The following is a 51,333-nucleotide window of genomic DNA, read 5'->3' on the forward strand; positions in this document are numbered from 1 at the left end:
ATTAAATGATGCAAAATATCCAGTCGTAAATGCAAACACCTACGACGCTAAAACAAAAGAGCGTATGTATACACCTTATGTAATTCTTGATAAAGAGGTTGTCGACAATAAAGGTAAAAAGCACACACTTAAAGTTGGCGTTACAGGTATCGTACCTACGAAAATTGTTGAATGGGATGCTATTCATTTAGCAGGCAAAGTAGAAATGCAAGAACCAGTTGAGGCGGTGAAAGAGGTTGTACCAGAAATGCAAAAAGCAGGTGCAGACGTAATTGTGGTACTTTCACACTCAGGTATTGGTGAGGATACTTACGTAAAAGGTAACGAGAACGTAGGATATCAAATTTCTGAGATTGAAGGGGTAGACGCTTTAATTACAGGTCACTCTCATTTAACATTCCCTGGTGACTATAAAAATCTTAAAAATGTTGATCAAGAAAAAGGGACAATAAACGGAGTACCTACTGTAATGGCAGGAAGCTATGGCAGCTATCTTGGAGTCATTGATTTAAAGCTAGAACAACAAGGCTCTAAATGGGTTGTAGTGAATGGGCAAGGCTCTATCCGTTCTATTAAACAAGAAGGCTTACAACCATCTAAAACTGTTTTAAATGTAATTAAAGAAGCGCATGAAGGTACGCTAAAGTATATACGTCAGCCTGTTGGTGAGACAACTGCACCAATCCAAAGCTACTTCTCGATGGTTCAAGATGATCCTTCTATTCAAATTGTGACACAAGCTCAAAAATGGTTTATTGAAAAAGAGTTAAAAGGTACTGCTGATGAAAACACACCAATACTTTCAGCCGGTGCTCCTTTCAAGGCAGGCTCCCGCAATAACCCTACAGATTACACAAACATTCCTGTAGGTCCGCTTGCGATTAAAAATATGGCAGACATCTATTATTACGATAATACTGTTGCAACGATTAAAGTAACAGGTGCACAAGCAGTTGAATGGTTAGAAATGGCTGCTGGTATTTTTGCAACAATTGATCCAAATAAAACGGAAGAACAAAATATTATTGACCCAGAAGCACGTTCTTATAATTTTGACGTATTAGATGGTTTAACATATCAAATCGATGTAACATCTCCGGCGAAATATGATAGTCGAGGTATTCTGAAAGATAAAAAAGCAAATCGTATTAAAAACGTACAATACAACGGTAAACCAATCGATTTAAATCAGGAATTTATCATCATTACGAATAATTACCGTGTGGGTGGTTCTTATGGTACCACATTTAAAAATATAGATGGCTCTAACATAACAAACTATGCTTATGAAAATCGCCAAGCTGTCATTGATTACGTTATGGAAAATAAAACAATTAATCCTGCTGCGGATAACAACTGGTCATTTGTACCGTTCCCAGCCAATACAAAAATAATTTACAACTCTGCTAAGGATGCACAAAAAGCCATTCCTGCAGGTAGTAATATCGAATATTTAGGAGATACTGAAGGCGGCTTTGCTAAATATTTAATTAAGTAATAATGATATGTTAAAAGGAGAGTGCGTTGTTAAACGCTACTCTCCTTTTTGTGTCGCTCAAATGCATGATAACGTGTGCCTTGAAATGACAATAAGCCTAAATCATCTTCTGCAAGCTGTCCATAATTACGACCATTCATTTTTAATTCTAGACGATCGCCACTTTGTACTTCAAACGTTACATAGTACGATGTATAGGCACTAGAGTTACCAGAACCTCCACTAGTATTCGAACGTTTTGTTACGACTTTAGCGGGTACTGTTAATAATGGTTCATTGTTGTTTTTCGCCCATTGTAAGATATTTTTAATAATAGTAAATGCTATAATACCGAACACGATAATAAACATTATTGAAATAAAACTAGGAACAAAAGAGAATTCATCAAACCCATCCATAAAATGGCCTCCAATCTAAGAAATATTGTGCCTAAAGTCGTTATAAAGGCGGATGTTACAGAATTCAGAAAGTTGTTTATCGGTAGCGACAGCTACAATTATGCCGAGGCATAAGTGATTAGTTAAATCTCTATATATAGCAAACTTCTTATCTTCTAGTTTTTCAATATATGTAGACGTAAATAAAGTTTTTGGATTAATGTCAGTGATCAGGGAGATACAGATTCATCACGAACAAAGTCTTTTGGCGAAACCCTAGCAACAGCGACCATTGTTTAATGTTTGAAAATATCCTCATATGTCGTACAGAAAAACCAATAGTTGAATGACTAAAATATCGTTGGAAAAGAACCAATATCTTACAAGAATAATAAAATAAACAATTCAGATATTCAATGAGTTTTTAGAAAAAATGAGAGAATATTACATTGAAAAAAGTTCATTTTGTGAATGTTTAAAATGAAACCTTAAACCGTAAGACAGTTTTGTTAAGATACACAATGGAAGGAGTCATAATAATAAAATCATGCGCATCTATATAGAAGTAAGTTGCCATTTTCATTGCAGATATTAAATGACCCTTACTCACCTCTCATCGAACGGCCACGGCTAATCTCTATGGCATAAGGACAAAGTTAGATAAGGTACTTTAACGTTGAATCTAAATTAAATCCAAAAATGCCCATAGGTTACAATTAGTAATTAAATTAATAAAAGTAAACAAATTATCGTTAGTAAATAAGTTACTTCAAATTTACTTTTTTAAAAATAATCGTTACAATAGAGTACATAAGAGGTGAAAAAAATGAATGAGTCAAATTTATGTCCTCGTTTAGCTAAAGCAATGGATTTAATTGGGAAACGCTGGACAGGGCTAATTTTATATCAATTATTAGATGGACCACAGCGCTTCAATGAAATAGAATCTTCATTACCTGTAAGCGGTCGTTTATTATCCGAACGTTTAAAAGAGCTAGAAAAAGAAGGGCTTGTTGAACGAAAAGTATATTCAGAGGTACCGGTACGTGTTGAGTATTCTTTGACGGATAAAGGTTGGGCACTAGAAGGAGCAATTCGTAATATCGAATTATGGGCATCGAGTTGGCTTTAATTTTGTGAAGGCTATCTCGAAATTTCTGATGGATAGATAAACATTGCACATATGTAATACTAATGACTATGAATTTCCTATTCATCATCTCTGCTGGGACTCTCGCTACCCGTTAAGGCGAGAAAAAAGAACCTTCATTTTACTTGTCAAATTGGGGTTCTAAATCCATACTAGTGTAGAGTAAGAAGGACGTTAGAAAGGAATTAGCTCTCATGACAAAAGAACAATGGGCAGCGGATTTAACACAGAGCGTTAATCCGGCCAATATTAAGTTAAATGAATCATTACAGCAATATACTATGACAAAATTAGGCGGTAAAGCGGATGTTTTCGTTCTCGTTGAAACTGAGGAAGAGGCAGCAACAGTTATTCGCTATGCCCATAAGAATAATATACCTTTATTAATGTTAGGTAATGGATCTAATATGGTCGTTCGTGATGGCGGTCATCGAGGGATCGTTGTTACATTTTCATTTTTAGATGAGATTCGCATTAATGGTGACCATGTTTACGCGCAAAGTGGTGCGCTTATTAAGGATGTATCAAAACTGGCTGCGGCAGCATCTTTAACAGGTTTTGAATTTGCATGTGGTATCCCTGGTTCAGTTGGGGGAGCTATGGCAATGAATGCAGGTGCTTATGGCGGTGAAATTAAGGATATTATTATTTCTTCGAAAGTATTAACAAAAGAAGGCGAAATTTTAATATTATCGAAAGATGAACTTGAACTTAGTTATCGTCATAGTATCATTGCGAAGAAGGGGTATTATGTATTATCATCCGAGTTTCAATTAGCAAAAGGTGTACAGGAAGAAATTGATGCAAAAATTGCTGATTTAACGTTTCAGCGAGAATCTAAGCAACCGTTAGAATACCCATCTGCAGGAAGTGTTTTTAAGCGCCCACCAGGTCACTTTGCTGGCAAGCTTATTCAAGATAGCGGCTTACAAGGAAAAGGCGTAGGTGATGCAGAAGTATCAACGAAGCATGCAGGCTTTATTGTTAATAAAGGTAATGCAACGGCTACTGACTATATTGCAACAATCCAAATGGTACAACGAGTAGTGAAAGAAAAGTTTGGCATCGACTTAGAAACAGAAGTAAAAATCGTTGGTGACGACTTATAGGATACTACGCCCTTCGTTAATAGTGAAGGGCGTTTTTTTGAGGAGTGAAACAGAAAATGAAGTTTATATCATGGAATGTTAATGGAATTAGAGCCTGCCTAGGTAAAGGGTTTTTAGATTTCTTCAATCATGTAGATGCAGATTTTTTCTGTATACAAGAAACAAAGTGTCAGGCTAATCAAGTGGAGATTTCTCTTGAGGGATATGAGCAATATTGGAATTATGCAGAGAAGAAAGGTTATTCAGGTACAGCGATCTTTACAAAACATACTCCACTTGCAGTACGTTATGGTGTTGGTGACGATGAATCGCAGGGAGAGGGCAGAATTATTACACTAGAGTATGAAGATTTTTACTTAGTGAATGTTTATACCCCGAATTCACAGCGTGATTTAGCTAGACTACCTCTTCGTTTAGAGTGGGAGGATCGATTAGCGTTATATTTAAAAGAGTTAGATTGTAAGAAGCCTATTGTCTACTGCGGTGATTTAAACGTTGCACATATGGACATTGATTTAAAAAATGCGAAGTCTAATGTTGGTAATTCAGGTTTTACATATGAAGAACGTGAAAAAATGACGGAGCTATTGGCAAGTGGTTTTGTAGATTCATTCCGCTACATGTATCCAGATACAACAGATCACTATACATGGTGGTCTTATATGAATAAAGTACGCGAGCGTAATATCGGATGGCGTATTGACTACTTTATTGTTTCTGAGAGACTAAAGAACAACATAAATGAGGCTAGCATTCATTCACATATTATGGGCAGTGATCATTGTCCGATTGAATTACAGCTAAATAACTAGTTTTTAAGAATCGTATTTTCTAAAAGGAGATACGATTTTTTTATACTGCAACGCAATTAATGACACCCGCTATAAAGAAGTTAAATTTCAAAACTTTTTAAAGGATTTGAAAGCGGGTAAAAGAATATATTGCAAAAAGGGGGGCGGGATATGAGAAAGTTTACGTGGAAAAAGTGGCTACTGGCTATAGCGGGATTTTTAGCTGTAGTAGCTATTGTCGCATTTATTGGATTTACATGGTTTATGAATAAATCAAAGCCAGAAATTGATGGAGAGCTTTCGTTGAGTGTGCTAGATGAAGATGTAACTGTCACAAGGGATGACAAGGGAATCCCTCATATTTTTGCAAAAACAGATGCAGATTTATATCGTGCACAAGGCTATGTTCAAGCGCAAGATCGACTGTTTCAAATGGATTTAGCGCGAAGACAAGCTAGTGGTCGTTTGTCGGAAATAATCGGTGAGGCAACTATTGATACTGACAAACATTTCCGAACGTTTAGCTTGCGTGAGGCAGCTGAAAAATCATTATCTATCTATGATAGAGAAAGTAGACAGGTACTTGAGTGGTTTGCAGATGGCGTCAATGCTTTTATTACACAGGCTAAGGAAAATAATACATTAAGCTATGAATTTGCATTACTAGGCTACGAACCGGAGGAATGGTCCGTTGTAGATTCTCTTACTATTGGTAAATATATGGCCTATGATTTAGGGGGTAATTGGAATACGCTTGCGTTCCGTCATTGGGCTTTACAAAACTTTGGTGAAGAAAAAGCTAAAGAATTATTTATAAAGTATCCTGAAAACGCTTCATCTATTATTACGGCAAATAAAGACAATCCCGTAGCAGTGGCAGGGCATTTTAAGACAGAGCTGTTACCAAATGAATTTAACGGCAGTAATAACTGGGTTGTATCGGGGAAGAAAACAAAAAACGGAACGCCAATTTTAGCAGATGATCCACATTTAGGGCTGAGTACACCATCTATTTGGTATCAAATGCATCTGCAATCTCCTGAGCAAAATGTGAGTGGCGTAATTTTTGCGGGTGTTCCGGGCGTTATTTTAGGTCACAACGATAACATTGCATGGGGTGTAACAAATGTTGGACCTGATGTACAGGATTTATATATTGAAATACCTAATCCGAATAATCCGACACAGTTCCGCTATGATGGTAAGTGGGAGCAAGCAGAGGTGCGTAATGAACCGATAAAGGTAAAGGACGGAGAAACGGTAGATTTTAATGTCGTTGTCACACGTCACGGCCCAATCATGACTGATTTAGCTTTTAAAGATACGGAGCCTACAGCACAGTTTTCGATGCAGTGGACGGCACTGCAACCAACGACAGAACTTCGTGCAGTGTTAGGCTTTAATAAGTCAAAATCCTGGAGTGAATTTGAAAAAGCATTAGAGGATTTTAAGGCACCTGCTCAAAATTTCGTTTTTGCATCAATGGATGGCACAATTGCGTATAAAGCGAATGGTCAAATTCCGATTCGAAAGCAAGGGGACGGGCAACTGCCGGTACCAGGTGATTCTAGTGACTATGGGTGGAAGGGCTTTATCCCGTGGGATGAGCTTCCGACTGTAGTAAACCCAGATGAAGGCTTTATTGCAACAGCGAATAATGAAGTTATTGGGGAAGAATATCCTTATCATATAACAGATTTCTGGGCACAGCCTTATCGTTTTGAACGGATTAAGGAAGTTTTAGCGGCGAATGACTCTTTAACAGTGGAAGATATAATGAAATTACAAATGGATCAGCATAACCTATATGCTCGTGAGTTTTTACCATATTTATTAACATCAATAAAAGCACAAGATCAGGATGAAAAATATAAAGATGTTATTAAATTATTAGAGAATTGGGACATGGTAGATGCAAAGGATTCAGGGGCGCCATTAATGTTCCATACCTTAATGGAAAAGTTACAGGAAGTGTTATTTAAGGATCAGATGCCAGAAGACATGTATGAATTAATGTATGGGAAATTTAATATTACAGACCAGCTTTTACGTACAGCTTATGCCGGTAAGAACAGCATATGGATTGATGAGCAGGGTGGTGTGGATGCAACAGTATACAAGGCGTTAGAGCTCACTGTCGCACAAATAGAAGATCAATTCGGCAAAAACGTATCGAAATGGAAATGGGGTAACTTCCATCAACTTACCTTTGATCATACATTAGGTAAAGCTTCACCGATTATTGCAGCATATTTTAATGCTAAAAAGATTCCTATTGGTGGTTCAAAGGTTACTGTTCAGGCTGCTGATAATGACTTAGCCGGAAATGTTAATCATGGCGCATCATGGCGCTTTGTTGTTGACGTTGGCGATTTAAGTTCAGCCTATCATATTGTTGGTCCTGGACAGAGTGGACATGTAAAATCAGCATGGTATCAAGATCAAGTAATGGATTGGGCTAATGGAGATTATCATCAAACGTTTGTGAGAAAAGAAGATATTAAAGGTAAGACGTTGCGTTTAAAAGCCAAATAGGATGAAAGGCTATAAGAATTAAATGCGTTTTTATATTATGACAATAAAAAATTCCTTTCTATTTTCGAGTAGAAAGGAATTTTTTTGTATTTGAAACAATTTATTTTACACATTGAAGTGCTAGATTTTTTACTTGTATATAAAGATATTTTTTAAAGCGGTGATATAAATCATTTACATTCAAATATTCATTTGAATATGATGGAATATTATGTTATATTGAAAACAATCAAACAAACATTTGAATGAGGTGATGAAAAAATGTCAAAAGAAGTATGTGAAATAACACATGTTCATGAAGAAGCTGTCATCAAGGTACAACAGCAAATGCCAGATCTATCAGGAGTAGCAAAATTTTTAAAGGCATTATCTGATGAAACAAGACTTAAAATTGCGTATGCCTTAACGGTCAAAGCTGAATTATGTGTTTGCGATGTTGCTTCCATTATCGGCTCTTCAGTAGCAACAGCATCGCATCATTTACGATATTTGAAAGATAATAATTTAGCGAAATCATATCGGAAAGGAAAGCAAGTGTACTACTCTTTAGCTGATGAGCATGTGTATCAAATTGTAACGATTGCCTATGAACATGTGAAAGAGGGGATTGTAAATGACAGCGACACCAACTAAACAAGAATACAGGCTACAAAACTTATCCTGTGCAAGCTGTGCAGCCAAATTCGAAAAAAATGTGAAGGCTATTCCCGAAGTCCAGGATGCTCAAGTGAATTTTGGTGCTTCTAAAATAATGGTTATTGGTAATATTGAGGTTGATCAGCTTGAAGAAGCAGGTGCCTTCGATGGCATAAAAGTTTCCCAATCAACAGTAAGAACAATTGAAAAATCAACACCTTTTTATCGAAAAACAGAAAATATATTAGCTGGAATCTCCTTGCTATTCATAGTGCTTGGATATGTGTTTGGAGCAATGCGAAGTGAAACTGAGCCACTCACTATTGGGATGTTTATTATCGCAATTCTAGTTGGGGGAATTGGCATTTTCAAAACAGGTTTCCGCAATCTAGCGCGCTTTGAATTTGATATGAAGACGCTGATGACCATTGCGGTAATCGGTGCAGCCATTATAGGAGAATGGGAAGAAGCCGCTGTAGTTGTCTTTTTATTTGCTGTAAGTGAAGCACTTGAAGCGTATTCAATGGATAAGGCGCGTCAATCAATTCGTCAGCTAATGGATATAGCTCCACCAACAGCAACGATTAAGCGAGCACATGGCGAACATTTCCATGAGATGGAGTTACCAACGGAGGAGATTGAGATTGGTGACATTTTAATCGTTAAACCTGGTCAGAAGATTGCTATGGACGGAATTGTAGTTAGTGGATTGTCAGCAGTGAATCAGGCAGCGATTACAGGTGAATCTATTCCGGTCAGTAAAACAGTCGATGACGAAGTATTTGCAGGAACATTAAATGAAGAAGGTGCCCTAGAGATTCGTGTGACAAAGCGAGTAGAGGACACAACAATTGCCAAAATCATTCATCTTGTTGAAGAAGCCCAGGCAGAAAAAGCACCTTCGCAGCAATTCGTTGATCGCTTTGCGAAATACTACACGCCTGCAATTATGATTGTAGCTTTACTTGTAGCGGTTATCCCTCCTTTATTTATAGGTGATTGGCAACATTGGATTTACCAAGGATTAGCTGTCCTTGTTGTAGGCTGTCCATGTGCATTAGTCGTTTCTACACCAGTTGCTATTGTTACGGCAATCGGGAATGCAGCTAGACAAGGTGTTCTTATTAAAGGCGGAATTCATTTAGAGCAACTTGGTCATATAGAAGCAATAGCATTTGATAAGACAGGAACACTTACAAAAGGTCAACCTGCTGTAACGGATATTTTTACATCGCAAAATATGTCTAAGGATTATGTTTTACAGCTAGTAGCGGCCGTTGAAAAGCAATCACAGCATCCATTAGCTAAAGCAATTTTACAGGCATTGCATGAGGAAAATTTAACAGAGCTTAAACCAACAGACTTTCAATCCGTAACAGGAAAGGGTGCCTACGCAACAGTAGACGGTCAAATAATCTATGTAGGAAGCTTAAAATGGATTGCTACATTAACGACTGTTGATGAAATGATAAAAGAACAGGTTGAAAAACTTCAACAACAGGGGAAAACAGTTGTAGCAGCTGTTAGTAATAATCAGTTTATAGGAATGATTGGTATTGCTGATCAATTACGACAAGAAAGTAAAGAAGTGTTGGATAAATTAAATGGTTTAAAAGTGAAACATAAAGTTATGCTAACAGGTGATGCAAAGCCAACAGCACAGGCAATTGCAACTTCCTTAAATATGACAGATGTGCGAGCAAGTTTATTACCAGCAGAAAAATTAATGGCCATTAAAGATTTACGTGCCCAGTATGGTGCAGTAGCGATGGTAGGAGATGGTGTTAATGATGCACCTGCACTTGCCTCAGCCGATGTCGGTATTGCAATGGGAGGTGCTGGTACTGATGCAGCACTAGAAACTGCGGATATCGCATTAATGGGTGATGATTTAACGAAGCTACCTTATACGATTGGCTTAAGTAGGAAAACATTACGCATCATAAAAGAGAACATTATATTTGCCTTAGCCCTAAAATTAGTTGCTTTGTTACTCGTTATCCCGGGATGGCTAACATTATGGATTGCGATCTTTGCAGATATGGGTGCTACGTTACTAGTTGTGTTTAACTCATTGCGATTAATCAAAACAAAGAAATGGTGAATAAGATATAACCTGAAGGAAGGGTGTAGGAAATAAAATCATTCTAAGGAGCTAGTAATTTGTTTTGATATAGATGCTACTAGCGATTCTTGAAAAAAAGCTTCGTTAACGTTATTATGGTTTCAGGAATAATGTAACAATTAAATAAAAATGAGGCGAAGGTTTGAATATGTCAGATCCTATTTTAGTAAATGTTACAGAGGAAATTGTACGTGGTTTAGTAAGTTTTCTACTACGAGGACCGGAATATCAAACATTTTGTAAATGTGAAATCTGTGAACTTGACACAGTGGCACTTACACTAAATGCATTGCCTAGCAAGTATGTTACATCTATGGAAACCCGAGATGAAGCATTTAGAATGATGAATACTCCTGAAAATATTGAACGAATCAATAAAGAGATTATTCATGCATTACATGTGGTAAATAAGCATCCTCGACATAAGGAAGAGCCAACTTCTATATGAAGTTGGCTCTTCATGTTTTTGAAAAACTATTGGGTCAATAGAGTATGCTTATCGGCAAAGCGAGGGTTGATTGCCGTTCCACGCTATTTGCTTTCCAGTGGGAAAGTGACTGACCGGTTCCTCCGCTATTATTACCGCTGCCACTTCGTTCACACTCCATTTTCGCGCAAATAACTAAATTGTTGCTGTCGCTGCGCTTTCGCACACAATTGCTAATGCTTCGTTTTATCTCAATAAATTAGAGTAAAATGCCAGAAAATAAACGCTATGTGAATGGTTGATTGTAGTGGAGACTGGGCGACTCCTTGGGGATCAGCGTCACAGATGAGACCCTGGAGCGAGCAACGCGAGTGAAGCCATCGCCACAAATTTTCCAACAAAACGGAAGCCAACATATGAAGTTGGTTCTTTTTAGGTTGCACAAGTATTGTTTTTCTGGCATATGTATTTTCAGTTAACTTTTAAGGCAAGCTTGTAGTAAACTAGAGAGTAAGAAAAGGAAAGAGAGGGAAAAGGATATGCCAACACCTAGTATGGAGGACCATATCGAACAAATATACTTATTAATCACAAATAAAGGGTATGCTCGTGTGTCTGACATTGCTGAAGCATTATCTGTTCTTCCTTCTTCTGTTACAAAAATGGTTCAAAAATTAGATAAAGATGGTTATTTAGTTTATGAAAAATACCGTGGCCTTACATTGACGCCTAAAGGAGAAAAACTTGGAAAACGTCTTGTACTGCGCCATGAGCTTCTAGAGCAATTTTTGCGAATCATTGGTGTGGATGAAGAGCGAATTTACGATGATGTTGAAGGAATTGAACATCATTTAAGTTGGAATTCAATCGATCGAATTGCGGATCTTGTGCAAGTAATGGAAGAAAATCCGGACATCGTTAAAAAACTAGAGGCATCTAGAACACATCATAATTTCTAAAGGTTTTGTGAAAATGATGGTAAGAGGGAAAGGAAGACAATATGAACGAATTAAAATCAGGTGAAGTTGTTACGTTAACTGTTTTAGAACAACAAGCATCGAAATGGATCTTAACAAATGGAGTTGACGAACTACCCTTAAATGCTTCAGAGGTAACAGAGCCACTTGCAATAGGCGACCGCCTTGAAGTATTTTTATTTGCGGATCGTCGTGGCGATTTAGCAGCTACAACAGCTATTCCGGCTTTCGTACAAGGGGAATATGGCTGGGCTCGAGTGCTAAAAGTAGTCGAGCGCGAAGGGGCTTTTGTAGATATCGGTACTTCACGCGAGGTGCTAGTAAAAGCTGAAGATTTACCTGCAATAAAAGAGCTTTGGCCAGCACCAGGCGACCATTTATTTATGACATTACGCACAGATCGCAATGGTGATTTATTTGGACGTTTAGCAACTGAAGAAAAAATTTCAGAATTATATGAAGGTGCATTTGAAGAAATGCACAATAAAAACATTAAGGCGCGTCCATATCGTTTATTACCAGTGGGCTCATTTTTATTAGGTGTGGAGATCCCGTACCGTATTTTTGTTCATGAGTCAGAGCGTAATGCAGAACCTCGTCTAGGACAAGACGTAGAAGTTCGTATTATTGATGTGAAAGATGATGGTTCAATGAATGGTTCACTTTTACCACGTAAACATGAGCGTCTGTCAGATGATGCACAAAGAATTTTAAATTATCTACAAGAGGTAGGGGGCAAAATGCCATTTGGCGATAAATCCTCACCTGATGAAGTGCAAGAAATGTTTAAAATGAGCAAAGGTGCATTTAAACGAGCGTTAGGTACGCTTATGAAAGCAGGTAAGGTAAAACAGCAGGACGGTTGGACAGAGGAAATTTAATTTCTTTCAGCAATTATATGTAGCGAAAGCAAAGCGTCAGCTATAGATGTTTTATGTAACGGCAGTTACAATTGTTTTTGTTACAAGATAAAATTAAAGAAAATGACGAGAGCTGTTGAAACCTTCTCGTCTTTTTTTCGTACTAATTATTGCCTACCTTCTTTTAGCGTGAGATCAACCATCTGCTCCAAAGAAGGTCAAGCCTCTGGCGGATGTCGCAAAATCGGAAAGAAATTCTTTTTGCAGGCATAAAGCCGAATCCGGACGCATTGTTTATCTGTAGCGAAAGCGAAGCGACAGCGGCAAATGTTTACTGCGCGAAAGCGAAGCGACAGCAGCAAATGTTTACTGTGCGAAAGCGAAGCGACAGCGGCAAGGATGCCGAGGCAGAGTTGATTGGCAAATATTATACAGGCCAATGAGTTTTCTAACGAAAGGGGTCACACAATTTGAAAAACACGTGGATAAAAATACTAACGGCGACTATGTTAGTATTTGGCGTGATGGCGCCAGCAACAAGTTTTGCAGCTGATAATACGCCACCCAAAGCAATTGATGAAAAACTAGGAGCACCAATCGTCGTATACGGTGCAAACTTATCAGAGACTGAAAAAGAGTCTGTTAAAAAGTCATTAAAAGTCAATGAAGAGCCTGAAGTTGAAGAAATAACTGTTTCAGGTCAAGACTTAGCCAAATATATTAAAGATAGTAATTCTAGCTCTCGTATGTATTCTTCTGCCAAAATTACGCGCAAAAATGCAGGAGAAGGCTTAGTTATTGAAATTGTTACACCATCAAATATTACACAGGTTACTTCTGAAATGTATGCAAATGCCATGCTAACTGCAGGTATTGAAGATGCAACAGTACAGGTTGCTGCGCCTAAGGCAGTAACAGGCCATTCAGCGCTAGTGGGAATATATAAAGCTTACGAAGTAACAACAGGTGAAAAGCTAGATACTGATCGTACAGATGTTGCAAATGATGAACTATCAGTAGCAACTACTCTTACGCAATCGGCAGGCGTGGATGATGCTAAGGTTGCGGAATTACTAACGGAAATCAAAAAAGAAATTGCAGAATCGAAGCCAGCAAGTAAAGAAGAAGTTGAAAAGATTGTGCAAGAGCAATTAAACAAGCTTGAAATTAATTTAAGTGACAAGGACCGTCAATTACTAGTTGATTTGATGAATAAAATTAGTAAACTAGACATTGATTTTGGTAAATGGTCTAAACAATTAGATGATATTAGCAATACAATTAAAGATAAATTTGGATCACTGATGGAAGATAAAGGATTCTGGGAAAGTGTGAAAAATTTCTTTGCTAATTTAAAAGATACAATTGCGTCATGGTTTAATTAATTAAGAAAAGAATCTGTAACACTTTCCCTTGATTACTAGGGAAAGGTAACAGATTCTTTTATTTTTCATAGGTAGCTTTTTAATGTTACGTGTAAAGAGGGTATGTTACTATGATAAAAAGGAGTGATGGGAAATGGAATTTCAATTACAACAACTAGCAGAAAATAAGCTTGCTTTTGTCTATGAGCAAGAAGGGGAAAGATTAGCGGAAATTACATGGCAACAAAAGGGTCAAGTAATGATAATGGATCACACATATGTATCCGATAAGCTCCGTGGCCAAGGTGTGGCAAAAAAATTGTTGGATCATGCTGTAGCTTATGCACGTGAGAAAGGCTATAAAATGGAAGCTGTTTGCTCGTATGTAGTTGCTGCATTTGAAAAATCTAATGATTATCATGATGTAAAACGATAAAGTGAAACGCTAATCAGTGGGGATTTTTTTATCCCCACTGCCAATCGAGCGTTTACGGGTAAAGCGCATCTATTTGCAAAATTGACTGCTGAAACTTACTGCCCGTTAATAAGGGATAAAAAATAAGGCAATTTGCTTGTTAAATAAAGCAGATTGCCTTTTTAGCTCGTAAATGTTTTTAAAACATTCGCTGAAAGCAGTTAAAGCTTCCGGCGGCATTATGTTTATCTGCAAGCGCAAAGCGCCAGCTATACATGTTTTTTTGCAACAACGGAGATTGCGCCGAGTCATAATTGATTTTTGTAAATCATCTATGCTATTCCTTACAGTAAAATACTATAAATTAGTGCAGTTAAGATGCCTGCCCCACCTACTAATGAAGCCATGTCTACCCAATCATATACTGAGTCCAAATCTTTCATAATAATCACTCTCCAATTATTAGTGTTAATAATACATTATTGCCCTTTAACTGCCCTTCGTAATCATTGATATTTACTATAATATGGGGTTTAATTTAGTTTCAATTGGGTACTTTAAATAGCATTCCTTATTTTTAGGTGATAAACAAGAAATACTTGTAACGGAATTTAGTAGGAGGTTAATTTGCGATGTCTGAGAACATAAGACTTACTATGAATTTTGTTTATATGCTGGGACGAAGGATTATAGATGATCTCTCTTTTTATATATGCTGTAACGTAAATAAAAATTATGTTTAGTCCTCAAATAATAGGGAAAAGATATAATATAGAGCCAGTTTCTATATTTTTGGGAGGGATTTATAATGGCAAAAGGAAAAAGAACAGGTGTTATAATTGCAGGGTTAGCTGTAGCAGCATCTTATTTAAGTAAAAAAGAAAATCGTGATAAAGCATTAAGTATGCTCAATAGTACAAAATCTAAATTAGCATCTTATTTGAATACAACGAATATGGAGATGCACCAAGACGTATCAGAGCGTATATCGACTGAAGTAGCGACAGAAGCTGGAACGTCCCCAACAAAAATAGCTTCAAACGAAATGGTTGCTGAAGGTGGGGGACATACAGGTATCCATTACTACAATGGAGAAATTCAAGAAGATAAATAATAACTAAAACCTTCTCATTTCACGTGAGAAGGTCTTTTTTGTGTACATATAATGATCGTTGCAAATGCTAATAATACAATTCCAGTAAATATAAAGCCGCTGACAATACCTAGTGAGAGCCACCCAAGTAATGAGGAACCTAGGACAACTCCTAGTGAAAAGAAGGCATAAAAATAACCATATGCTTTTCCACGGATTTCAGCAGTCGTAGAGTCGATTAAAAGTGAATTTACTGATGGGAATAGGAAGCCAAAACCGATACCATAGCAGGCCATTGCAATATAAAGTAACGTACTTGAATCCACCTGACTAATTAATAATTGACTGATCCCCATTAAACTTATACCAAGTGATAATGTTTTAATTGGTGCCACTCTATCGAAAATACGGTTAATCGGTAAAATAAATACGAGTACAGCAATAATTCCGAATGTACTCATCAAAGTCCCGCTTAAACGTGAATCAAAGCCTAAAGATTGTACTTTTAGAGGAAGGAGATAGGCAATAACCCCTTGAGAAAACATTAAAAAGAATGCACTAGAGAAGGCTTTTAATGTACCTGTATTAGTAAAAAGTACATGAATAGGAATGCTTGTAATCGGTGCAGATTTTTCTTTTTTAACATGCTTTGATTTTAGTGAAAAGAAGGCAAATACACTCAGCAAGAGCATAAAGCTTGCCGTAATATTAAAAACGAATGGTACGCTAGTACGACTCGCTAAAATGCCACTAAAGGCAGGGCCGATTATTGCGGCGATGCCAACAAAAGCTCCAGAGATAGCACTACCCTTACCTCTTTTCTCTTGTTCAGTTGCATTTGCTAAAAAGGTGAATGCAGCAGGAACAATTAAGCCCGCAACTAATCCATGTACAAAGCGCACTACTAATAGAACAATAGGATCTTCTACTAAATTATAAAGTGTAAGTGAAAGACCTGTTGTTAGTAGACCTAGGATTAAAATAATGAATGGTCCCTTACGATCCGTTAAAAAACCAGAGATAATATTACCAAATGTATTGGAAAGAGAATACATACCTACAGCCAGGCCAGTAAAGAAGGCTGATGCCCCTAAGGATTCAGCATATGTACTTATGATAGGAAGCTGGGTGAAAAGGTCGAAAAATGACAAGAATATAATCAAATAGATAAGTTTCTTCATAGCTCCTCCGATGAAAAGTTATGTTATTTAAAGATAGTCCAACACTGATTATACCATTCTCGTCAAAAAAGAACGCCTCAAAAGTTTTTCAACTTATGAGGCGTTTCTGAATGATGAAAATTAAGCTTTAGCAACTTCTTTTTTCATTGTTTTATTTTTAGCAAGATTTACGTGCCAAGAAAGTGCTTCCTCTAAAATATGAGGTGTTTGATGGCCGCCCGTTGCTTCTAGAGCACGGTTATAGTAATCCCAAAGTTGTTCTTTGTAATCTGGGTGTGCACAGTTTTCGATAATTAAAGGTACACGCTCTTGCGGTGCAAGACCACGTAAGTCAGCAATACCTTGCTCAGTTACGATGACATCAACATCATGCTCAGTGTGGTCTACGTGAGAAACCATTGGCACGATTGAAGAGATAGCGCCGCCTTTTGCATATGATTTAGTAACGAAAATACCTAGACGAGCGTTACGTGCAAAGTCGCCTGAACCACCGATACCGTTCATCATACGAGTACCAGATACGTGTGTTGAGTTTACGTTGCCATAGATATCTAATTCAAGAGCAGTGTTGATTGAGATTAGACCCAAACGACGGATAAGCTCTGGGTGGTTAGAAATTTCTTGTGGACGTAAGCAAATTTTATCAGCATATTTCTCTAGGTTACCATATACTTTTTTCTGTAATTCTTCAGTCAGTGTAATTGAAGTAGCTGCTGCAAATTTAACTTTACCAGCATCAATTAAGTTGAATACAGCATCTTGAAGTACTTCAGAAGCAACAACTAAATCTTCAAATTCTGAATTTGCGAAGCCGTCAAGTACAGCGTTTGCAACAGAACCTACACCAGATTGTAATGGCATTAATTGTTTTGTTAAGCGACCAGCTTTAATTTCATCGCGGAAGAAGTCTAATAAAATGTTCGCCATTGTTTGTGTTTCTTCATCTGGAGGAACGATTAATGAAGGAGCATCTGGCTCTTCAGAAATAACAATCGCTTTAATTTTAGCTGGATCTACTTTAATACCGATGTCACCAATGCGTTGCATAGCATCAGTCATTGGGATTGCTTCACGTTGACCTTGCTCACCTGGAACATAGATATCGTGGATACCTATTAAAGCTTCTGGATGAGAGATATTTAATTCGACAATAATATTTTCAGCGTAATCAGCGAAGATCGGTGAGTTACCTACAGAGTTTGTTGGGATAATAAGTCCATCTTCTGTAATCGCAACAGCTTCAAGAATTAAATATTTAATTGGTCCAATAATTCCTTGACGAACTAATTCAGCGTTATGTGAAAGATGAGCGTCAACATATAGGACGTCACCAGTATTAATTAAATTACGGATAGTTGCGTCTCCTTGGAATGGTCCACGTTTGCGGATAACACCAGCATCAGCTAAGTATTTATCTACTTCAGGTCCTAAAGAAGCTCCTGTATATACATCAATTTTGAATTTTTCGTTTTTAGCGCGCTCTACTAAAGCCATAGGAACAACTTTTGCGTCACCCGCACGAGTGAATCCACTCATACCAACTACATCACCATCTGAAATCAGTGCTGCAGCTTCTTCAGCAGTAACAATTTTACTTTCAAGTTCTTTTAAGCCTAGGCGTTTTTGAACATTTGCATCCATAAAAAAATCCTCCCCTAAAATGTTTGATGGAAACCGATTACAAAACTAGAAAAAACGTGTAAGAATTTTCTGTTTATTCAGTTGTAGTATGACTCCAACCATTTGAATAATACTATCACCAAATTGTCACAAAAACTTTAGAAATAGCATTAAATTGAGTAAAAAGAGGAAAAATGAGCATAAAAACGAATTTTCGACAGAGAAAACGGTTTAATGTAGAGTTGCTTTATTTTTAGAGAGTTTATAACAACAATAGGAAAGAAGTGATTTCCGTTCCGGCTAGGCCTTTATTGTTGTTGCTGCCGCTTCGCTTTCGCACAGAAAAAATATTTGTTGCTGCCGCTTCGCTTTCGCACAGAAAAAATATTTGTTGCTGCCGCTTCGCTTTCGTACAGAGCAAAGCTTTCTGGGGCGTCCGATGAGCTTGAACCAATGTCATTTCAAGCTATTGTGGTGAGGAACTTAAAAAAAGTACAGCGAACAATCAAAATGGCTCGCTGTACTTTACAAAATTAGAAACCTAAAGAACGTCGGAAGTAACTTGCATAGCGTTGGCTAACAGGAATACGTGTACCGTCTTTCATGATTAATAAAAACGTTGAATGTGAGTCTGGTTGGATTTCATCAATGTAGTCAATGTTAACGATATAAGAGCGGTGACAACGTATAAATGAGTCAGGGGCTAAAAATAGCTCAAGATCACTTAGGTTTAAGCGGTGATATCCTTCACGACTCATTGTTTTAACAAATGTTTTTCGGAGCTGTGTTTCAAGATAAATGACCTGATCATGCTTGATTGGGTACCAACAATCGTCAATTTTGATTGTAATGTAATTCGTTAAAAATGCTGACGGCTTTTGTGGGAAGATCGCAGTGATAGCACCCTTTGTTTCTCCTTCTTCCATTAAAGGAATACTCATGCCGTAATAGGCTACCCCAAATACATCAGGTTCAATATAAGAGCTAATCTTTTGCCCATAGTTTAACGCTTTATGAGCCGCAGAACCTTCTTTAATCGGATCGCCAGGTTTAATTTTTAAATCAACTTTTTTACTCGGTTGGTAGTACAAGTATTCGTTTGTATCGGAAATTGCAATGGAAGTATTCTCAGGGAAGAATTCCTTAATAATCTCCATAATTTCTTCTATTTGTTTTGGTTCCAATTTTAACACCTCGTCTAAACTTTTAAAAATAGTATTATCATCTATTTTACTACATATTCGTATAAATTATATAGAGAAGATTTCGGAATAAAAAAGAGAAATGTCGATTGATGAAATATAAAGTTGTAAAATCCATTACATAATTTGTAACATATTTTAAATAATTACTAATTCATTTTGGTATGAATATGGTAAAATCTAAATATAGGTAAATAAGTTTACGATGTTTCTACTATGTGTATATGATAAATTAGAACTAGTACTAGAGACAAAATGTGGTTGAAAGGAAATCGCAGAATATGGTAAAATTCACTTTATAGTCTATTTTTTTTGTAAACTAGTGGTTTAGTTGGGTTATTTTTAAGTTATATTCAATTATATAATTGTGAAATATGACTCAATTCATACAATTGTTAAGGAAATACTATTTTCTTATATGAAATAGATAGGTGTCAAAAAATGTAAAAGCAATTCGTGCAATCTGAAGAAAGATGGGGAAGATTATGCAACTACATCAACATTCTATGTCAGAAACGATATCCAAAAGATACTTTCAAGAAATCGATAGTATTAATCAATACATCGGTATAGAAGAATTTTTTAATATTGAGTCGAAATTAATATTTGAAATTTACCATTTAGAATCGGCAAAAGCTAAAAAATCTTTGCATGAATTAATTGATATTCTTTCAATACGTTTTGGCAAACAAGTCATTAAAATTGTTCGAAGTTATTTTTCTGTTTTGTCGTCAATTGTTGCTCGTAAATTGCTAGACAATCAAGTTCCTTCGAAGAAAGCATTTGCTTTTAACATTGCTTGTAATGATATGATCGAAAATCAAATGAAAGACGCAGAATTTTTACAATTTGCTGATGATTTAATCGATTTCTTTGTCTATTTTATTGCAGATCGCAAGCAACCGACTTTCCGTCACCAAACAGTAAATAAGGTAATTATGTATATAAATGATGAATTAGAAAATGACTTAACAGTGGAAAGCATCGCAAATAACTTCCATATTAGTACTAGTCACTTATCGCGTATTTTTAGAGAACATGTTGGTATTACACTAGTTGAATATTTAAATGTTCGTCGAGTAGAAGAGTCACAGTACTATTTAAGACACACAAATAAAAGTATTACTTCTATTTCAGATCAATTCCATTTCTGTAACCAAAGTTATTTTACCCGCATCTTTAAAAAATATACTGGGGTAACACCCAAACATTTCCGAGATGAACTACATCACGAGTTTTATCGTTTTGAGATGGCGGAATCAGAGCTTCAAAACGTCTAAAGTCCGAAATATAAATGGATAATAAATAAGATTAATAAAAAGATGCGGACGCATTAGCGATGCTAAAGCGCGCATCTTTTTTTATACGATGGAATAAGTAGCACTTGCTATTTGATAAAGATAGGCCAGATAATGTATACTTCATTTTAGTTGATAAATAATAGTAGGTGGAAAAATGAAAAATTTGAAGCTATTTTCAATGCTTGGACTCGCCGTTTTTGTTCTTAGTGGCTGTCAAGCTGTGCAAAACAAAGAAGGTTTTTTCTATAGTGTCTTTGTAAAACCAATGGAATTTTTATTAGAATTTTTCGGTAACACATTTTCAGGCAGCTATGGCTTAGCAATCATTGCTATTACGGTCCTTATTCGTTTAATCTTAATGCCGATTATGTTAAAAAATTACCGTTCCCAGCAAAAGATGAAATTGAAAATGGATGCGTTTAAGCCTGAAATGGAAGCTGTTCAGAAAAAGATGAAGGAAGCAAAGACAAAAGAAGAGCAAACGCAGTATCAACAAGAAATGATGGCATTATATCAAAAACATGGTATCAATCCACTCAACATGGGCTGTTTACCAATGTTAATTCAAATGCCAATTATTATGGGTCTTTATTTCTCCATTTTATATTCTACAGACGTGAAGGCACACGAATTTTTATGGTTTAGCTTAGGTTCACCTGATATCGCTATGACAATTGTCGCGGGTCTTGTTTATTTAGTTCAAGCACGTGTATCATTATGGACAGTACCAGAGCAACAAAAAGCACAAATGAAAATGTTTATTTATATTTCACCAATTATGATTGTCTTTATCTCGATGACATCTATGGCAGCCCTACCACTTTACTGGTCAGTCAGCGGTGCGTTGTTGATTATTCAAACATATATCGGTCGAAAATTTTATTCGGAGCATCCGGAAAAAGTAGACTAATAAAATAATTTTTGTCGAGGCGCCTATGTAGCCTCGATTTTTTTAGGAGGACAGCAAGATGAATATAAAGTTGCTATCATCTATTCTAGTCGCGATTTTTAGTATTGCGGCTATCGTATTTATTATCATGGGTAATTTTAATTTTGCAGTATTGGCAATGACTATTATGTTTGCCGTATCGAATGGCTTTAGGGCAAAAAGTTTTAAAGAGCAAGGCTATGTAAAAGAGGCAAAATGGATGAAGTATATGGCAATCTTTTTCTCAATTGCTTCTATAGTCGTGTTGATTATTATTCTCACAGACTAACAGAGTAACATCAATTTGCCTTGGCATCGGAGGCTTAAACTTCTTTCTGTAATTATCTTTTGTAGCGACAGGTACAAGTGTTTGATTGCGAAAAGAAGTTTAAAAATAATTGGTGAAAACCTCACTCTAAATTGTGAACAGTGGTAAAATGAGACTATATCAATATAGTAAAAACTAGTATCGGTACTTACTGAAGGACTGTTCTTTCTACAATAGATTTAATTCTTTAAAAGAAAATCCTTACTATGTAGTACTGGATAACTTTAAAAGGGGTAAAAAATAGTGAAAAAGAAACGTTTACCACTCATCCTTGGTGCTGTAATCTCAGTGGCGCTTATTGTCTCTATTTTCGTAGTGTATAACTATAAAAATAAACAAGTAAGTAATGCATCAGATGAAGACAAACAACAAACCGCAGAACCATCTAAAAAAGATTCAGCTGCAAAAGAAGAGCCGAAAAAAACAGCAGATAATCTTGTGAAGCCAGAGCAGAAGACAGATAAAAATGGCTATGTACCAAATCAAACATTACCAACTGAGCCGACATATATTAACGGTATTTTATTAGCGAATAAAATATATCCGCTACCATCTACCTTTGCGCCTGAAGAAAATCCTGAGGCACGTCAAGCTCTAAACAAAATGTTTGCGGCAGCAAAACAACAAGGTTTTGATTTAGTGGCATTTAGCGGCTATCGATCTTTTGAATATCAAACAACATTATATAATAACTATGCTAAACGTGATGGGCAAGCTGCTGCTGATCGCTATAGTGCTCGACCAGGTTATTCAGAACATCAAACAGGTTTGGCCTTTGATATAGGGGAAAACGGCAAAAATAGTTTATGGCTAACTGAAGAATTCGGTGAGACGCCAGCTGGACAATGGTTATTTACGCATGCTCAAGACTACGGCTTTATTTTACGATTCCCCAAAAATAAAGAAGATATCACAGGTTATATGTATGAGTCATGGCACTATCGTTATGTTGGTGTAGACATAGCAAAAGACATTAAAAAACAAAATATTACCCTAGAAGAATATTTAGGTGTGAAATAAAAAAGGGAAGAGAGTTGTTCATAATGAATGAACTAGCTCTCTTCCTTTTCTACATCTACAAGATAGGTGTTAATAAACGTGAAACTGATTCTTTAAATTTAATCAGTGTAGAACGGTTTTTGTACATTTCCCAAGTTAATTCAGTGCAATCAAAAATATCCTTTTCAAACAGCTCAGCAAGCTGATGAGAAATCGTTGAGTCATAGATAAATGCATTAACTTCAAAATTCAAACTGAAACTTCGTACGTCAAGGTTTGCAGTTCCGACTGTGGATGCTTCATCATCAATAATAATTGCTTTAGCATGAATAAAGCCCTTCTCGTAAATATAAACTTTTGCACCTGCACGTAATAATTGTCCTACGTATGAGTATGTAGCCCAATAAACAAACATATGATCAGGCTTATTCGGAATCATAATCCTTACATCTATACCTGAAAGCGTCGCAATTTTAATAGCTTCTAAAAAACTAACATCGGGTATGAAATATGGCGTTTGGATATATATATATTTTTTCGCCATATTAATAAGCTTTAAATAACCAATTTTAATTTGTTCCCATTCAGAGTCTGGGCCACTAGATACGATTTGTAAGCCCACATTACCTTTTTTCGGAATAGCGGGGAAGTAACGGTCCGAATAACCCATTTTATGTTGTGCGCAAGCTTGATTCCAATCAAGTAAAAAGCGTGTTTGTAATGGATGTACGGCACTACCCTCAATACGTAAATGTGTATCTCGCCAATATCCAAATTTCTTTTGTAGACCAAGATACTCATCCCCGACATTAAAGCCCCCGATGTAACCAATACGGCCATCAATCACAACAATTTTCCGGTGATTTCTAAAATTTAAACGAGGGTTTATAAGTGGAAAAATAGATGGGAAAAATACTTCGATTTCACCGCCCGCATTAAGCAATTCTTTGAAATGGCGTTTTTTAACGTTGCGTGAGCCCATTTCATCATATAAGATTCTTACCTTAACCCCTTGTTTTGCTTTTTTTATAAGTTTATCGATAATGCTTGTACCTAAGTTATCTAGACGGAAAATATAATATTGAACGTGAATATGATCTTTTGCTACCTCAATATCTTTCAGAAGTTGCTCAAATTTATTTGCACCATCATCAAAAATATCAATGTGGTTGTCCTGTGTTAATACTGCATTATTTGTTTTAAGATGCATATAAATCATTTCTTTATAATTTTCCGCATTTTCTATACGAAACTCGAACGTATCATCTCGGATCGCTTCTGTCTGATAGCTAATGAGGTTATCGATACCAATATCCTTGCGTCCTTCCCAACGGAATAAATGCTTTCTCCGTAATTGTCGTCCGAATAGCAAGTATAAAATAAACCCACCTAAAGGAATGAAAAATAGTACGAGAATCCATGCCCATGTAGAAGTGGCATCTTTACGCTCTAAAAAAATTATGACCATTGCTGCTAAAATATTGATAAACATAATCAAAGATACTAGAAATCCAAAGTCAGTAAACATACTCATTTCTACACCTGCCTTTACTCTATTTTCGCAATATATCTAGTATAGCTTACTTTATATGCGGAAAGAAGATACGAAATTTGTTAGTAAGCATGGAAAAGGATTACCTCCGAAACTAGCGAGGTAATCCACAATCAATTTCGCCTTTCCGTAATTGTTATAAGCTGCTGCTACATTTTTCGAATGAGGATCAATAATGCTCCCATTGAAATAAAATATCAGAAAAATCCCTTTGAAGAAGCTTCTCTCGGTTAATAAAAAACTTCCCAACGCCGCTATCTGCCCACATAATACCGATCTCATCATTAGAGTCGATTTGGAGTAACAATACATCATACCGTTTAAGGAGCTGCGATCCGTGACGGATATCTTCCTCTAAAAAATAGGCATAACCACCGATTTTAGCTCCAGCCCCTAAGAAATATTGTAGATAAATCTCTCGTAAATCAACATCTTGTGATGAAGGAATTAAGTTTGGTAAACAATGTATCGCGCGATAATCTAAAGCAGAAACAGGTTCTTGGATCGCTTGAAATTGTAATGCTAACTCCTGGCGAATAGGGAACCTGTCATCTGCTGTTTGTGCTAAAAACTCCTGTCTAGGGACGGTCGCTTCAAAATTTACAGTAGGATAAAAACGTATTTTATAAAATTGCTGAAAAATATCCTCATGATAATGATCAGCATTCACGAAAATATTAGATGAAATAAAAAATTGCAAAATACCCTGAGATGGGAAATCCTTTAGTGGTGGCATTTCTGCAAAGTTAATTTGAGCTAATAGCCGCATAGGCTCACCTGTAATATCTTTTGGATATGTTTGATAATAGGGTATATAAGGTTCCCCAGCAAATTTACTTTCTGTTAACGTAGTTGAACGTTTATATGGCGTGATAATCATCGCGGAAAGTAGTGTATCTTCAATTTCAAAACGAAACGATTCTAGCTCTTTTGGAAGTAAAAGATTTGTTATTTTGTTCATGCAGAGCCCTCCGATATTCTGCTATAACTTCTTTTAGCAGGATGTCTTTTAACCGAAAGCGTAGCGGCAGGCACAGATGTCTTCCATCTCCATAAGGTGGTAAGTAAATGCGGTTAGCCGGAAATCATCCGCTGAGATAGAGGAACTCAGTCTCCGCCACGTCCGGTGGCAACGACTGAGTGACCAACATCTTGCTGTTACTACCGCTTCGCACAAAGCCGATTTTAGACGCAATTATGCTAAAGCATAATTAATGGGTCCAATATTTATTGTTTACGAATTACTATTAAGTTACGGCTTTTTATCAATAAATTATTCAAGTCGTAAAGATTTATTTGATGCTTTAAAAATAAATATTAAAGTTATTGAAATGAATGCTACTGCTGCTGCAGTATAATAGCCTAGACTAGATTGCATCGTAAATAGCCAAGTGAAGAATAGTGGACCTAGTATGCGTCCTAGGTTATCCATTGAATAAGAAAGACCTGCAGCAGTCCCGTATTGACCACCAGATTCTTTGGTCGAAAGAGATACGACACATGTTCTTGCAAGCGCATTCCCTGCTGTGAAAACACAAAGGGCAAAACCCGCCATAATTAAATTAGCTGTTAAAGTGAATAAAAGCATACCCATAGCTGTGACAATTTGTGCACCTATTAACCAAGTTGTCTCGCTACCATTTTTAATACGTCTAACAACACCGCCTTGAATAGCTGCATCTACAAAGCCACTAAACATAAACAAATAACCAATTTGTAACGGTGTGATTTGAATTCGGTCAATTTGGAATAACTGGAACGTTGCTTCAACTCCGGCCAGCATAAAAGTTACTAAAAACGAGAACATAAATAAATATCGCACACGGTACTGCAGCATTTTGGCCGCACCCTTTGGCACGATGGCACGTTTATTTGTATCTTTTCGTTTTGTAGGTTCTTTTAAAACAAAACTTGCATAAATAAATAATAGTGCAATTAGTGTTGCAGAAGCGACAAATGGTAGTTGCAGACTATAGTGTCCGAGCATACCACCAACTGCAGGACCAAAAATAAAACCGAGCCCGATGGACATGCCCATGAAACCCATATATTTATTGCGATCCTCCTCACTCGACATATCTCCTACAAAGCCTGTCACAGATGTGTATAGTGCGCCTGAGAATAAACCACCTACAACACGTGAGAAGTACAACATTGCTAAATTATCAATAAATAAAGAGAAAATAACAAAGCTTAAGCTAAAACCAGCTAGGCCTATTAATATAAGTTGTTTACGACCTACCTTATCGGACAGCATACCCCAAAATGGTGCAGTGAAAAAACTTGCAAGCGAGTACACTGTAAGTAGGCCACCTACGTGTAAATCATCCCAATTTTGCTGAACTACAACCTCAGGTAAGACTGGTATAATAATCCCGAATCCTAGGTAGACGAGGAATTGGACAGACATTAATAATAAAATTGCCTTTTTCATACAGTACCCTGCTTTCATACGATATTTTAGTATGTATATTCTACCTCTCTTGTTAATGTTATTACAAGAAAACGGAAGACAAAACAGTTTAAGTACCTATTGGAAAGTAAGGGATGACATTTGCTAAGGTGCATACTATGTAAAGTGATTAGGACAATGCAATAGAGAAACGAGGCTAAACCAATGTATAAAAAACGGCAGACTGTTAATAATGTAATTATAATGATATTAAAAATGAATAACGAGCTTTAAAGTAACTAAATGGACTCATTCCATTTTGTATCGATTGACGCATAGTGTATTAAATTATCTCTGGGGTATACTACTAGAGGGTATATAGCTATTTAAATTTTTATGTTTAATTTTTGCCAGTTAGTAGTAAATTAGTTTATAGGGAATTACGTTTATTAACACGTTATAGTTAATGATGAGATGGTAAATAGAATGTTAAGGAAAAATTTACATTGTAACAGAAATGAAAAATTTTAAAGCAGAGTTAAATGGTATGATAGAAGGAGATTAACTCGTCAGACATCATACACTTGCAAAAATGAAACTTTTTTGGAAATAAAACGTTATATAAATTCGAGGAAAGATTGAGGTGGAATGTATGAAAAAAGAAGTAGATTTGAAAAAGATCGTTTCGAATTTATCTAAGTTGGGTGTAACAGCCACTGTAACAAAGTCTCGACTTGAACTTTTAAAAGTGCTCACACCACCAACGCAAACTCCGCAAGTTCAAGCTTAACTCGTTCAAATTAAAGATGGGTAGTCTCGTAATTGAGACTACCCATTTTTTATATTCATCATTAATCATCGTCATCGTGAGTAGTAAACATGTAAGTACGATAGTGGAAACGCATACTGAAAACAAGACCGATGGCTAACGAGTTCCCCATTAATGAACTTCCCCCATAACTGATAAACGGTAGGGGAATACCGGTAATAGGTAAAAGTTGAATTGTCATACCGATATTTTCAAGTACGTGGAAAGTAATCATTGCAATAATACCGGCACATACATATGTTGAGAATGGATCTTTCAATAATAGTGTAGTTTTTGTTAAATGATAGATTAATAAAAAGAACATACAAATAACGATACTAGCACCAATAAAACCCCATTCTTCTCCGATAACCGTAAAAATAAAATCGGTATGATTTTCGGCAACGTAAACCTCACGACCACGGAAACCTTTTCCGAAAATTTCACCTGAACCAATAGCGTTTAAGGAAGTAATTAAATGGTATCCATCACTAGAAGAATATGAATATGGGTCTAGCCAAGAATAGATTCGAGCAAACTGATATGGTTTAAAGCCGAATGTTTTCTCTAAAAAACTCTGCATATAGAGCGCCATCCATAAAAGAGAACCACCTACTAAAGCGCCACCTATAAAAGTCGGTAAAATAATTTTCCATGATATACCTGCTACAATAACAACAGCAGCTGTAATGGCAAAGAATACTAATGCTGAACCAAGGTCAGGCTGCTTCATGATAAGAGCTAAAGGTAGTAACAGTGTAGCAGCGATTTTAGCTAGCAATATGAAGTCTGTTTTTACTGATCTAAAAGAATAAACCTCGTTGTGCTTACTAATAAGTCGGGCAAGTGCTAGAATGTAAAAGGTTTTCATAAACTCAGAGGGTTGAATATTCCCTAGAGGTGTGTGATACCAGCTTTTTGCACCATTAATTTTTTCACCGATTTGTCCTGTTCCTTCTGGCATGAAGATAAGTAGTACTAATAAGGCGATGCCTGCACCGTACATATACCAAGACATTTTTTTATATTGGTCAGGTTCAAAAAACATAACTATTCCAATAATTACTGAGCAAATGACGTACCATCGCAATTGTAAAGGAACATAGTTAACGCCATACTGACCTGATGTTTGCGCCGACGCAATGGCTAACAAACTTATGACTAGGAAGGTTAAAAGTATAAAAGCGAGCGTCCAGTCAAAACGATTCGCGAAATTTCGTTTATTTTCCATACAAGCCACCTAAATTAATATAGTATCTCTTCATGAGTAAATTTGATTTAAATAAATTCCAATTCAATATGCTACCAAATATATTTAACTTCTTTCAACAAAAGTCTCCCACTTCTTTCGGTGGTGAAATGCATGCGACTTTAAGCTACTTTTCAAATACCCGCAAAAGAAGTCGAATCTGAAATGAGCACTTTGTGCAAGCATAAAGCTGATTCCGAACGTAATTATGCCAAGGCCAAATTGATAAGGAGTTATTCACCTTAGGTCAAGAGGTAAATATGGATGCCGAAGAAAGTTTGTTAACAATGAGGTTCAATGCTTGCCTTTAGCTTATAATCCTCGCAGTTATTTTGTAAGAATGAATAGAATTATATCTTAAAAATTTGTTCATTCAGAGTGGTTAAAAACAGATTTACAACAGCATCTTTAACATTCATATTATACCTTAAAAAACATTTTTACGCCTATGAATATTGTTATGACGATTATTAGCATAAAATGTTTCAAAAAATTCATGTTTAGTTTTATAATGTAGTGAAGAATGGGGTGATGGTTGTGGCTAAAAAATTGAAGTCAGCTGACGATTTTATGTATCATGTTTATGTTCATATGAATGATGTTGATAAATTTGTTATTTTTAGCGGGCTTAAATTCTCGCAATTTGTGGCTGCACTTGAACCATTGCATCACTTACTGTTATTGAAACATTCCTATGAAGATGGTTCCTTTAATATGCATACACAGTTTGATTATGTACCGGAGGAGGAAGTACCTCAGTTTGTAAAGAAAGCTACTGAATCCAAAGAATTATGTTGGATAGACTTTATGGATGAAAAGAGGCTAGACCAACTAACACCGATGGAACAAGGAGAATTGCTTTACATAAGTCATAAAAAGGAACCGATAACTTCACCATTTTTTAATAAATTGCAAAATCAATTTGTCTACTATTCTTCAGATTTAGAGAAAATGACTAAAATTTATTTTCGCCATTTAAGTGATTTCGATTTACTCATTGCGAATGTTTTGAACAGTTTGATTCGTGAAAAGGAGCGTAGCACTGGTTTTTGGCGACGGAAAGTGAAATCGAGTATTCCTTCTATTTCACCTGAATTTTTACGTGCTTATCGTTCTTTTACTAAAGACGGAGCACTGTTATCATTGTATCGAATTGAAAAACCTAAAGTAGCTTACGGTATCGAAATTCGCAATCTGTCAGAATACTCCTTTCCTGATGAGGTATGGGATGATTTAAATACAATTTTGAAAAATGAGCACGATGAATTGATTTATATTATTTAACTTCTTTCAGCGGGTATCCTTGAAATAGAGGAACTCTAAGAAGCCACATCCTGTGGTAACGACTGAGTGACCAACATCAGCCGTTGACTCCTTCGCTTTCGCGCAAAAAACATCTGCCCGGCGGATTTCACGGAATCAGATGGGCGTTCACAGAGGGGATGTTAGCCTAAAATCATCGCATCCATGCGATAACGGCTAACTGACGAGGCCTAAGCACAAAGCTGATTCCTAATGCAATTATGCCCAGGCAATTGATCTATTCATTTTACGTAGAATGAATATACACTAAATCTCACCGTCAAAATACGGTGAGATTTTTATCTTCAGTCAGTTTTTTTGTAGCGAAAGCAGAGCGTCAGCTACAGATGTTTTGTGTAGCGAAAGCAAAGCGTCAGCTACAAAAAACACTACCTTTACTGGTGGCGAGATGAATGAGGATGTGGTACCTTTTCAAAGGGTATCCAAACACCTAGTAAAATAGAGGATGTTAGGCTAAAAACTTCACATCCTCACAAAATTTGGATGTAATTACACCAAGGTGAAATTGATGTCATTTGTCTAGACGTTTCATGATAAACTAATAGTACTCAAGAAGTATGCGGAGGGCACAAAAATGAAAAAAAGAATCGGTTTATTATACGGTGGAAAGTCGGCGGAGCATGAGGTGTCATTATCGACAGCACGTGCAGTCACTGGAGCTTTGAATTTCGAGGAGTATGAAGTATATCCGATTTTCATTACACTTGAAGGAGAGTGGCGCCGCGGCGAGCGTCTAAATAAACCTGCAAGTACAATTGAAGAATTACAATTTGGTGATGATGCCACTATTTTAGAAAATAATATTACAAATTTTTTGATGGATAAAGATGGTAAAACTGTACAATTCGATGTAATTTTCCCATTACTTCATGGTACTAATGGTGAAGATGGAACTGTTCAAGGTTTACTTGAGGTTCTAAATTTGCCGTATGTAGGAAATGGTGTATTAGCATCAGCAACTGGCATGGATAAAGTAATCATGAAGCAATTATTTGAAATTGCCGGCTTACCACAAGTACCGTATACGTACTTCATTCGTAGCGAATGGGCTAATGAACAGGAGGCAATCCTGGATCGTTGTGAAGAAAAGTTGAATTGGCCGATGTTTGTGAAACCTGCAAACTTGGGATCAAGTGTCGGAATTAACAAGGCAACAAACCGCGATGAATTAGTGAAGGCAATCGAAATCGCTTTACAGTATGATCGAAAAATTGTAATTGAGCAAGGTATTGTCGCTCGTGAAATTGAACTAGCTGTGCTAGGAAATGACTTCCCGGAAGTTTCTGTACCTGGTGAAATTAAACCTGTTACTGAATTTTATGATTATGACTCTAAATATAAAGATGGCTCAACAGCCCTTATTATTCCAGCAGAGGTTCCTGAAGATACTGTATCAAGCTTACAGGAGCTAGCAAAGCGTGCGTTCAAAGCTATTGATGGAAGCGGTTTAGTTCGTGCGGACTTTTTTGTGACGGCCGATAACAGCATTTATATTAACGAAGTGAATACAATGCCAGGTTTTACACCTGTTAGCATGTATCCTCTTCTATGGCAGCATACAAATGTAAGCTACCCAGAGCTGATTAATCGTCTGATTACATTAGCAATTGAACGTTTTGAAGAAAAACAACAGCTTCACTATAAAAAAGACTGAGTGGGATTATTGTGAAAAAAACATTAAAACAGTTAGCTACATGGTTAAAGGAAGATGTGCCAGCTTTTGGTGATACGGTAGTATCAGGAATTTCCATTGATACACGTACAATTCAACAAGGGGACCTGTTTGTACCATTTCGTGGAGAGACGGCCAATGGGCATAAATTTGTTCTGCAGGCCTTTGAAAAAGGAGCGGGTGCTTCTCTTTGGCAGAAAGATGAACCAAATCCACCACAAGGTGTACCATTACTCTTTGTAGATGATCCAGAAATAGCGCTTCAGCAAATGGCTCGTGCCTATCGTAGTGAGCATAAAGCGAAATTTATTGGCATTACTGGTTCAAACGGTAAAACATCAACGAAAGATATTTTAGCGGGAACGCTAACACCATTTTTTAAAGTACAAAAGACCATTGGGAATTTTAATAATGAACTAGGTTTACCTATTACAGTTTTACAGCTAGATGAAGATACTGATGTTGCTGTGCTTGAAATGGGTATGAGTGGTTTTGGTGAAATAGAATTTTTAACGAAGCTTGCTCGTCCACATATGACGGTTATTACAAACATTGGCGAGGCTCATATGCAAGATTTAGGCTCACGTGCCGGAATCGCTAAAGCCAAGTTTGAAATAATTCAAGGAATGCAACCGGATGGAGTGCTATTTTATGATGGAGATGAACCGCTACTTCAAGAACTAGTTGCGAAAGAGCAGCAGTTAAATGCAGTGGCATTTGGCTTAGAGCACAGCAATCTACTGTATGCAGACAATATTGAAGCGACTTCTGATGGTAGTGGCTTCTCTACACATGGTGTAATAGAAGGAGATTTCTTTATTTCCGTTCTCGGGAAGCACCAGGTGAAAAATACATTAGTCGCTATGTTAATTTCTCAAAAGTTAGGTTTAAACGATGACCAAATTCGTGCATCCTTAAAACAAGTAGCTCTAACGGATATGCGCATGCAACAAGTGAATGGATCAAATGGGGCATTGTTTATTAATGATGCATACAATGCTGCACCAACCTCTATGAAGGCGGCTATTCAATTTGTAGCATCGACAACGATTCGCCCAGAAAAATGGCTTGTGTTAGGTGATATGCTTGAGCTTGGCCCAAATGAAAAGCATTTCCATGAAGATTTATCGAAGGATATTCATGCAGAAGAAATCGCTTATGTATGTTTATTTGGCCCGCGAATGGCTTATTTGAATGAAGTCTTAAAAGAGCGTTTTGATGAGGAACATTTGCTATATGTTGAGGATGATTATACGCCAATTATCGAAAAACTACAGCAAGCTAATGAGAAGTCTATCGTTTTACTAAAAGGATCTCGGGGTATGAAATTAGAAACAATTTTACGTGCATTCACGTCATAAAATGAAATAGGAATCGGTGGGATACGCTCTCACCGATTCTTTAAATTTTTGATTTAAATGAGTTACACATTTAGAGGTGAAAATAATGTCGGTAGGTGTGTTATGTATACATGGATTTTCAGGAGGACCGTATGAAGTAGAACCTTTTACTACCTATTTACGTACGCATACAAATTGGCTGATTGAAGAACCTACTTTGTCAGGACATGGAGAGGAATTACAAATGCGTGGTTTCACAGCCAAGCATTGGCTAATGGATGCCGAGCTCGCTTTTCGTGATCTTGCTAAAAAAGTAGATGAAGTAATAGTAGTTGGGTTTTCGATGGGTGGCATTATAGCGCTCTATTTAGCTAAACGTTATAAAGTGAAAAAGCTTGTATTACTAAGCGCAGCTGCCAAGTATGTCAGTCCAAAGCAACTAGTCAAAGATTTTAAAATGCTTGCCACGGAGGCATATCATCGTAATCTGTCTAGTAATGAATTGTACTTACGGTACCGGCATAAGTTTAATCATGTGCCACTTTCGTCAACGATAGAATTCATGAAGCTTGTTCGAATGGTGGAGCCGTATTATAAAGATATTAAAATTCCAGTGTATATTGTACAAGGGAAATTAGACGGAATAGTACCATATCACACGGCTCAATTTTTATATGATCAAGTAACCTCAAACGATAAAACTTTGTATATTTCTGATAATGGGAAGCATCATATATGTTATGGTGAAGATTGCTCTGAATGGTTTTCTTGCGTTTTGTCGTTTTTAAAGGGTGTGTAAAGTAGTCAGATTATTACGACTCATGCGTTATCGTTGCATACGTTTTAATCCCATGTTAGACTAGTGTAAGCAATGGATACATTTTGTGCGAAGACTCTTCATATTTGATTGAAGAGTACTTTTTTTTGAACACAACGGTTTTATTCTAAAGTGAATAATTACGACAGAATCAAACCGCTCGGTAAAGACCGGGCTTTCCTTTTCATATAAGAGAGCTCTATGTGACCATCATATAGAGAAAAATTTTAAGTAACGGAAACGTTCCAAAACACAGGCTCGAATTTGCCGACAACTTCATCTGAAAATGTAACCATTTGTCAACTTAAAAGCAAAAAAAGGAGATTGAGAAGTTTGACAAATTTTTCAGAATTAAATATTAGCGAATCTACATTACGCTCAGTAAAGCGTATGGGATTTGAAGAAGCAACACCAATCCAAGAAGGTACTATTCGTTTTGCAATTGAAGGCCGTGATGTATTAGGTCAAGCGCAAACAGGTACAGGTAAAACTGCCGCTTTCGGGATTCCACTTATCGAAAAAATTGACCCAAAAAACCCTAATATCCAAGCATTAGTAATTGCTCCAACACGTGAATTAGCGATTCAAGTTTCAGAAGAGCTATATAAAATTGGTTATGATAAACGTGTAAAATTGTTATCAGTTTACGGTGGTCAAGAAATCGGCCGTCAAATCCGTGCACTAAAAAATAAACCACAAATTATCGTAGGTACACCTGGTCGTATAATTGACCATATTAATCGTCGTACTTTAAAACTAGAAGATGTTCAAACATTGGTACTTGATGAAGCTGATGAAATGTTAAACATGGGCTTTATCGATGATATTAATTCAATCTTAGAAAATGTGCCTTCTGAACGTCAAACATTATTGTTCTCAGCAACAATGCCACCAGCAATCCGTAAAATTGCTGAGACATTTATGCGTGATCCAGAAATCGTAAAAATTAAAGCAAAAGAACTAACAGTTGATAACATCGATCAATATTTTGTGAAGTCTGCTGAGCGTGAAAAATTCGACATTTTATCTCGTTTATTAAACGTTCACCAACCAGAACTTGCTATCATCTTTGGACGTACAAAACGTCGCGTGGATGAGCTTGCACAAGCATTATCAATTCGTGGTTATCTTGCTGAAGGAATCCATGGTGACTTAAGCCAAGCGAAACGTATTTCTGTGTTACGTCAATTTAAAGAAAATAAAATTGATATTCTTGTGGCAACAGATGTAGCTGCTCGTGGGCTTGATATTTCTGGTGTAACACATGTTTATAACTTCGATATTCCTCAAGATCCTGAGTCTTATGTTCACCGTATTGGTCGTACAGGTCGTGCAGGTAAATCAGGTCTTGCAGTAACGTTTGTAACACCACGCGAAATGGGCTACCTACGTATTGTAGAAGAAACAACGAAAAAACGTATGACACCACTTCGTCCACCAACAACTGACGAAGCTCTAGTGGGTCAACAACGCCTAGCTGTGGAAACACTAGAAGGTCTTATTGCGAACAATGACTTAGGTGATTATCGTACACTTGCGACAGAATTACTTGAAAACCATGATGCAATCGATGCTGTAGCTGCTGCACTTCGTTCATTAACAAAAGAGCCAGATGACACGCCAGTAACAATTACTGAAGAACGTCCATTACCAATGCGTCGTGAGCGTTCTAACAACCGTGGCGGTGGAGATCGTGGACGTGGCGGTAACCGTAGCTTTAACGGACGTCGAGAAGGCGGACGTGGCGGAGATCGTCGTGGAGGAAGCGGTGGAAATCGTCGAGAAGGCGGACGCCGTGAAGGAGGTCGCCGTGAAGGTGGACAAGGTCGTTCACGCGCACCACGTCGTCACGAAGACTAATTTTATCTTCATTAAAATGTTTAAACCTTACAGTCAAATGGCTGTAAGGTTTTTTACGTGCGCCCGCTGAAATAGAGGAACTCATTCTAACAACTCGTGGCAATTTATCTGCGCGACAGCGGTAATTACGCTAAGACGAAAATTACTATAATTTTGAAACAAAATGATAACTGATTACGTATACGTAATTAAAGAAAGAGAGGGAACGACTTTGAGAACAGAACCAATGCATATGATTTCTAGGAAAGGGTTAACAGTGTGGCGTTTATATGGTGTATTACAAACGATATTACTTTTGATTGTAGCGGCATTTACATGCTACGGCACTTATTATTATGAATGGCCATCATATATTTATTTCATTGCAGTTGCTGTAGTCATTCTTAGTGCTGTCCTATCCACTTACTTATTTCCAAAGATAAGATGGGAACGCTGGCGCTATGAGGTGCGTGACAATGAGATTGAGGTGCAACATGGTTTATTTGTTGTTAAACGTACACTTATTCCAATGGTGCGCGTACAGCATGTTGATACAACTCAAGGACCGATATTAAAAAAATATGGTCTAGGTAATATTTCAATATCTACAGCTGCAACTGTACATACAATCCCTGCACTTGTAATGGACGAAGCTGATAGACTTCGTGCACGTATTTCGGAATTAGCAAGGGTGGCGGAAGATGATGTCTAAGGAAATTAATCGTTTACATCCGATATCGGCTATTATTACAAGTGCAAAAGCATTAAAGAGTATGATTTTCCCGTTAATTATTATTATTGCAACTAATGGTTTTCACTTCTCTTTGAATTTTCATAGTGATAATTTTTGGCGGACGTTTTTCTTATTCGGTATTTGGGGAGTAGGGGCAATACTTACACTTGTTAGTGGGATTGTAAAGTGGCGTACCTTTGTATATTGGTTTGAAGATGGAGAATTGCGTATAAAGTACGGTTTGTTCGTTAAAAAGAAACGTTATATCCCATTTGAACGTATTCAGAGCTTAAATTACAATGAGGGTATTTTTCATAGAATATTTGGCTTAGTAAAAGTTCAGGTTGAAACTGCGGGGAGTAAGGACAGAAAACCTGAGGTAGAGTTAACGGCTATACGTAAGGCAGCCGCAGATATTATAGAGCTAGAAATGCGTCGTGCTAAAAATCAAGTAAATGAACAGATGAATGATGAACAGTCGCTAATAGAGGAAGTGTCAGTTCCAACTATTTATCATATGTCGATACGTGATTTGCTTATATTGGCCATAACTTCAGGTGGAATTGGGGTCGTTCTGTCTGGGGTAGCAGCAATCATCTCTCAGTTATCGGATATAATACCGTATGAGGAAATCTTTAGCGAGTTAGCTGATTTTGCGAAAATTGGTGCATTCTTAGTTGCACTAACAGTGATAGTCAGCCTAATTGTGGCATGGTTTGTGTCATTTGTAATTACACTGATCAATTATTACGAATATACAGTCCGAATTGAAGATGAAAAGCTTATTATTACAAAAGGGCTTATTGAGAAAAAACGTATTACTTTACCGTTAAATAGAATTCAGGCGATTCGTATTGTAGAGAATCCAGTACGTCAATTATTTGGCTATGCAACAGTTGTTGTTGAGAGTGCTGGAGGAAATGGCGGAGAGGGAAATGATAAAAAAATTACGCTGTTCCCACTTATTCAGAAGCAAGATTGTTTGGGAACGCTAGAGCAACTTTTCCCACAGTTAAATTGGCGTCCAGAATTCATTTATTCACCAGAACGAGCTCGTCCATTTTTTTACCGAATTGATTTTGTTTGGCTCATACCTATAATTGGTGCATGTAGTTATTTCTTTTATCCGTATGGGTTGCTTTCACTATTATTATTGCCATTAACAATATTAATTGGTATTTGGCAACATAAATCAGCTGGTTATATAATCGATGGAAAGCAACTAACTATGCAATATCGTGTGTTCAGTCGTACTACATTTTTTATGGAGAAAAAACGTATACAATCTATTGAGACTACTCAAACCTATTTCCAAAAAAGAAAGGGTATTACGTCTGTAAAAGCAACGGTCATGTCGGGCATGACTGGTATGGCAGGGAATGTACGAAACTTAGAGCAGCAAGATGCTGAAACAATATTATCTTGGTATGAACATTGAAAGTAAGAATGTGGCTAATCCTCATAATTAATAGGGGATTAGCCTTTTTTAGGTTCATCACCAAAAGTTGTGGATGACTTTTGTTAAAACGTCTATTATGTAATAGTTGATTGGAGTGAAGACTGGGCGACTCCTCGGGGATCAGCGTCACAGATGTGACCCTGCAGCGCAGCGAAGCGGCTCATCGGACGCCCCCAGGAAGCTTTGCTCTGTGCGAAAGCGTAGTGTTAACGTAGCGGCAGCAACAAAGCGCCCAGTCGGAACGGAAATCAACCACACGTTTTAGTGATGATCCCTTTTTTTGCTATAATTATGTAAAAATTCTGTTTATAATAGAGAACAAAAGGGGTGGTAATTTTGTTTAAGTATGATATTAACAAGAACACGTATTTAAAATTGCTGGATTTAAGTGACGTAGATGAATTATTCGCGTTGACGGATCGTTCGAGAGATACGTTGCGTGAATGGTTACCTTTTGTAGATGATGTAAAAACAGTAGAGGATACAGAGCGATTCGTAAGAGGTTCGATGCAACAATATGCACATAATAATGGCCTACAAGCGGGGATATATTATGAGGGGAAGCTTGCGGGAGTGATTGGCTATCATCAAGTGAATTGGCAGCATAAATGGACAAGTATTGGATATTGGTTAGGGAACGAATTTGTTGGTAAGGGCTTAGTGACAAATTCTATGAAAGCATTTATTGATTATGCCTTTAGCTATTTAAAATTAAATCGCATTGAAGTGCGAGTAGCGGTAGGGAATATTCGAAGTCGTACGATTCCAAAAGTGTTAGGTTTTCATGAAGAGGGACGTTTAAGAGATGCAGAGTGGCTTTATGATCATCACGTAGACCAAGTTGTCTATGGCTTAACAGCAGTTGAATGGAAAAAAATAAAGGCAGCGAAAGAGGATACGGTCGCACTTTGAAATAAAATTGACGAATGGCCTATCATTCTAGTATAAAAATAAGAGGAGCAATCCGTGATGATAGCTAATCACAGAGAAGAGCTCCTCTTATACGTATTACTTACCCGCCATCTTTTGTTTACGCCAGCTTATAATTCTTTTTGGATGTAAGTAAACGAGTCCAAGAAGGAATCCTGCTACTAAGCCGCCTAAGTGAATATAGACATACACCTTTGACTGTAGGAAAGTCATGATAACACTGATCACAATGATGGGCAAAATAAGTTTACGCAGCATTGGCATTGTACGACGTGTATAGTAAACAAGCGCTCCGAAAGCACCGAATATTCCGAAAACAGCTCCGCTTGCACCAAGACTTCCATAGCTACTATCATTAAGTAAATAGGTTGCCGTGTTGCCGACAATACCAGACATTAAATAAATTGTAATAAAACGTACCTTGCCAGCAATTTTTTCAAGCTCTGGCCCGAATAAATACAGTAAAAACATATTAAAGAAAACGTCCAAAAAGCCAGCATGTAAAAACATTGCAGTAAAAACACGCCACCATTCACCAGAGCGTATAAGGAAGTTCGCTTGAACTCCGTAATTCAATACATTTTCGCCTACTCCAGGTAAAATAGTTAGTACATAAACAAATAAATTAACCGCTATTAATGTTGAAACAATCGGATAATACTTTGTATATTGCTTAAAATTTTCTGTTCTACTAAACATAACTCCACCTCAATTTATAATTATTATACATGGCTTTTTAGAAATAGGAAAAGGAGAAGTTCTAATGATTAAAGGAATTGGTCTCGACATTGTAGAAATGGACCGTATTGCAAAAGCAATGAAAAGAACAAATAAATTTAAAGATCGCATTTTATCTGAAAAGGAAAGAGTTTTGTTTGATGCACATTCAGAAACTCGTAAGATAGAATTTTTAGCTGGACGATTCGCTGCAAAAGAAGCATTTTCAAAGGCATTAGGAACTGGTATTGGTGAAGAATGTAAGCTTCATGATATGGAAGTTTTAAGAGGGGAAGCTGGAAATCCGGTTTTATATTTCAAAGGACAGCTTGTGAATGGATTTGTAAGTATAACACATTCTAAGCAATACGCTGCGGCACAAGTAATATTATTACAATAAATAATGATAAACAAAGCTTGCGCCATATAAAATATTAAAAAAGCTCTGACATTGCTAAAACGTCTGCCATTTAGATAAGTTACTTGGCGTGAAGACTGGAAGCCCCATTCGGAGCGGGAATCAAATAAGCTATTAAAAAGAATATTGCCCTTGTTCAAATGACATAACTGACAAATACGGTTCATATATTGTCGTAGTGGATTTGAAAGAAGGAAAGGGTGAAAGCGTGGGCAACCGAATAGTTAAATGGCTCGTCTTATTTTGTACGATATTACTTTTATCGGCATGTGGTACAGACTCACAGGAAAAAGTGTTGAAGAAAGTTAATGGGAAATGGGCAGAATCAAATGGTTATGAGTTGAATGCTACGATGGAGATTAAATCTGGTGGAGATCCAAAAAAATATGATGTGAAAGTTTGGCATACGAAACCTGATTTCTATCGCGTAGAAGTAGTCGAAAGTGGGAAAGATGTTTCGCAAATGATAGTGCGAAATGCAGATGGAGTTTTTGTTGTTACGCCTACATTAAACAAAATGTATAAATTCCAAAGTGATTGGCCAAAGAAAAATAGTCAGGCTTATTTAATAGGTGCACTAGCAGAAGATTTAGCTCAAGATAAAAATTTAGTCATGAAAGAAGAGGACAAAGCATATATATTTGAAGCGGCTACTAGAAATAGCTATAAAAATAGTATGCCTCATCAAGTGATAACAGTTGATAAGAAAACAATGCTTCCAACTTCCGTAGTAATTATGAATGATGTAAAAGAAGAACAAATCCGTATCACATTTAAAAATATTAAATTAGGTGTTCAACACGCGGCTAAAGAGTATGCAGTTGAGCAATTTACGGAATCGGATGAAACAAAAGGTGAACAAGCTACACCACCAGAAAAGGATAAGAAAGACAACAAAGACAACAAAGACAACAAAGACGGTAAGGAGAGCAACAATAACCCGAATGGAAATGAAGAGAAAAAGGCAGTAAGTGCAGAAGCCGAAAATAAAGAGTTCCAAACACACTACCCTGTTGTAAATTTAGAAAATACGAAGATGGTGGATGAGAAAGTTATGCGAGAAGGTGGAATGGATCGCGTCATCTTAACATTCGACGGTGATAAGCCATTTACGGTCATGCAACAGCCAGTTACGAAAGAAGCTGCTATGTTGCCAGTATCGTCTCCTGGTGATCCGGTAGATTTAGGCTTTACGATTGGTGCAATTACCGATACCTCTATTAGCTGGGAAAAGGATGGCGTTGAATTCTTTGTAGCCTCTAGTAAATTGACTCGTGAAGAAATGGTGCAAGTAGCCACTTCTATGACAAAAGGTAGTATGAAATAATTTTTCTAGCTACAGCTTTCTAGATGGAAAGCTGTAGCTAGTTAAGTAAAATAGTACAGTTTTGAAGAAAATTAACACTGTTTAGAAGTTGTTAAGTCATATATGATAAAAGTTATGAAGAAAATTAGTTTAAAATAGAATGAAATATGTAAAAATAATGTATAAAAGGAAATATATTCAATACATAATGTTTTAATAAAAAATAAAGAGGGTATTCTAATGGAGACACAGCAATATTTTAGACCAACTAAAGCAGTAGTAGACTTACAAGCAATTCAACAAAACGTAAAAAATTTGAAAAAGCTACTCCGACCAAATGTTCAAATTATAGCTGTCGTAAAGGCAAATGCATACGGTCACGGAGATGTAGCCGTTGCAAAAGCAGCACTTGAGGCAGGTGCAACAATGCTTGCAGTGGCAACACCCGACGAAGCATTACATATTCGAGCACATTTTGAAGAGCCAGACATACTAATATTAGGTGCCTCTCCAATTTCATTTGCACCATATGCCGCCCAACAGCGCATTATTCTTACGGCATTTGCAAGTGAATGGGTACAGCAAGCGGCTCCTTTCATAGCTAATGAAGCAAAACCTTTACGACTACATATTAAAGTAGATAGCGGAATGGGCCGAATTGGCGTTCGTTCAGAGCAAGAATTAATGGATCTATATCAAACAATACAGAATACAGTGAATGTAGAGCTTGATGGGATATTTACACATTTTGCGACTGCGGATGAGGAGGATACCTCATACTTCGATAGACAAGTACAATTTTTTGAGAAATGTGTAACTGCATTGCCTGAAAAACCTAGACTTGTGCATGCATCAAACACGGCTACATCTTTAGTAAAAGATGCGCATTTACAATTTGATGCTGTTAGATATGGAATATCGATGTATGGATTATCACCATCTTCTTATGTAGAAGGTATTTTACCATTTCCGTTACAGCCAGCGTTTTCGCTTGAGAGTGAGCTTGTTCATGTGAAACAGTTACAAGCAGGTGATTCGGTAGGCTATGGAGCTACTTTTGAGGCTCCTTCGGATATGTGGTTAGGAACAATACCAGTAGGCTATGCTGATGGAGTAATTCGTAAATTAGGTGGACAGGAAGTACTAATTGATGGACAAAGAATGCCGATTGTTGGACGAATTTGTATGGATCAATGTATGGTTGCCTTGCCTAAAGCATATGCTATAGGTGAGAAAGTAACACTCATTGGTCATCAAGGACATGATGCTATTTCAATGAATGAATGGGCAGCAAAGCTTGAAACCATTAATTATGAAGTACCATGCATTATTACAGCGAGAGTTCCTAGAGTATACATTTAATCTGTAGATTCAATCTAAAAAGTACTTAAGGTTTTTGTTATAAGTGGTCTTAATAGTTTTGACATTTAAATTAGGATAAATGAATATTAAAAACACTAAACAAGAAGATTTACTAAAAAGCTGAGTCATTCATATTTTGTGATGAATTGCAAGGTGAATTAATCGGCATATACCTTCGACAACCTACATATTTTTACAACTTGGACTTTAAATTGTCAGATATTTTGTCATTTCGTGTCTTTTCAACAATATCTTTCAATGGTAGAATGGGTAGTAATGAAAAGTGGATGGTTCCGTTGGAGGTGCTTGCTGTGTACGAGAAAAAGTTAAGAGAAGCTACAATTGCTGTTCAGGATAGACTGTTTCTACAAACAAAGGAAGTAATTGAGAGTGAATCTTTTGCGCGTATTTTGTCGCGCAAAGTTTTAATGCAGGAGCAACCAAATCAAATACGGGAAGCTATGATGAAAGGATATGTTGAAATGTCTCATATAAATCTGAGTATTGCAAGTGAATGCTTGCATGCAGAATATGAAGCACAACATACGGTGGAGCGTCTCGTTAGCGGGGGATGACACTTTGAATGTAAAACGTGGTGACGTTTTTTTTGCAGATTTATCGCCGGTAGTTGGGTCCGAGCAAGGGGGCACAAGGCCGGTGCTGATTATTCAAAATGATATTGGCAATCGATTTAGTCCGACTGTCATCATCGCAGCTATCACTGCACAGATTCAAAAAGCAAAATTACCGACGCACGTTGAAATTAATGCTGAAAAGTATGGTTTTGAACGTGATTCGGTTATTCTGCTTGAGCAGGTGCGGACGATTGATAAGTCAAGATTGACAGATCGTATTACGCAACTTGACCATGCGTTGATGGAAAAAGTTGATGGTGCATTGATGATTAGTTTAGGGCTTGTTAAATTTTGATATACATATGTGTATAGTGGCATCGAGATGGATTTTCATCTCGATGCTTTTTCATTTTTATTTAGTAATGTTTTTTTGTGCGAAAGCGAAGCGACAGCAACAAATGTTTTCTGTGCGAAAGCGAAGCGACAGCAACAAATGTTTTCTGTGCGAAAGCGAAGCGACAGCAACAATTATGCCAAGGCAAAATTGGTACTGTACTCTGAAATACTTTATTACCATAAATTGAAATCGTTATTCAAAAATGGTATTAATAGATTTAAGATATACTCAAGATCTATATTTTGAATAGATTTTTGAAAAAATATCGAGAAATTTAAGGAAATATAAATAGAATTTTATCTTCGTTCAGCAACGGGTGTTTGTTTGTGCGAAAGCGTAATGTTAACTTAGCGACGCAACAACAACGATAAATGTTTTTGTAGCAACAGTGCAATTACGCCGTGGTAAAAAATTGATAAGCTAATCTTAATAATTAAAGTGTAAGAGTATAACTCCGAAAGGAATTGGGGGGGCAACAGTGACAATTAAGTCTTCGGTTGAAATTATTACTGAGTGGGATATAGTAGCAGCAAGACAACTGGGGCGTGACGAAGCGAAGGCGCTTGGATTTGACACTGTTGATCAGGCACGAATCACCACAGCTATAAGTGAACTAGCCCGAAATATATATTTATATGCAAGGATAGGTGTCATTGAAATTGAAAAAGTTGAAACAGACAATGAGAAGAAAATAATTGTTATTGCAACTGATCAGGGCCCAGGAATAGAAGATGTTCGAAAAGTGATGGAGGATGGCTACTCCACTTCTGGAGGGCTCGGAGCAGGTTTACCAGGCGTGAATCGATTGATGGACAATATGGTTATTCAATCGGTTATGGGAGAAGGAACAACGATAAGAGCTGAAAAATGGCTGCGTTAGGATGTGGAATTTTTGGAACAATTAGAATCTCAATATAAAAAGATTTTGGCAGATTATATGACCGATCAAACTGAAAAGAATTTGTATATTGCTCAAAATTTCACTCGCCAATTAATCCAAAAGAATATACCTCCAGAGGATGTTGTAAGTGTTCATAAAAACGCAGTTGAGAAACTATTTCCACGTAGAATGAGTGAAGAACAGCTCGCATATGATTTTCTTATCGAAGTTATGGTGCATTATGGAATGGCTCATAGGGAGCACCAAAGTTTATTGCAAAAACAAGCCGAGTATGAAATGGAAATGAATATCGCTACAAACATTCAGAAAACATTACTTAAAACAGACGTACCACAACTTGCGAGTATTGATATAGGAATGATATCCATCCCCACCCGGAAGATGAATGGAGATTATGTACATTTTTTATACAATCGAGAGGATTATTTGAGTGTAGCTGTGACAGATGTGGTAGGTAAAGGTGTTCCCGCTGCATTATGTATGTCTATGGTGAAATACGGTCTTGAAACATTAGAATATGCATATAAAGATCCTTCATATGTATTAGAGGTTATTAATCGAGTAATTGAAAAGAGTGTAGACGACAGTATGTTCGTTTCTATGTTTTTCGGTTGCTTGGATTTGCGAAAGCGTATTTTTTCTTATGCTTCTGCAGGTCACGAGCCTGCTCTCCATTATTGCGCAAAACATAATCAATTTGTTCCTTTGGAATCGACAGGATTATTACTTGGGGTGTTACCAGAAACGAAATATTCGTACAAAGAAATTGTTTTAGAAGAAAATGATATCGTAATAATGATGACGGATGGTGTTACGGAATTCAGAATGCATGATGAAATGAATTCACGAAAGGTCATTACATCACTAATATTGGAAAATAAACACTTATCAGCTCAACAATTATGTAATCTCCTTTATAAACAAATTGAAGAAATACAGGATTTTAAACTATTTGATGATTTTACAGTTGTGATTATAAAAAAATAGGGTTTAAACCTTTGTAATTACGGGAATATAGTTAATCAAATATGGTGGAGGTGTGCTGTATGGATATGTCGATACACTTTAAAGAACTAGATAATAAATTATACGGATTTATTGAGGGCGAAATAGATACTTATACTGCTTCACGTCTTAGGGAGGAATTAGAGGCAGTGAAAATTACAGAAGGATTAGAAATAGTACTTAATTTATCCCAAGTCAATTATATGGATAGTACAGGGTTAGGTATTTTTGTTGCCTTTTATAAAAGAACGTTACGTGAAAATGGAAAAGTTAAACTTGTAGGTTTGTCGAATAGATTACAAAGGTTGTTTGAAATTACTGGTTTAAGCGATTTAATGGATATTGAAACTGATAAAAAGGTGGAATTACGAAAATGAAGGAATTTGATTATATTGAGATAAGGGTTCCTGCAAAACCGCAATTTGTCAGTGTGATTCGATTAACGGTTTCTGGCTTAGCTAGTCGGGTTGGGTTTAATTATGATGATATTGAGGATTTAAAAATTGCAACGAGTGAAGCGGTAACGAATGTTGTACACCATGCATATAAGGACGAAGAAGAAGGAGAAATCGTCATTGGTTGCGCTTTGTATGAAAATAAATTAGAAATGATGATTGCAGATTACGGCAATAGTTTTAATTTTGAAGAAATAAAGTCAAAAGTTGGTCCATATCATCCTGAAGAGGGTATTGCGGGTTTACGAGAAGGTGGGTTAGGGCTTTATTTAATGGAAACTTTAATGGATGAGGTGATGATAAATAACGATGGTGGCGTAACTGTTTTCATGACAAAGTATGTTGCTAGAGAGCAGGTGGAAAAAAATGTCGAAAGAATCACCACATAAAACTACGTCCGGGGAAGATATATTAAGGTGGATTGCGTTGTATCAATCAACAGAGGATAATGAAGCACAAACAAATTTAGTGATGCATTATCAATATTTAGTTGAGTCCATTGCACGCAAATATTCGAACGGTAAATCCCATTATGATGATATTGCTCAAGTAGGTATGCTGGGGTTGCTAGGTGCAATTAGACGTTTTAATCCTAATGTTGGCCGGAACTTTGAAGCATTTGCTGTACCAACGATTGTTGGGGAAATTAAGCGCTTTTTACGTGATAAAACTTGGGATGTTCATGTACCAAGGCGAATAAAAGAACTAGGGCCGCGCATTAAAACAACAGTGGAAACGTTGACAATTGAGTTGCAGCGTTCTCCATCTATTAAGGAGATCGCGGATCGATTAGAAGTGGAAGAAGAAGAGGTTTTAGAGGCTATGGAAATGAGCCGTAGTTATCATGCTCTTTCTATGGATCACTCAGTAGAGTCAGATTCTGACGATAGCACAGTAACGTTATTAGATATGATGGGTAAAGAAGATGATGGCTTTGAATTGGCTAATAAAAGAATGATTGTCTCTGACGCTATGAGTATTTTAGATGAGAGAGAGAGGGAGATAATTCAGCTTACATATTTAGAACAACTCACTCAACATGAGGTTGGGGAACGATTAGGGATTTCTCAAATGCATGTATCAAGAATACAAAGGAAGGCAATAAAAAAGTTACAAGAATTTATCTTAGTAAGTGATGGTGTTTCGCTCTGAATTTTTAGGGCGAGGTGGCTGTTCCAGACACAATTTTGCCAAAGTATAATTGATTGAATAGTTTACTCTTCTTTTAGAGTAGACTATTTTTTTGCAGTTTTAGTAAAGTGTAATGGTAAAATGAAAAGAAAAAGGTAGTGATGATGTGGAACAAAAGCAAATGTTACAGCTAATTGCAAAGGATGTAGCTATTAAGCCAGGTCAAGCTGATGCTGTTATTAAATTATTAGAAGAAGGAAATACCGTGCCATTTATTGCACGTTATCGAAAAGAAGCTACTGGATCCCTTGATGAAGTACAGATTAAAGCTGTGGAGGATCGTTATCACTACATACAGCAGCTTGAACAACGCAAAGAAGAGGTTATACGATTAATCCAGGAGCAAAATAAACTAACGCCTGAATTAGAACAGGCTATTCAAGCAGCAACTGTTTTACAGCGTGTAGAAGATTTATATCGACCTTATAAACAAAAACGCCGAACAAAGGCAACTATAGCGAAAGAAAAAGGGTTAGAACCTCTAGCAGATCTTCTATTAGAGTATCGTAGTGATGCTTTAGAACAATTAGCAGTGGCTTTCGTAGATGAGGAGAAAGTTGCTAATGTAGAGGATGCGCTAGCTGGGGCTCGAGATATTTTAGCAGAACGCTTTGCTGATGAAGCGGCAATCCGTGAAAAAATTCGTTCGTATTCATGGAAAGATGGCGTACTCGTAACAAGTGTTAAGAATGCAGAGGCAGACGACAAAAACGTTTTCGAAATGTATTACGAATACGAAGAACCAGTAAATCGTATTGTTCCACACCGTATTTTAGCTGTAAATCGTGGTGAGAAAGAAGAAATAATAAAAGTAGCAATTCATGTACCAATAGATCGAGTATTGATGATTATGTGGAAGGAATGGATTCCTGCTACAGGTTCTTCACCCGCAATTGCCGAGGTGAAGCTAGCGATTGAGGATTCGTACAAGCGTTTAATTCAGCCTTCTATAGAACGAGAGTTACGAAATGAACTTACTGAAAAGGCAGAGACTCAGGCTATCCACATTTTCTCTGAAAATTTGCGTAATCTTTTATTACAGCCCCCTATGAAAGGAAAGTATGTATTGGGTGTTGATCCGGCGTACCGTACAGGTTGTAAGCTAGCTGTTGTAGATGAAACCGGGAAAATGTTAGAGGTTACAGCCATTTATCCACATCCGCCAAAGCCAGATGTAGCAAAATCGAAAGCGGTCGTGAAAGAGATTTTAGCAAAATACCCAATAACGATAATTGCTATTGGTAATGGTACTGCCTCACGCGAAACAGAACAGTTTATAGCAGATGTATTGAATGAGCTTGAAACTGATACGGCTTACGTAATTGTCAATGAAGCAGGGGCATCTGTTTATTCAGCGTCTGAAATTGCCCGTGCAGAGTTTCCTGATTTACAGGTAGAACAGCGTAGTGCGATTTCTATTGCGCGTCGTTTGCAAGACCCGTTGTCGGAGTTAGTTAAAATTGAGCCTAAAGCAGTTGGAGTAGGTCAGTATCAGCATGATGTCTCTCAAAAGAAATTGACGGAGTCCTTAACATTTATAGTAGAGACAGCTGTAAACCAAGTCGGTGTTGATGTTAATACAGCCTCAGCTTCCCTACTACAATACGTTTCTGGATTATCTAAAACGGTTGCGGAGAATATTGTAAAGGTACGAGAGGAAACTGGACAATTTACTACACGTGCTCAACTAAAGAAAATTCCACGACTTGGTGCTAAAACATATGAACAAGCAATTGGTTTCTTACGTGTTCCAGGAGCAAAAAATGCATTTGACGCTACAGGCATTCACCCTGAAAGCTATAGTGTAGCCGAGCAGATTTTAAAGGTAGCACAAATTGATAAAAAAGAGCTTGGGATGCAGAAGGCAGAGGAAGCCATTGCAAAACTAGATGTTGAAAAATTAAGTGAAGTTTTAGATATTGGAGTGGTCACAATTCAGGATATCGTGGATACATTAATGAAACCAAGTCGCGATCCACGGGATGCATTCCCTCAGCCACTGCTGAAAACAGATGTATTAAAAATGGAAGATTTACAAGTTGGGATGGAATTGCAAGGTACAGTAAGAAACGTAGTTGATTTTGGAGCTTTTGTAGATATTGGCGTAAAGCAGGATGGGCTTGTGCATATTTCAAAGTTACAAAAAAGACGTATTAAACATCCATTAGAGGTCGTTGCTCTCGGTGACATTGTGACGGTTTGGGTAGAACAAATAGATGTCAAAAAAGGGCGCATTTCACTAACGATGCTACCTCCTAAAGATCAAACTATTTAATTTCGCATTGGCGTAATTGTAGCACACGCTTCGCTGTCGGTACTGATAAATTACTATCCGTTAATGCGGGATAAATAAATACCACACTGTCTATACTACGCAGTGTGGTATCTTATTGTTAGAGGTGATATAGCTATGAACAATGAGGAACTACAAAGTCTTGTTAGTCGAATATCATTAGAAAGTTTCCAGAAGCCATTCATGCATCGAGCATATTTTAATTCAAGGCTACGTTCAACAGGTGGACGTTATCTTTTGCAATCGCATAATATTGAAGTTAATCCAAAAGCTTATGAATTGTATGGTATTAGCGAAATAGAAGGTATAGTTCGACACGAATTATGTCATTATCATTTACACTTGGAAGGCAAAGGGTATCAGCATCGAGACAAAGATTTTCGAGAGTTATTAGTAAAAGTGAACGCTCCCCGTTTTTGCTCAGTATTGCAAATCTCTAAAATATCTCAAAAAAAACAACGTCGCCTTTATACATATACATGTGTAAAATGCCAACAATTATATGTAAGAAAAATTAGAATGAATGTAGGGAAATACTGTTGTAGCAAGTGTCTAGGACGTTTAAAACTAGTGGAATGAAAAAAATAATAAAAAAGGGTTGACGTTTATTATAGATGTCTCTATAATAGTAAAAGTCGACAAGATAACGACGACAAAACATGATTATTCCGAAGTAGCTCAGTTGGTAGTAGCACCTGACTGTTAATCAGGTTGTCGCAGGTTCGAGTCCTGCCTTCGGAGCCATGGCCCCTTGGTCAAGTGGTTAAGACACCGCCCTTTCACGGCGGTAACACGGGTTCGAATCCCGTAGGGGTCATTTAATTATTTTAATTCATAAAAATATAGTAATATTGGTCCCGTGGTGTAGCGGTTAACATGCCTGCCTGTCACGCAGGAGATCGCCGGTTCGATCCCGGTCGGGACCGCCACTTATTGGGGTATAGCCAAGCGGTAAGGCAACGGATTTTGATTCCGTCATGCCTAGGTTCGAATCCTAGTACCCCAGCCATTCATTTCTTAATTTGAGCCATTAGCTCAGTTGGTAGAGCATCTGACTTTTAATCAGAGGGTCGAAGGTTCGAGTCCTTCATGGCTCATCTTTTTTAAGAAAAAAGGTTGACTTTTTGAATTGTCATAGTATAATGAAAAAGTTCCTAATTGAATGCGGTCGTGGCGGAACGGCAGACGCGCTAGGTTGAGGGCCTAGTGGGGGCAACCCCGTGGAGGTTCAAGTCCTCTCGGCCGCACCAAGTCAATTTATGAATTAATATATACTATGCGCCCGTAGCTCAATTGGATAGAGCGTCTGACTACGGATCAGAAGGTTATGGGTTCGACTCCTGTCGGGCGCGCCATTTTAAATAAATACAATTTACCATGCGGGTGTAGTTTAATGGTAAAACCTCAGCCTTCCAAGCTGATGTCGTGAGTTCGATTCTCATCACCCGCTCCAAATATTTTTTAAAACTTGTTGACATACAAACCTTTATATCGTACGATATAAAAGCTGTCACTACAAGATAATGACATGAACCTTGAAAACTGAACAAGCAAAACGTAATCAATAAAGTTTTTACTAGCTAACCCCGAGTTAGTGAACGAAACAAAATTTTGGACATCAAACATGATGCCAGCAAAACAATTTGAGCTAATCAAATTTCTTTTTATGGAGAGTTTGATCCT

Annotated in this window: 47 protein-coding genes and 8 tRNA genes (1 of these 55 cut by a window edge); 46 read left to right on the top strand and 9 right to left on the bottom strand. The window is 37.0% G+C overall.

What is annotated here, in order from left to right; genetic code table 11:
- Positions 1–1,498, top strand: the 3' portion of a protein-coding gene (locus ACIQ7N_RS08295; RefSeq protein WP_402931352.1) for a bifunctional 2',3'-cyclic-nucleotide 2'-phosphodiesterase/3'-nucleotidase. Its footprint begins 863 nt before the window's first position; only the last 1,498 of its 2,361 coding nucleotides appear in the window; its start codon lies beyond the left edge, outside the window; its stop codon occupies positions 1,496–1,498.
- Between the two features lie 29 nt (positions 1,499–1,527).
- Here ACIQ7N_RS08295 and ACIQ7N_RS08300 read toward each other — a convergent pair whose 3' ends face one another.
- Positions 1,528–1,896, bottom strand: coding sequence for a DUF2500 domain-containing protein (locus tag ACIQ7N_RS08300; protein WP_402931353.1), 369 nt, complete (start codon positions 1,894–1,896; stop codon positions 1,528–1,530).
- A gap of 805 nt (positions 1,897–2,701) precedes the next feature.
- Here ACIQ7N_RS08300 and ACIQ7N_RS08305 point away from each other — a divergent pair.
- The 12 genes from ACIQ7N_RS08305 (at position 2,702) to ACIQ7N_RS08360 (ending at position 15,378) form a co-directional block, all read left to right on the top strand.
- Positions 2,702–3,007: a winged helix-turn-helix transcriptional regulator gene (locus ACIQ7N_RS08305; protein ID WP_132361566.1), complete on the top strand. Its 306-nt coding sequence runs from the start codon at positions 2,702–2,704 to the stop codon at positions 3,005–3,007.
- A 212-nt stretch (positions 3,008–3,219) separates the two neighbouring features.
- Complete coding sequence (murB, locus tag ACIQ7N_RS08310; RefSeq protein ID WP_402931354.1) at positions 3,220–4,134, top strand: UDP-N-acetylmuramate dehydrogenase; 915 nt, start codon at positions 3,220–3,222, stop codon at positions 4,132–4,134.
- A gap of 56 nt (positions 4,135–4,190) precedes the next feature.
- Positions 4,191–4,946 carry an exodeoxyribonuclease III gene (locus ACIQ7N_RS08315; protein WP_132361570.1) on the top strand — a complete coding sequence of 252 codons (756 nt, stop codon included), beginning with the start codon at positions 4,191–4,193 and terminating at the stop codon, positions 4,944–4,946.
- Between the two features lie 150 nt (positions 4,947–5,096).
- Entirely contained in the window at positions 5,097–7,460 is a 2,364-nt protein-coding gene (locus ACIQ7N_RS08320) for a penicillin acylase family protein (protein WP_402931355.1), read from the top strand.
- A 261-nt stretch (positions 7,461–7,721) separates the two neighbouring features.
- Complete coding sequence (locus tag ACIQ7N_RS08325) at positions 7,722–8,093, top strand: ArsR/SmtB family transcription factor (RefSeq protein WP_402931356.1); 372 nt, start codon at positions 7,722–7,724, stop codon at positions 8,091–8,093.
- Complete coding sequence (locus tag ACIQ7N_RS08330; RefSeq protein ID WP_402931357.1) at positions 8,074–10,200, top strand: heavy metal translocating P-type ATPase; 2,127 nt, start codon at positions 8,074–8,076, stop codon at positions 10,198–10,200. The genes ACIQ7N_RS08325 and ACIQ7N_RS08330 overlap by 20 nt, the downstream gene beginning before the upstream one ends.
- 169 nt (positions 10,201–10,369) lie before the next feature.
- Positions 10,370–10,669: a late competence development ComFB family protein gene (locus ACIQ7N_RS08335; protein WP_371873368.1), complete on the top strand. Its 300-nt coding sequence runs from the start codon at positions 10,370–10,372 to the stop codon at positions 10,667–10,669.
- A gap of 518 nt (positions 10,670–11,187) precedes the next feature.
- The gene (gene mntR / locus ACIQ7N_RS08340; protein WP_132361580.1) at positions 11,188–11,607 is read left to right on the top strand and encodes a transcriptional regulator MntR; all 420 of its coding nucleotides are present in this window, start codon (positions 11,188–11,190) and stop codon (positions 11,605–11,607) included.
- 41 nt (positions 11,608–11,648) lie between these two features.
- Positions 11,649–12,506: a CvfB family protein gene (locus tag ACIQ7N_RS08345; protein WP_132361582.1), complete on the top strand. Its 858-nt coding sequence runs from the start codon at positions 11,649–11,651 to the stop codon at positions 12,504–12,506.
- Between the two features lie 449 nt (positions 12,507–12,955).
- Entirely contained in the window at positions 12,956–13,870 is a 915-nt protein-coding gene (locus tag ACIQ7N_RS08350) for a DUF1002 domain-containing protein (RefSeq protein ID WP_402931358.1), read from the top strand.
- Between the two features lie 133 nt (positions 13,871–14,003).
- Positions 14,004–14,285, top strand: a complete 282-nt coding sequence (locus ACIQ7N_RS08355) for a GNAT family N-acetyltransferase (RefSeq protein WP_402931359.1) — start codon at positions 14,004–14,006, stop codon at positions 14,283–14,285.
- Between the two features lie 787 nt (positions 14,286–15,072).
- Positions 15,073–15,378 (top strand): hypothetical protein, encoded by a 306-nt coding sequence (locus ACIQ7N_RS08360; RefSeq protein WP_402931360.1) that lies wholly within the window; start codon positions 15,073–15,075, stop codon positions 15,376–15,378.
- Between the two features lie 14 nt (positions 15,379–15,392).
- Here the strand turns inward: ACIQ7N_RS08360 and ACIQ7N_RS08365 are convergent, their stop codons facing one another.
- The 3 genes from ACIQ7N_RS08365 to ACIQ7N_RS08375 all read right to left on the bottom strand — a co-directional run bounded on the left by ACIQ7N_RS08365 (position 15,393) and on the right by ACIQ7N_RS08375 (position 19,342).
- On the bottom strand, positions 15,393–16,538 hold the full coding sequence (locus tag ACIQ7N_RS08365) for an MFS transporter (protein ID WP_402931361.1): 1,146 nt from the start codon (positions 16,536–16,538) through the stop codon (positions 15,393–15,395).
- Positions 16,539–16,658: 120 nt separating this feature from the next.
- A complete protein-coding gene (gene scpC, locus ACIQ7N_RS08370; RefSeq protein WP_132361592.1) occupies positions 16,659–18,179 on the bottom strand; it encodes a succinyl-CoA:acetate CoA-transferase ScpC in 1,521 nt (506 codons plus the stop codon).
- A 512-nt stretch (positions 18,180–18,691) separates the two neighbouring features.
- On the bottom strand, positions 18,692–19,342 hold the full coding sequence (locus ACIQ7N_RS08375) for a LytTR family DNA-binding domain-containing protein (RefSeq protein WP_132361594.1): 651 nt from the start codon (positions 19,340–19,342) through the stop codon (positions 18,692–18,694).
- A gap of 503 nt (positions 19,343–19,845) precedes the next feature.
- On the opposite strand from ACIQ7N_RS08375, the gene ACIQ7N_RS08380 reads away from it, so the two are divergent.
- The 4 genes from ACIQ7N_RS08380 to ACIQ7N_RS08395 all read left to right on the top strand — a co-directional run bounded on the left by ACIQ7N_RS08380 (position 19,846) and on the right by ACIQ7N_RS08395 (position 22,937).
- Entirely contained in the window at positions 19,846–20,640 is a 795-nt protein-coding gene (locus tag ACIQ7N_RS08380; RefSeq protein ID WP_132361596.1) for a helix-turn-helix transcriptional regulator, read from the top strand.
- Positions 20,641–20,815: 175 nt separating this feature from the next.
- On the top strand, positions 20,816–21,571 hold the full coding sequence (yidC, locus tag ACIQ7N_RS08385; RefSeq protein ID WP_132361598.1) for a membrane protein insertase YidC: 756 nt from the start codon (positions 20,816–20,818) through the stop codon (positions 21,569–21,571).
- Between the two features lie 58 nt (positions 21,572–21,629).
- Positions 21,630–21,878 carry a hypothetical protein gene (locus tag ACIQ7N_RS08390; RefSeq protein ID WP_132361600.1) on the top strand — a complete coding sequence of 83 codons (249 nt, stop codon included), beginning with the start codon at positions 21,630–21,632 and terminating at the stop codon, positions 21,876–21,878.
- Positions 21,879–22,160: 282 nt separating this feature from the next.
- Entirely contained in the window at positions 22,161–22,937 is a 777-nt protein-coding gene (locus tag ACIQ7N_RS08395; RefSeq protein WP_402931364.1) for a M15 family metallopeptidase, read from the top strand.
- Between the two features lie 55 nt (positions 22,938–22,992).
- On the opposite strand, the gene cls is transcribed toward ACIQ7N_RS08395, so the two are convergent.
- The 3 genes from cls to ACIQ7N_RS08410 form a co-directional block, all read right to left on the bottom strand.
- Positions 22,993–24,450 (bottom strand): cardiolipin synthase, encoded by a 1,458-nt coding sequence (cls, locus tag ACIQ7N_RS08400; RefSeq protein WP_248717296.1) that lies wholly within the window; start codon positions 24,448–24,450, stop codon positions 22,993–22,995.
- A gap of 187 nt (positions 24,451–24,637) precedes the next feature.
- Positions 24,638–25,429: a YwqG family protein gene (locus tag ACIQ7N_RS08405; protein WP_402931365.1), complete on the bottom strand. Its 792-nt coding sequence runs from the start codon at positions 25,427–25,429 to the stop codon at positions 24,638–24,640.
- Between the two features lie 312 nt (positions 25,430–25,741).
- A complete protein-coding gene (locus tag ACIQ7N_RS08410) occupies positions 25,742–26,902 on the bottom strand; it encodes an MFS transporter (protein WP_402931366.1) in 1,161 nt (386 codons plus the stop codon).
- A 610-nt stretch (positions 26,903–27,512) separates the two neighbouring features.
- Here ACIQ7N_RS08410 and ACIQ7N_RS08415 point away from each other — a divergent pair.
- Entirely contained in the window at positions 27,513–27,650 is a 138-nt protein-coding gene (locus ACIQ7N_RS08415) for an Lmo0850 family protein (RefSeq protein ID WP_166672133.1), read from the top strand.
- A gap of 61 nt (positions 27,651–27,711) precedes the next feature.
- Here the strand turns inward: ACIQ7N_RS08415 and ACIQ7N_RS08420 are convergent, their stop codons facing one another.
- On the bottom strand, positions 27,712–28,899 hold the full coding sequence (locus ACIQ7N_RS08420; RefSeq protein WP_248717293.1) for an FtsW/RodA/SpoVE family cell cycle protein: 1,188 nt from the start codon (positions 28,897–28,899) through the stop codon (positions 27,712–27,714).
- Between the two features lie 549 nt (positions 28,900–29,448).
- On the opposite strand from ACIQ7N_RS08420, the gene ACIQ7N_RS08425 reads away from it, so the two are divergent.
- The 8 genes from ACIQ7N_RS08425 to ACIQ7N_RS08460 all read left to right on the top strand — a co-directional run bounded on the left by ACIQ7N_RS08425 (position 29,449) and on the right by ACIQ7N_RS08460 (position 39,012).
- The gene (locus tag ACIQ7N_RS08425) at positions 29,449–30,201 is read left to right on the top strand and encodes a hypothetical protein (protein ID WP_132361612.1); all 753 of its coding nucleotides are present in this window, start codon (positions 29,449–29,451) and stop codon (positions 30,199–30,201) included.
- A gap of 613 nt (positions 30,202–30,814) precedes the next feature.
- Positions 30,815–31,894, top strand: a complete 1,080-nt coding sequence (locus tag ACIQ7N_RS08430) for a D-alanine--D-alanine ligase (protein ID WP_402931367.1) — start codon at positions 30,815–30,817, stop codon at positions 31,892–31,894.
- Between the two features lie 11 nt (positions 31,895–31,905).
- The gene (locus ACIQ7N_RS08435; protein ID WP_402931368.1) at positions 31,906–33,273 is read left to right on the top strand and encodes a UDP-N-acetylmuramoyl-tripeptide--D-alanyl-D-alanine ligase; all 1,368 of its coding nucleotides are present in this window, start codon (positions 31,906–31,908) and stop codon (positions 33,271–33,273) included.
- 85 nt (positions 33,274–33,358) lie between these two features.
- A complete protein-coding gene (locus tag ACIQ7N_RS08440; protein WP_132361618.1) occupies positions 33,359–34,051 on the top strand; it encodes an alpha/beta hydrolase in 693 nt (230 codons plus the stop codon).
- Between the two features lie 351 nt (positions 34,052–34,402).
- Positions 34,403–35,929: a degradosome RNA helicase CshA gene (gene cshA / locus ACIQ7N_RS08445; protein ID WP_402931369.1), complete on the top strand. Its 1,527-nt coding sequence runs from the start codon at positions 34,403–34,405 to the stop codon at positions 35,927–35,929.
- Between the two features lie 211 nt (positions 35,930–36,140).
- Complete coding sequence (locus ACIQ7N_RS08450) at positions 36,141–36,620, top strand: PH domain-containing protein (RefSeq protein ID WP_248717289.1); 480 nt, start codon at positions 36,141–36,143, stop codon at positions 36,618–36,620.
- On the top strand, positions 36,613–38,079 hold the full coding sequence (locus tag ACIQ7N_RS08455; RefSeq protein WP_402931386.1) for a PH domain-containing protein: 1,467 nt from the start codon (positions 36,613–36,615) through the stop codon (positions 38,077–38,079). Before ACIQ7N_RS08450 ends, ACIQ7N_RS08455 begins: the two co-directional genes overlap by 8 nt.
- 357 nt (positions 38,080–38,436) lie before the next feature.
- Positions 38,437–39,012 (top strand): GNAT family N-acetyltransferase, encoded by a 576-nt coding sequence (locus ACIQ7N_RS08460; protein ID WP_402931371.1) that lies wholly within the window; start codon positions 38,437–38,439, stop codon positions 39,010–39,012.
- Positions 39,013–39,108: 96 nt separating this feature from the next.
- On the opposite strand, the gene ACIQ7N_RS08465 is transcribed toward ACIQ7N_RS08460, so the two are convergent.
- Positions 39,109–39,729 carry a rhomboid family intramembrane serine protease gene (locus ACIQ7N_RS08465; protein WP_402931372.1) on the bottom strand — a complete coding sequence of 207 codons (621 nt, stop codon included), beginning with the start codon at positions 39,727–39,729 and terminating at the stop codon, positions 39,109–39,111.
- A 64-nt stretch (positions 39,730–39,793) separates the two neighbouring features.
- Between ACIQ7N_RS08465 and acpS the strand changes: the two genes are divergently transcribed.
- From acpS to ACIQ7N_RS08565, 20 genes are all read left to right on the top strand, one after another.
- A complete protein-coding gene (gene acpS / locus ACIQ7N_RS08470; protein ID WP_402931373.1) occupies positions 39,794–40,147 on the top strand; it encodes a holo-ACP synthase in 354 nt (117 codons plus the stop codon).
- 226 nt (positions 40,148–40,373) lie between these two features.
- A complete protein-coding gene (locus ACIQ7N_RS08475; RefSeq protein WP_402931374.1) occupies positions 40,374–41,492 on the top strand; it encodes a LolA family protein in 1,119 nt (372 codons plus the stop codon).
- Between the two features lie 219 nt (positions 41,493–41,711).
- The gene (alr, locus tag ACIQ7N_RS08480) at positions 41,712–42,833 is read left to right on the top strand and encodes an alanine racemase (protein ID WP_132361632.1); all 1,122 of its coding nucleotides are present in this window, start codon (positions 41,712–41,714) and stop codon (positions 42,831–42,833) included.
- Between the two features lie 311 nt (positions 42,834–43,144).
- Positions 43,145–43,408: a hypothetical protein gene (locus tag ACIQ7N_RS08485; RefSeq protein WP_049663444.1), complete on the top strand. Its 264-nt coding sequence runs from the start codon at positions 43,145–43,147 to the stop codon at positions 43,406–43,408.
- A gap of 4 nt (positions 43,409–43,412) precedes the next feature.
- A complete protein-coding gene (locus ACIQ7N_RS08490) occupies positions 43,413–43,763 on the top strand; it encodes a type II toxin-antitoxin system PemK/MazF family toxin (protein WP_049663446.1) in 351 nt (116 codons plus the stop codon).
- A 520-nt stretch (positions 43,764–44,283) separates the two neighbouring features.
- A complete protein-coding gene (locus ACIQ7N_RS08495) occupies positions 44,284–44,685 on the top strand; it encodes an anti-sigma regulatory factor (protein WP_402931375.1) in 402 nt (133 codons plus the stop codon).
- 12 nt (positions 44,686–44,697) lie between these two features.
- Positions 44,698–45,693 carry a PP2C family protein-serine/threonine phosphatase gene (locus ACIQ7N_RS08500; RefSeq protein ID WP_402931377.1) on the top strand — a complete coding sequence of 332 codons (996 nt, stop codon included), beginning with the start codon at positions 44,698–44,700 and terminating at the stop codon, positions 45,691–45,693.
- A 59-nt stretch (positions 45,694–45,752) separates the two neighbouring features.
- Positions 45,753–46,088 (top strand): STAS domain-containing protein, encoded by a 336-nt coding sequence (locus ACIQ7N_RS08505; RefSeq protein WP_248717282.1) that lies wholly within the window; start codon positions 45,753–45,755, stop codon positions 46,086–46,088.
- Positions 46,085–46,555 carry an anti-sigma B factor RsbW gene (gene rsbW / locus ACIQ7N_RS08510; protein ID WP_248717281.1) on the top strand — a complete coding sequence of 157 codons (471 nt, stop codon included), beginning with the start codon at positions 46,085–46,087 and terminating at the stop codon, positions 46,553–46,555. Before ACIQ7N_RS08505 ends, rsbW begins: the two co-directional genes overlap by 4 nt.
- Positions 46,533–47,318: an RNA polymerase sigma factor SigB gene (sigB, locus tag ACIQ7N_RS08515; RefSeq protein WP_402931378.1), complete on the top strand. Its 786-nt coding sequence runs from the start codon at positions 46,533–46,535 to the stop codon at positions 47,316–47,318. Before rsbW ends, sigB begins: the two co-directional genes overlap by 23 nt.
- A gap of 145 nt (positions 47,319–47,463) precedes the next feature.
- Positions 47,464–49,632, top strand: a complete 2,169-nt coding sequence (locus tag ACIQ7N_RS08520) for a Tex family protein (RefSeq protein WP_402931379.1) — start codon at positions 47,464–47,466, stop codon at positions 49,630–49,632.
- A 135-nt stretch (positions 49,633–49,767) separates the two neighbouring features.
- Complete coding sequence (locus ACIQ7N_RS08525) at positions 49,768–50,229, top strand: SprT family protein (RefSeq protein ID WP_132361646.1); 462 nt, start codon at positions 49,768–49,770, stop codon at positions 50,227–50,229.
- An 88-nt stretch (positions 50,230–50,317) separates the two neighbouring features.
- Positions 50,318–50,394 (top strand) — tRNA-Asn (locus ACIQ7N_RS08530).
- A 1-nt stretch (position 50,395) separates the two neighbouring features.
- Positions 50,396–50,467, top strand: a tRNA-Glu gene (locus ACIQ7N_RS08535).
- Positions 50,468–50,503: 36 nt separating this feature from the next.
- Positions 50,504–50,579: transfer RNA gene (locus ACIQ7N_RS08540), tRNA-Asp, on the top strand.
- A 5-nt stretch (positions 50,580–50,584) separates the two neighbouring features.
- Positions 50,585–50,659: transfer RNA gene (locus ACIQ7N_RS08545), tRNA-Gln, on the top strand.
- Positions 50,660–50,674: 15 nt separating this feature from the next.
- A tRNA-Lys gene (locus ACIQ7N_RS08550) sits at positions 50,675–50,747 on the top strand.
- 67 nt (positions 50,748–50,814) lie between these two features.
- Positions 50,815–50,900, top strand: a tRNA-Leu gene (locus tag ACIQ7N_RS08555).
- Between the two features lie 28 nt (positions 50,901–50,928).
- A tRNA-Arg gene (locus tag ACIQ7N_RS08560) sits at positions 50,929–51,005 on the top strand.
- 24 nt (positions 51,006–51,029) lie between these two features.
- Positions 51,030–51,103, top strand: a tRNA-Gly gene (locus ACIQ7N_RS08565).
- Positions 51,104–51,333: the final 230 nt, after the last annotated feature.

Source organism: Lysinibacillus sp. NPDC095746 (assembly GCF_044763535.1).
GTDB lineage: Bacteria > Bacillota > Bacilli > Bacillales_A > Planococcaceae > Lysinibacillus.

Excerpts from the sequence above, each read along its gene's own strand:
- ACIQ7N_RS08390 (WP_132361600.1), top strand. The coding sequence starts at position 21,630 with ATGAATATAAAGTTGCTATCATCTATTCTAGTCGCGATTTTTAGTATT.
- ACIQ7N_RS08430 (WP_402931367.1), top strand. The coding sequence starts at position 30,815 with ATGAAAAAAAGAATCGGTTTATTATACGGTGGAAAGTCGGCGGAGCAT.
- sigB (WP_402931378.1), top strand. The coding sequence starts at position 46,533 with ATGTCGAAAGAATCACCACATAAAACTACGTCCGGGGAAGATATATTA.
- ACIQ7N_RS08355 (WP_402931359.1), top strand. The coding sequence starts at position 14,004 with ATGGAATTTCAATTACAACAACTAGCAGAAAATAAGCTTGCTTTTGTC.
- ACIQ7N_RS08315 (WP_132361570.1), top strand. The coding sequence starts at position 4,191 with ATGAAGTTTATATCATGGAATGTTAATGGAATTAGAGCCTGCCTAGGT.
- ACIQ7N_RS08415 (WP_166672133.1), top strand. The coding sequence starts at position 27,513 with ATGAAAAAAGAAGTAGATTTGAAAAAGATCGTTTCGAATTTATCTAAG.
- ACIQ7N_RS08465 (WP_402931372.1), bottom strand. The coding sequence starts at position 39,729 with ATGTTTAGTAGAACAGAAAATTTTAAGCAATATACAAAGTATTATCCG.
- ACIQ7N_RS08360 (WP_402931360.1), top strand. The coding sequence starts at position 15,073 with ATGGCAAAAGGAAAAAGAACAGGTGTTATAATTGCAGGGTTAGCTGTA.
- ACIQ7N_RS08525 (WP_132361646.1), top strand. The coding sequence starts at position 49,768 with ATGAACAATGAGGAACTACAAAGTCTTGTTAGTCGAATATCATTAGAA.
- ACIQ7N_RS08305 (WP_132361566.1), top strand. The coding sequence starts at position 2,702 with ATGAATGAGTCAAATTTATGTCCTCGTTTAGCTAAAGCAATGGATTTA.
- ACIQ7N_RS08380 (WP_132361596.1), top strand. The coding sequence starts at position 19,846 with ATGCAACTACATCAACATTCTATGTCAGAAACGATATCCAAAAGATAC.
- ACIQ7N_RS08300 (WP_402931353.1), bottom strand. The coding sequence starts at position 1,896 with ATGGATGGGTTTGATGAATTCTCTTTTGTTCCTAGTTTTATTTCAATA.
- ACIQ7N_RS08505 (WP_248717282.1), top strand. The coding sequence starts at position 45,753 with ATGGATATGTCGATACACTTTAAAGAACTAGATAATAAATTATACGGA.
- ACIQ7N_RS08425 (WP_132361612.1), top strand. The coding sequence starts at position 29,449 with ATGGTTGTGGCTAAAAAATTGAAGTCAGCTGACGATTTTATGTATCAT.
- ACIQ7N_RS08325 (WP_402931356.1), top strand. The coding sequence starts at position 7,722 with ATGTCAAAAGAAGTATGTGAAATAACACATGTTCATGAAGAAGCTGTC.
- ACIQ7N_RS08330 (WP_402931357.1), top strand. The coding sequence starts at position 8,074 with ATGACAGCGACACCAACTAAACAAGAATACAGGCTACAAAACTTATCC.
- ACIQ7N_RS08440 (WP_132361618.1), top strand. The coding sequence starts at position 33,359 with ATGTCGGTAGGTGTGTTATGTATACATGGATTTTCAGGAGGACCGTAT.
- ACIQ7N_RS08455 (WP_402931386.1), top strand. The coding sequence starts at position 36,613 with ATGTCTAAGGAAATTAATCGTTTACATCCGATATCGGCTATTATTACA.
- ACIQ7N_RS08320 (WP_402931355.1), top strand. The coding sequence starts at position 5,097 with ATGAGAAAGTTTACGTGGAAAAAGTGGCTACTGGCTATAGCGGGATTT.
- yidC (WP_132361598.1), top strand. The coding sequence starts at position 20,816 with ATGAAAAATTTGAAGCTATTTTCAATGCTTGGACTCGCCGTTTTTGTT.
- ACIQ7N_RS08410 (WP_402931366.1), bottom strand. The coding sequence starts at position 26,902 with ATGAAAAAGGCAATTTTATTATTAATGTCTGTCCAATTCCTCGTCTAC.
- ACIQ7N_RS08405 (WP_402931365.1), bottom strand. The coding sequence starts at position 25,429 with ATGAACAAAATAACAAATCTTTTACTTCCAAAAGAGCTAGAATCGTTT.
- ACIQ7N_RS08420 (WP_248717293.1), bottom strand. The coding sequence starts at position 28,899 with ATGGAAAATAAACGAAATTTCGCGAATCGTTTTGACTGGACGCTCGCT.
- ACIQ7N_RS08345 (WP_132361582.1), top strand. The coding sequence starts at position 11,649 with ATGAACGAATTAAAATCAGGTGAAGTTGTTACGTTAACTGTTTTAGAA.
- acpS (WP_402931373.1), top strand. The coding sequence starts at position 39,794 with ATGATTAAAGGAATTGGTCTCGACATTGTAGAAATGGACCGTATTGCA.
- mntR (WP_132361580.1), top strand. The coding sequence starts at position 11,188 with ATGCCAACACCTAGTATGGAGGACCATATCGAACAAATATACTTATTA.
- alr (WP_132361632.1), top strand. The coding sequence starts at position 41,712 with ATGGAGACACAGCAATATTTTAGACCAACTAAAGCAGTAGTAGACTTA.
- ACIQ7N_RS08335 (WP_371873368.1), top strand. The coding sequence starts at position 10,370 with ATGTCAGATCCTATTTTAGTAAATGTTACAGAGGAAATTGTACGTGGT.
- murB (WP_402931354.1), top strand. The coding sequence starts at position 3,220 with ATGACAAAAGAACAATGGGCAGCGGATTTAACACAGAGCGTTAATCCG.
- scpC (WP_132361592.1), bottom strand. The coding sequence starts at position 18,179 with ATGGATGCAAATGTTCAAAAACGCCTAGGCTTAAAAGAACTTGAAAGT.
- ACIQ7N_RS08365 (WP_402931361.1), bottom strand. The coding sequence starts at position 16,538 with ATGAAGAAACTTATCTATTTGATTATATTCTTGTCATTTTTCGACCTT.
- rsbW (WP_248717281.1), top strand. The coding sequence starts at position 46,085 with ATGAAGGAATTTGATTATATTGAGATAAGGGTTCCTGCAAAACCGCAA.
- cls (WP_248717296.1), bottom strand. The coding sequence starts at position 24,450 with ATGAGTATGTTTACTGACTTTGGATTTCTAGTATCTTTGATTATGTTT.